A 56,245-nucleotide genomic window follows, 5' to 3' on the forward strand; every position below is an offset into this window, starting at 1 on the left:
CATCGCAGTAGCAGGAGTTGGAAACAAACATTGCAGCATCGGTATTTTGATTTTGTTTTTTTTGGATGTTGAGTTTTGGACGGACGCGCAGTTTTCAGTTGCTAGTCGTCACACCGCGTGATGCCTATCAACTGCCAGCTGCAGATACACATATTTTAAGGAGTCATCATGGAAATCGATATGGTCGACAATGCGACGCTCGGTACGATCATCAAGGTCGTCGGCGTCGGTGGCGCTGGCGGCAACGCTGTGCAGCATATGATCAACAAGGGGGTGTCGGGCGTGGAGTTCATCGCGGCCAACACCGATGCGCAAGCACTCAAGCAGTCCAAGGCGCATAACGTGATCCAGATCGGCGAAACCGGCCTGGGCGCCGGCATGCAGCCGGACGTCGGTCGCCGTCTGGCCGAAGACACCCGTTCGCGCATTGAAGACGCGCTGCGCGGCGCGCACATGGTCTTCATCGCCGCCGGCATGGGTGGCGGCACCGGCACCGGCGCCGCTCCCGTGGTGGCGCAGGTGGCCAAGCAGCAGGGCGCGCTGACGGTGGCCGTGGTCTCCAAGCCGTTCTCGTACGAAGGCCAGAAGTGCATGGACATCGCCGACGCCGGCCTGGAAGAGCTGTCCCAGCACGTCGACTCGCTGATCATCATCCTCAATGAAAAGCTGGAAGAGATCTACGAGGACGACAGCATGATCGAATGGCTGTCCCACGCCGACGACGTGTTGAACAACGCGGTCGCCGGGATTGCCGAAATCATCAATGTGCCGGGCCACATCAACGTCGACTTCAACGACGTCAAGACCATCATGGGCGAGCAGGGCAAGGCCATGATGGGCACCGCGACCGCTGCCGGCGTCGACCGTGCGCGCGTGGCGGCCGAGCAGGCGGTGGCCTCGCCGCTGCTGGACGGCATCGACCTGTCGGGCGCACGCGGCGTGCTGGTCAACGTGACCGCAAGCCGTAGCCTGAAGGGCAAGGAAATCAAGGAAGTGATGGCGACCGTGCGCGCTTTCGCCGCTCCCGACGCATCGATCGCCCAGGGCATCGCCTATGACGACATGATGGGCGACGAGATCCGCGTGACCGTGGTGGCGACCGGCCTGGGCCGTGCACGCAAGACGGTGCAGCTGGTGCAGACCCCGGTGATGCGTACCGGTACCCACAACGAGCCGATGATGGCCGCCACCGGCATGATGCAAGGCGCCGCGCAACCTGCGGCGACGTTCGGCGGCCTGAAGGCGCCGGCGGTATGGCGTCGCGAGTCGGCTTCCGACACCGTGCGCGCGCTGGAGAAGAACGGCATGGAAACCTACGACATTCCGGCGTTCCTGCGCAAGCAGGCGGACTGATCGCAGGTTGTCCGGCCGGTAAGAACCTGTTCAAGGTGACGGCGAGAGTTGGGCAGATGTCATTTCAGGATGGCATGCAAGGCGCAAAACGCAGCCGGGCTGGTGGCCCGGCGAGGCCTTGCAACGCCGCAGGCCGCCTGAAAGGGCATTTGGACAAGCTCGTCGCCACCTTGAACAGGTTCTATAGGGCATACTAGCGCCGCGCCTTGAGCGCGGCGTTTTTTTGCCCGCGCGGGCCATCCAGACACACAACCAGACAAGGAAACATCATGACCATCAAGATCGGCGACCGCCTGCCGGAAGGCAACCTGGCTGAATTTATCGAGACCGAAACCGAAGGCTGTTCGCTCGGCCCCAATACCTTCAAGGTGTCGGACCTGGTCAAGGGCAAGAAGATCGCGCTGTTCGCGCTGCCCGGCGCCTTTACCCCGACCTGTTCGGCCAAGCACGTGCCGGGCTACATCGCCCACGCCGCGCAGTTCAAGGCCAAGGGCGTCGACGAAATCTGGTGCCTGTCGGTCAACGACCCGTTCGTCATGGGCGCCTGGGGCCGCGAGCAAAAGGCGACCGGCATCGTGCGCATGCTGGGCGACGGCAGCGCCATCTTCACCAAGGCGCTGGGCATGGTGTTCGACCTGACCGAAAAGGGCATGGGCATCCGCTCGCAGCGCTACTCGATGCTGATCGAGGATGGCGTGGTCAAGCAACTGAACCTGGAAGCGCCGGGCAAGTTCGAGGTTTCCAACGCGGAAACCCTGCTGGGCCAACTGTAAGCTTCAGGGCAACTGGCCGTTCCTGCTTGCGCGGGAACGGCCGGATTTGTTGCCGGGAGCCACAAGTCGCTTCCCGCTGACCCCGATTTGCAACATCCTGCAGGCCCGGCCCCGTCGCCTTGGCTATAATGCAGGGATGTTGAAACAGCGCACAATCAAGAATCTGGTCCAGACCGTCGGCGTCGGGCTCCACTCGGGTACCAAGGTCGAGCTGACCCTGCGTCCGGCCGCGCCGGATACCGGCATCATCTTCCGCCGCATCGACCTCGATCCGGTGGTCGAGCTGCCGATGAGCGCAACCGGGGTGGGCGATACGCGCATGGCATCGACCCTGACCAAGGATGGCGCCAAGGTATCCACCGTCGAACATCTGCTGTCGGCCTGCGCCGGCCTGGGCATCGACAACCTTTACATCGACCTGACCGCGGAAGAAATCCCGATCATGGACGGTTCGGCCTCTTCCTTCGTGTTCCTGCTGCAGCAGGCCGGCTTGCAGGAACAGGGTGCGGCCAAGAAATTCATCCGCGTGAAGAAACCTGTCGAAGTGCGCGAAGGCACGGGCGACAAGGAAAAATGGGCGCGCCTTGAGCCCTACGACGGTTTCCGCCTGAAGTTCTTCATCGAGTTCAACCACCCCGCAGTGGACGGCACCGGCCAGATGGCCGAAGTCGATTTCGGCATCGATTCCTATGTGAAGGAAATCGCCCGCGCGCGCACCTTCGGTTTCATGCAGGATGTCGAAACCTTGCGCGGCATGGGCCTGGCGCGCGGCGGCTCGTTCGAGAACGCGATCGTGATGGACGAATACCGCATCCTCAACGCCGACGGTTTGCGTTATGACAACGAATTCGTGCGCCACAAGATCCTGGACGCCATCGGCGACCTCTACCTCATCGGCCATCCGCTCCTGGCCAGCTACGATGCCCACAAATCGGGCCATGGCCTGAACAACCAGTTGCTGCGCGAGCTGCTCAGGCATCCCGACGCCTATGAAGTGGTGACCTTCGATTCGCTCGACGATGCGCCGCAGACCTATGTGATGCAGGCCCGGCAGGAATGGGCGCTGAACTGATTGGGCCGGCGTCCCGGAACGGCAGGATGTTTCGCGGCGCCTTTCCCAAGGCGTAAATTTTTTACAAGAAAAAGCGCCAGGCGGGTTTTCTAACCGGAAACAACCCCGCTTTCCCTTCCTTGTTCCTCTTATGCGCGCGCCTTGCGGCGGCGTACCATGGCGTCGATGGCGTCCTTGAGCCCCTGGCTGCGCGGGTCGTCGGACAGCGCATTGCTGAGTTCGGCGAAGGAGGACAGCGCGCCGTCAGTCAGTTCGAGTACCCGCTTGGGAGCGGGCGGCGGGGCGACCCTGCCAACTTGCACTTTGATTCGGATTGAATTAACCTGCCATCCGTCTTTTTGCAAGCGGTCTTGCAGCGTGGGGAGCTGTTGTTTGAGCCGGGCCGCCAATGCTGCGTTGGGCGCGCTCATCACCAGCGCGCCTACTTCGAAATTCAATATCTCGCACGCGGCAAACATCGTGGGCAGGGTAGCGGCGCATGCCTTTTGCAGCGCGCTCATGCGCGAGAGGGCCGGCAACAGCGCCGCCATCGCCGAATTCGACCGCAAGAAATCTGAAGCGTCTTTCGTGCTCTTCGCCATGCGTTGGGCGCTCGAGAGGCTTGGCCGATAAGGGGTGAACGTGGATGGATACTTCATCTTTAAACCTTATCACATCCGGTTGCTAGCCGGCCGGAGTCCAAGGAGCAAAGATGCAAATTATCCTGCTGCACCCCCGTTTCACCCGGGCCCGTTCCGTTACGCTGGGATCGAAACACCTGCTGATCATGCTGGTTCTGCTGATGGGCGCGATCGCAGCTTGCTCGGTACTGCTCTCCTATCTCTTGCTGCGCCACGCGGCCGACGCCGATGCCTCGCCCATGTTCCACAAGCTGGCCATCTCGATGAGCCGGCAGGAAGACGACCGCAAGGAAAAATACCTCAAGGAAAACCTGGCCATGATGGCCGTCAAGGTCGGCGAGATGCAGGCCCAGATGATGCGCCTGGACGCGCTGGGCGAGCGGGTGCAGGGCCTGGCCGGCATCCGCCCCGAGGAGTTCAACTTCAAGGAATTGCCGGGCCGCGGCGGCGCCGAAGTCTCCAGCATCGCCGGCCCGGGCCGCGACGTCGGCATGGATGAGCTGCTCCGGATGCTGGATTCGCTGGTGGTCGATGCCGGCCACCGCACCGACTATCTCAATGCGGTCGAGTCGACGCTGATGAGCGACAAGATCAAGTCGCGCCTGCTGCCGACCAACCAGCCGGTCAATGTGGCCTACAACTCGTCGAGCTTCGGCTGGCGCCTGGACCCTTTCACCGGTCATAACGCTTTCCATGAAGGCCTCGACTTTCCCGCCCCGGTCGGCACCCGGATCGTGGCGGCGGCGGCCGGCGTGGTGATCGCCTCCGAGTACCATTATCAGTTCGGCAACATGCTGGAGATCGACCACGGCAACAACATCATCACGCGCTATGCCCATGCCTCGCAGCTGTACGTGAAGGTCGGCGACATCGTCAAGCGCGGCCAGCATGTGGCCGACGTCGGTTCGACCGGCCGCTCGACCGGGGCCCACCTGCATTTCGAGGTGCGCATCCGCGGCATCGCCCAGGACCCGCGCAAGTTCCTGGCGCTGGGCGCCACCGGCGGCAACCAGCCCAAGCCGGCGCCGGTGTTCGTCGCGGGCCGCTGAACCGGCCCGGATTGCCTGCCGATGACCGGATTGGCGGCCAAAATGCCCGCAAAACCCGCCGACAGGCGGGTTTTTCTATTGAATCTTTGCAATCGGGCCCGATCTACAGGCGATGCAGCCGGCCGGCGGCCCGGGAAAGCCATCGCCATGGGCCTGCGTGCTAAAATCCACGGTTTATTATTGGGCGTTCTTTCGGCCGGGTGCCAAACGTCTGCCTGCCGGATCTTTCATCGGCGCTTTTATAGAATCCAAGCATGTCATTACTGACCAAGATTTTCGGTAGCCGCAACCAGCGGTTGCTCAAACAATATCAAAAAATCGTCCGCCAGATTAATGCGCTGGAACCGTCGGTCGAGAAGCTGACGGATGCCGAACTCCAAGCCAAGACGCCCGAATTCAGGCAGCGCATCGCCAACGGCGAAACGCTCGACGCCATTCTGCCGGAAGCCTTCGCGGTCTGCCGCGAGGCCAGCCGCCGCGTGCTCAAGATGCGCCACTTCGACGTCCAACTGATGGGCGGCATGGCGCTGCACTTCGGCAAGATCGCCGAAATGCGCACCGGCGAGGGCAAGACCCTGATGGCGACCCTGCCGGCCTACCTCAATGCGCTGGGCGGCCGCGGCGTGCACGTGGTGACCGTCAACGATTACCTGGCGCAGCGCGACGCCGACGACATGGGCCGCCTGTACGGCTGGCTGGGCCTGACCACCGGCGTGAACCTGTCGCAGATGGAACACGACATCAAGCAGCAGGCCTACGCCTCCGACATCACCTACGGCACCAACAACGAATTCGGTTTCGATTACCTGCGCGACAACATGGTGTTCGATGCCGCAGACCGCGTGCAGCGCGGCCTCAATTTCGCCATCGTCGATGAAGTCGACTCGATCCTGATCGACGAGGCGCGCACTCCGCTGATCATCTCCGGCCAGGCCGAGAACCATACCGAGCTGTACCACAAGATGAACGCGGTGCCGCCGCTCCTGACGCTGCAGATCGGCGAGGAGACGCCGGACGGCAAGGGCAAGATCGAAGTCCCGGGCGACTACACCAAGGACGAGAAGAGCCACCAGGTGCTGCTGACCGAGGCCGGCCACGACAAGGCCGAAGAGATCCTGACCCAGATGGGCCTGCTGCCGGAAGGCGCCTCGCTGTACGACGCCGCCAACATCACGCTGATCCATCACCTGTACGCCGCCCTGCGCGCGCATACGCTGTACCACAAGGACCAGCATTACGTGGTGCAGAACGGCGAAGTCATCATCGTCGACGAATTCACCGGCCGCCTGATGACCGGCCGCCGCTGGTCCGACGGCCTGCACCAGGCGGTGGAAGCCAAGGAAGGCGTGAAGATCCAGAACGAGAACCAGACCCTGGCCTCGATCACCTTCCAGAACTACTTCCGCATGTACGCCAAGCTGTCCGGCATGACCGGCACGGCCGACACCGAAGCCTACGAATTCCAGGAAATCTACAAGCTGGAAACCGTGGTGATCCCGCCCAACCGCCCGAATGCGCGCAAGGACCGCCAGGACCAGGTCTACAAGACCGCGCAAGAGAAGTACATGGCGATGCTCAAGGATATCCAGGACTGTTACGAGCGCGGCCAGCCGGTGCTGGTGGGCACCACCTCGATCGAGAATTCCGAACTGCTGTCGGGCATCCTGAACAAGGCCAAGCTGCCGCACAACGTGTTGAACGCCAAGCAGCACGCGCGTGAAGCGGAGATCGTGGCCCAGGCCGGCCGTCCCAAGATGATCACCATCGCCACCAACATGGCCGGCCGCGGCACCGACATCGTGCTGGGCGGCAATGTGGGCAAGCAGATCCAGCTGATCGAAGCCGACCCAGCTCTGTCGGACGCCGACAAGGCGGCCCGCGCCAAGCAACTGAGCGACGAATGGCAGTCGCTGCACGACCACGTGGTCAACGCCGGCGGCCTGCACATCATCGGCACCGAGCGCCACGAGTCGCGCCGCGTCGACAACCAGTTGCGCGGCCGTTCGGCGCGTCAGGGCGACCCGGGCTCCTCGCGCTTCTACCTTTCCCTGGATGACGCGCTGTTGCGCATCTTCGCCGGCGACCGCGTGCGCGCCATCATGGAGCGCCTGAAGATGCCGGAAGGCGAGCCGATCGAGGCGGGCATCGTCACGCGCTCGATCGAATCGGCCCAGCGCAAGGTCGAAGCCCGCAACTTCGACATCCGCAAACAACTGCTCGAATACGACGACGTCGCCAACGACCAGCGCAAGGTGATCTACCAGCAGCGCAACGAACTGCTGGAGTCGGCCGAGATGGCCGAGATGATCGCCTCGCTGCGCGAAGGCGTGTTCACCGACCTGTTCCGCGAGTACGTGCCGGCCGAGTCGATGGAAGAGCAGTGGGACATTCCCGGCCTGCAAGCCGTGTTGAAGAACGAATGGCAGCTCGACGTGCCGCTCGACGCCATCCTGGAAGCCGAACCCGACCTGTCGGACGAGGACCTGCTGGAGCGCGTGCTCACCATCGCCCGCGAAACCTACGATGCCAAGGTCGCCGTGGTCGGCACCGAATCCTTCGCCGGTTTCGAGCGTAGCGTCATGCTGCAGAGCATCGACAACCACTGGCGCGAACACCTGGCCGCGCTGGATCACCTGCGCCAGGGCATCCACCTGCGCGGCTATGCGCAGAAGAACCCGAAGCAGGAATACAAGCGCGAAGCCTTCGAACTGTTCGCCCAGATGCTGGACCTGATCAAGAACGAAGTGATCAAGGTCGTGATGACGGTGCGCATCCAGAGCCGCGAAGAGATCGAAGCCGCCGAGGAAAGCCTGGCCGAAGGCGTGGCGCTGGAGAACGTGCATTACCAGCACGCCGACTTCGACGCCAACGCCGCGCCGGAAGAATTGCTGGCGCCGACCGCGGCCAGCGAAGCGCCGGATACGGCGGGCCTGCCCAAGGTCGGCCGCAACGACCCTTGCCCTTGCGGCAGCGGCAAGAAGTACAAGCAGTGCCACGGCAAGCTGGCCTGATCCGGTACGCCAGTCGGAGAAGCTGTTCGGAAGAAAGAAGCCGTTCACCATCGATGTGGTGAACGGTTTTTTTTCGACCTCGTTGATGAGAGAACAACAAAATGCCAACCGCCAAGCTTTCCCCGATAGCGTCCGTCATCCTGGCGGCCCTTGCCGCCGGGCTGCTGGCCGGCTGCGCCTCCATCCAGATACCGGAATGGAAGGGCGCCGCCGGTTCCGGCGATGTACCGGTGCGCCCGGCCCAGCTTGAGCCTGTTGTGACTGCGGTGACCGCGGTGCCCTCCGTGGCCATCAGCACCGCGCCGCCCACGCGCGCGGCGCTGGTGGCGGCGGCCAGGGCCGAATGGGACTTCTTCGGCAACCAGCAGATCGACATGCGCCACGAGCCCTTCAGCGCGCCGCGCCTGGGTTTGCTGGAAGATGAGGGCGAGGCGGTGCAGCGCGTCGCCGAATATTGGTATGCGGTCGGCAAGAACCTCACCGGCGCCGATTGCCAGCAAGCCTGGTCGGCCGCCTTCATTTCCTGGCTGATGGTCAGCAGCAACGTGGCGCCGCAGGATTTCACCCCCAGTGAAACCCATTTCAACTACCTGAGCTTCCTCCGGCAGCGCGAGTCGCTGCCGTCGCCGCAGTTCGTGCTGCGCCCGGCCGCCAGCGAGCCCATTGCGCCGGGCGACTTGCTCTGCGCGCCGCGCGGCAGCAACGCGGCCGCCACGCTCGACGAGATCCAGCCCGGCCTGGCGGGACATTGCGACATGGTGGTGGAAGTGCATGCGAATGAAGGCTGGGCCGGGGTGATCGGCGGCAACGTGTTCAACTCGGTATCCGAATCGCTGATCCCGGTGGATGCGCAGGGGCGCGCGCTTCCGATTTCCCAGCGGCCCTGGCTGGCGGTGGTGAAGAACCTGCTGCCATGAGGAGCGGCGCTTGTTGACCTTGGCGAAAATCCTGCTCGGGCCGGTGCTGCTGGCCCAGGCCAAATGGCTGCGCAAGACCGCGCTGCGCCTGCCGGAAGCCGAAGGCCCGCGCACCGGCGTGGAAGCGCCCGACATGCCGCGGGCGGCGCCGGCCGCGCCGATCGGGCTGCTGGTGGTGGGCGACTCGTCGGCCGCCGGCGTTGGCGTCGACCACCAGGAGCGCGCGCTGGCGCAACCCCTCGCGCGCCGGCTGGCGCAGCGCAGCGGGCGCACGGTGCAGTGGCAACTGGTGGCCAAGAGCGGCATCAACTCGCTGGAAGCGCTGGAACTGCTGGCGCAGCACGAGATCGGTCCGGCCGCCGTGCTGGTGGTGGCGCTGGGCACCAACGATGTCACTTCGCAGATGCCGCCGCGGCGCTATATCGCCAACCTCAGGCTGCTGGTGGAGCGCCTGATGGCGCAGGCCGGGGTCGAGCATATCGTGTTCACCGGCTTGCCGCTGCTGCACAACCTGCCGGCCGCGCCGCAGCCGCTGCGCTGGTACCTGGGCCGCTACGCGCGCACGCTTGACCATGCGCTGCGGGCCTGGATCGCCCGGGAACCGATGTTGCGTTATTGTTCGCTGCAATGGGCCTTGCCGCATGAGATGGCGATCGACAAATTCCATCCCGGCCCGGGCCAGTATGCGCAATGGGCGCACATGACGGCCGAGATCATCGAGGACAGGTTGGCTGGCGCCTGATTTCACGCCGCTGTCATCGGGCGGCCGGTGAAAGTGTTTAAAATAGGCGCTTTGATTTTTGCTGAAAGCACGCCATGGCCGTCAATTCCCCGATTCCCGTCCCTTCCGACCTGCAAGCCGTCGCCGGCATCGAACTCGGCCACGCCGAAGCGGGCGTGCGCAAGGCCAACCGCAAGGACTTGCTGGTGCTGAAACTGGCGCCCACGGCGACGGTGGCCGGCGTGTTCACCAAGAACCGCTTCTGCGCGGCGCCGGTGCAGGTCTGCAAGACCCACCTGGAACAGCTCAAGGATGGCGCCCCGATCCGCGCCTTGGTGATCAACACCGGCAACGCCAACGCCGGCACCGGCGAAGAGGGCCTCAAGCGCGCCAACGCCACTTGTGAAGCGCTGGCCGGCCTGCTGGGCTGCGCGCCGTCGCAGATCCTGCCGTTCTCGACCGGCGTAATCCTGGAGCCGCTGCCGGTCGAGCGCATCACTGCCGGCCTGCCGCAGGCCATCGGCAACCTGAAGGCCGACAACTGGTTCAATGCCGCCGAATCCATCATGACCACCGACACCCAGCCCAAGGCGGCGTCGCGCACCGTCACCATCGGCGGCAAGAAAGTGGTGATGACCGGCATCAGCAAGGGGGCCGGCATGATCAAGCCCAATATGGCGACCATGCTGGGCTTCCTGGCCTTCGACGCGAAGCTGCCGCAGGCGCTCTTGAACCAACTGGTCAAGGACGCCGCCGACCATTCGTTCAACTGCATCACCATCGATGGCGACACCTCGACCAACGACTCCTTCATGCTGATCGCCACCGGCGCCGGCGAGCTGGAGATCGCCAGCGCCGACAGCCCCGAATACAAGCAGCTGGCCGCCGCCGTGACCGAACTGTCGCAGAACCTGGCGCACCAGATCGTGCGCGACGGCGAAGGCGCCACCAAGTTCATCGAAGTGGCCGTGGAAGACGGCAAGAGCGTCGAGGAATGCCGCCAGATCGCCTACTCGATCGGCCACTCGCCGCTGGTCAAGACCGCCTTCTTCGCCTCCGACCCGAACCTGGGGCGCATCCTGGCCGCCATCGGCTACGCCGGCGTGGACGACCTGGACGTGTCGAAGATCAACCTGTGGCTGGACGACGTCTGGGTCGCCAGGGACGGCGGCCGCAACCCCGACTACCGCGAGGAAGACGGCCAGCGCGTGATGAAGAAGGCCGAGATCGTGGTGCGCGTGAAACTGGCGCGCGGCAATGCCAAGGCTTCGATCTGGACCTGCGACCTGTCGCACGACTACGTCTCGATCAACGCGGACTACCGTTCGTGAACCTCGCGCGGGCGCTATTGGGGTGATCTGCGGCGTTGCAAAGCCTCGCCAGACGCCAGTCTGGCTGCGTTTTGCGCCTTGCATCTCATCCCCAATAGCACCCGTGCGACGTCCACGAGTGTGATGGAAATACCCTGTTTTGTTGTGTTGTCCCGGGATGGTGGCGGCAACATGAATGCCGGAGCCCTCGGAAGAATTTAATTCACTCAGGTGCCGGCCGCTTTGCGTCAAAATGGCGCTAACCATCGTTCCCAGACTTATTCATCATGACCCAGTTAGACCAATTCCTGCAGCGTGCCGAAGCCTTGCTGGCGCGCGTCGAATCGCTGTTGCCAGCCTCGTCCAGGGAGCCGGACTGGAATGCCGGCGTCGCCTTCCGCTGGCGCGGCGCCAGCGGCCAGCGGCCGGGTTACCTGCAGCCGGTCGGCCATATTTCGAAGATCGCGTTGTCGGACCTGCATAACATCGGCCCGCAAAAAGAGCAGATCGACCAGAATACCCGCCAGTTCGTCGAAGGCCGTCCGGCCAACAACGTGCTGTTGACCGGCGCGCGCGGCACCGGCAAGTCCTCGCTGATCAAGGCTTGCCTGAACCAGTACGCCGACCGCGGCTTGCGCCTGATCGAAGTCGACAAGGACGACCTGCATGACCTGCAGGACATCGTCGAGATGGTCTCGGCGCGCCCGGAGCGCTTCATCGTGTTTTGCGACGACCTGTCCTTCGAAGAGGGCGAGGGCGGCTACAAGGCGCTCAAGGTGGCGCTGGACGGCAGCATCGCCGCGCAGTCGGACAACGTGTTGATCTACGCCACCTCCAATCGCCGCCACCTGATGCCGGAACGCCTGTCCGACAACAGCACCTACACCCATACCGACGACGGCGACCTGCATCCCGGCGAGACGGTGGAAGAAAAGATCTCGCTGTCCGAGCGTTTCGGCCTGTGGGTGACCTTCTACCCGTTCAAGCAGGACGATTTCCTGGAGATCGTCGCTCACTGGCTGCGCCATTTCGGCTGCAACGACGCCCAGATCGAGCAAGCGCGCGGCGATGCGCTGCGCTGGGCGCTGCAGCGCAGCTCGCGTTCGGGCCGCGTGGCCTGGCAATTCGCGCGCGACTACGCCGGCAAGGCGCAGGGCTGATGGGCGAGACGACCAAGCCCATCGACGTTGCCGTCGGCATCCTGATGCAGCCCAACGGCGACGTGCTGCTGGGCCAGCGTCCGGAGGGCAAGCCCTATGCCGGCTATTGGGAATTCCCGGGGGGCAAGGTCGAGCCGGGCGAAACCATCTTCGCCGCCTTGCAGCGCGAGTTCAAGGAAGAGCTGGGAATCGAGGTGTTGGACGGCGAAGGCTGGTGCGGGGTCGAGCACGTCTATCCGCACGCGCATGTGCGATTGCATTTCTATATCAGCCGCAACTGGCGCGGCCAGCCGCAAAGCCTGGAAGGCCAGGCGTTTGCCTGGCAGGGCAGCGTGGGCGTGGAGCCGCTGCTGCCGGCGACCATTCCCCTGATCGAGTGGCTGGACCTGCTGCGGTATGGCGAGGCTGGCAGCCCGCCATTCGTGCCGGCGCCAGGGCAGGCTTCTTGATGACGCCGACGTTGTAGCCGATCGCAAGAGCGATAAAAAAGCCGCAATATGCGTAATGCCGTTCAGTTAAGAACTGAACGGCATTTGTATTTGTGGCGGTTTGTGGAGTCCAGACGCCGTTCGCCCTGAGTAGCTGCGCAGCAGCGTATCGAAGGGCAGTCAAGAGCGCTGACGCTGACACGCTGGCTTCGATACGGCCCTGGCGGGCCTACTCAGCCCGAACGGGTTCTGTGATGAGTGCTTCAGAGTTAGCCTTAACTGAACGGCATTACCGCAATATGCGGCTTTTTTGTCGATACGGCAATGATCGCGCTTACTGCAGGGGCTTGTCCTGGTCGCTTTCCTGCGGCAGGTTGACTGCCGGGATCGCGTACTTTTCCTCGGCCCAGGCGCCCAGGTCGATCTGTTTGCAGCGTTCCGAACAGAACGGGCGGTACTTGTTCTTTTCCGTCCATTCCACCTTGGCCCCGCAGGTCGGGCAATCGACTATGGTCGCCATACCGTACTCCTTAAAATCCGCACAGCGCCAGTTCGAACGGTACTTCGCCTTCGAAGGCGCGCGGCTTCTCGTCGCCGTCCTGCTGGGTAAAGCGCACCCACAGCATGTACTTGTTGGCGGAGATCTCGGGGATGGCGCCCAGTTCGATGTCCAGCGACAGACGCAACATCTGGTAGATTTTCCCCTGCAGCATCTGCTGGTAGCTGCCGTCCACGGCGTTGATCTTCACCGTGTGGCCCGATTCGCGCAGCAGGCGCAGCACGATGGAGATGGCGTCGAATAGCGGGATCAGCGGGGCGAACCAGTTGGAGATGTCGTTGAAGCGGCGCTCGAAGCTGTGCTGTTGCCAGGCATAGTACGCCGGCAGGTCGAATTCGCAGGCGCCGCCGGGGATGATGGTGCGGCCGCGGATGCTCATCAGCCATTCGTTGTCGCGGATGTTCTGCCCGGTCTTGCCCTGGGCCGCGGCCAGCGCGCTGCTGGCCTTGTCGACCTCGGAGAGGATGGCGTTGAGCATCTCCGGCTCGACATTGGGGTTGGACTGGTAGGCCAGCAGCATCTGCTTCTGGCGCTCGAGTTCTTGCAGCAGGTCCGACTTGAGGTCGGCGCGTCCGGCTACCTCCAGCATTTCGAAAATGGTGGCAAGGGCGATGTGATGCTGTTGCGGGCTTTCCTGGTGCAGGAAGAAGACGAACTTCTCGTACAGGTCTTCCAGTCGCAACAGCGTGCGAATACGCTCGTTGAAAGGGTATTCGTAGACGATCAAAGCATGATCCCTTTAGTGGTTGAACCGGATTCGATGGTGGGCCGCAGGCCAACTGCTGTTGGCTGCGTTGTGTGTGATTCTGACCCATGCAGAGGAAAATTACAAATGCATGGCGCAATAGGGAAGCGGCGCACGTGCCGTTCGGGCATGGGTGCGGCCACAAATGCCAAGGAGGCGGCAAGGAAGCGGCAATGGATGGGCGGGAACCGCTGCCGGATGTAAAGCGTTTTCGTCCTTGCGGCCTCAGGCGGCGCGCGCCAATTCCAGGTAGCTCGCATGCAGTTGGCGCACGCGCGGCAGCAACCCGGCTGTGTCGCCATTGTTCTCGATGACGTCGTCGGCCACCGCCAAGCGGGCCTGGCGGCTGGCCTGCGCGGCCATGATGGCTTCCACCTCGTCACGCTGCAAGCCGTTGCGCTGCATCACGCGGGCGATCTGCACCTGTTCCTCGCAATCGACCACCAGGATGCGCGAGGTGCGTCCCACCCAGGTGCCCGATTCCACCAGCAGCGGAACCACGAAGATGAGGTAGTCGCCGGTTGCCGCCTCGGCCGCGCGCGCGGTCTCGCTGCGGATGAGCGGGTGCAGGATGGCTTCCAGCGCATGGCGCTCGCCCGGGTTGCCGAACACATGGCTGCGCATGCGCGCGCGGTCCATGGCGCCGCTTCCGTCGATGAAGTCGGCGCCGAAGCGGTCGCGGATGCCGGCGATGGCCAGGCCGCCGGGAGCGGTCAACTGATGGGCGATGGCGTCGGTGTCGACCAGGGCGGCGCCCAGTTCGCCGAACAGGTTGGCCACGGTGGTCTTGCCGCTGCCGATGCCGCCGGTGAGGCCGACCGAAAAGCGCTGGTTGATGGATGTCATGGAAAAGCCGCGAATCTCAATAATCGTAAATGCCAAGGGACAGCCAGTCGCCGCCGTAGAGAAGCGCCAGCATACCCGCAATCGCCAGGTAGGGGCCGAACGGGATCGCCTGTCCGCGCTCATGGCGCCTGGCCGCGACCAGCGCGAGGCCGACGATGGCGCCCAGCGCCGAAGCCGAGAGCAGCACGAAAGGCAGCGCCTGCCAGCCCAGCCATGCGCCGAGCGCGGCCATCAGCTTGAAGTCGCCATAGCCCAGGCCCTCCTTGCCGGTGGCCAGCTTGAAGACCCAGAAGATCAGCCACAAGGCGGCATAGCCGAGCGCCGCGCCCAGCACCGCGTCCTGCAAGGGCGCGATGCGATGGTTCAGGTTGACCAGCAGGCCCAGCCATAGCAGCGGCAGGGTCAGGTCGTCGGGCAGCAGCATGGTCCGGGCATCGATGAACGCGAGCGCGATGAGGAAGGCGCAGCAGGCCATCGCGGCCAGTCCGGCCAGGCCGGCGCCGAATTTCCAGGCGGCCAGCGCGAACACCGCGGCCGTGAGCAATTCGACCGCCAGGTAGCGCACGCCGATGGGCGCCTTGCATTCTGCGCAACGGCCGCGCAGCAGCAGCCAGCTCAGTACCGGCACATTGTGGTGCGCCGGCAGCGCGGCGCCGCAGTGCGGACAGGCCGAACGCGGCAGCAGCAGGTCGTAGCGCCCGGCATGCGGCAAGGCTTCGCCGCGCTCTTGGGCGACAAAGTTGGCCGTTTCGCGCAGCATCATCTTCGGCAGGCGGTGGATCACCACGTTCAGGAAGCTGCCCACGAGCAGGCCCAGCAGGGCCGCCATCAGGCTGATGGCCGTGTTGTGCGGTGCGCTGTAAGCGTCGAGGAAGGACATGGGAGCGAGTTTGGGTATGTGGGTAACGATTCGGGAGCGGCTATCGAGGATCTTTATTTTATTGAGGATCTTATACGACGGAGCCCATGCGGAAGATCGGCAGGTACATCGCCACCACCAGGCCGCCGATCAGTATGCCCAGCACCGCCATGATAATCGGTTCCATCAGGCTGGTGAGCGCGGCGACGGCGTCGTCGACTTCGCGCTCGTTGAGGTCGGCGATCTTGCCCAGCATGGCATCGAGCGCGCCGGCTTCTTCACCCACCGCAGCCATCTGCACCGTCAGGTCGGGAAAGACGCCGGTCTGCTCCATGGCCGCATGCAGCGAGGCGCCGTTGCGCACGGCGTCGCGGATGGCCAGGCTGGCGTCGGCATAGACCACGTTGCCGGCGGCGCCGGCCACCGTTTCCAGCGCATCGACCAGCGCAATGCCGGCGCCGAACAGGGTGCCGAACGTGCGGCTCCAGCGCGCGATGGCCGCCTTGCGCAGCAACGGGCCGAACACCGGCAGGCGCAGGCTGGCGCGCTGGGCCGCCGCCCGCATGCCGGGCCAGCGGCGCCAGGCGTGCAGGCCGGCCGCGCCCAGCATGCCGATGGCCGCCAGCAGCCAGGGCCACCATTGGGCGAGCAGGCGCGAGACCTGCATCACGCTGCGCGTCAACAGCGGCAGCTCGGCGCCGAAGTTGCGGAACATCTGCTCGAAGGCCGGCACCACCCACAGCATGATCACCAGCGTCACCACCACCGCCACCAGCATCACTGCGCAGGGATAGGCCAGCGCCGAACGTACCTTGCCTTTCAGAGCGAGCGATTTTTCGCGGTAGCCGGCGATGCGTTCCAGCATGGTGTCGAGCATGCCGGCTTCTGCGGCGGCGCGCACCAGGTTGCAGGACAGCGTATCGAAATGGCGCGGATGGCGGCCCAGGGCGGCATGCAGGCTTTCGCCCTGCGACACGTCGTTGCGGATGGCCTGCAGCAGCGCCGCCATGGGCGTGGCGCCGGCGCCGCGAATGGCGATGTCCAGCGCCTGCAGCAACGGCAGGCCGGCTTGCAGCATGGTCGCCAGTTGCCGCGTGAACAGCACGACCTGTTTTTCCGGGATATGGCCGCGTGTCGAACCGGGGAACGGCCCTTGCGCAGCGCCGGGCCTGCGCCCGGCCGCGGCGCCATCGGCCGCCCGGATGCGCGCCACGCGGATACCCTGGCGGCGCAGCAGGGCGCGCGCCAGTGCGGCGTCGCTGGCGGCCAGTACGCCGCTTTGCGCCCGGCCGTGACGATCCAGGCCTTGCCAGTGGAAGGCGCTGCGGGAGGCGGGAGGGGAAGCGCCGGAGGCGTCAGGTGCAGGCAAGGACTTCCCTCAGGCTGGTTTCGCCGCGCAGGGCTTTCATGAGCCCGGCGCGGCGCAGGTCGGCAATGCCTTCGCTGCGCGCCTGGCGGGCGATGTCCTGGGTGTTGCCGTGGCGCAGGATCAGGCTCTCCATGGCGGCGCTGATGGGCATGACCTGATAGATCCCGGTGCGGCCGCGATACCCGCTCTGGTTGCATTTGTCGCAGCCGCGGGGGTGGAACAGGCTGGCGCCACGCGCGATGTCGGCCTCGCTGAAGCCGGCGCGTAGCAGGCTGTCGGGCGCGGCGGCCACCTCCTCGCGGCAGCTGCACAGCCGCCGCACCAGGCGCTGCGCCACGATCAGGCTGACCGACGAGGCCACGTTGAAGGCCGGCACGCCCATGTTGAGCAGCCGCATCAGCGTGGCCGGGGCGTCGTTGGTGTGCAAGGTGGAAAAGACCAGGTGGCCGGTCTGGGAAGCCTTGACGGCGATGTCGGCGGTTTCCAGGTCGCGGATCTCGCCCACCATCAGTACGTCCGGATCCTGGCGCAGGAAGGCGCGCAAGGCGACGGCGAAGCTCAGGCCGGCGCGTTCGTTGATGCCGACCTGGTTCACGCCCGGCAGGTTGATCTCGACCGGATCCTCGGCGGTGGCGATATTTACCCCCGGGCGGTTGAGCAGTTGCAGGCAGGCGTACAGCGAGACGGTCTTGCCCGAGCCGGTCGGCCCGGTCATCAGCACCATGCCGTGCGGTTTGCCGATGGCGCGCAGCAGCGCCTGCCGCTGCTGCGGCTCATAGCCCAGCCGGTCGATGTCGAGACTGGTGTGGCCGCCATGGAGGATGCGCAGCACGATCTTCTCGCCGAACTGGGTCGGCAGCGTCGACACGCGCATGTCCACCTCGCGCCCGCCGCCCAGCGCCAGCCGCATCTTGCCGTCCTGCGGCAGGCGCTTTTCGGCGATGTCCAGGCGCGACAGGATCTTGATGCGGGTCGAGAGCTTGTCCTTGAGCGACAGCGGCGGCTGCGCCATTTCATGCAGCACGCCGTCGATGCGAAAGCGCACCCGGCAGAAATGCTCGAAGGGTTCGAAATGCAGGTCGGATGCGCCCATGCCGACCGCATCGGCCAGCATCTTGTGCAGCAGGCGCACGACCGGAGCGTCGTCGATATGGACGTCGGCCGTTTTGCCCAGGGAAGCGGCGCCGGCTGCTGGCAACGGGTGTTGTTCGATGATGATCGCCTCTCGATGAGGGACCGCCGTCGGAACCTGTTTCCAATGCCCAGGGGATCTCGAACAGGTTCTGAGGAAAGGCGGCGCATGGGGGAGGAAAAAGTCTCCCACATTTGCCGCGCTGCGCCGGGTAGTCGCCCACGCTTTGCCTTGAATTTTCGCGCGAGTTCGAAAGACCGGCGAAGACGCGCAGCAGGCGCGGGATCAGCGCGCGACGGCGCCGTCCGCGTCGCCGTTTCCGGCGGCGTCCTGGGGCGGGGCGATCAGCTTGACCATGCGGATCGCCTGGTTCTGCACCTGCACGATCTCGATCACGCAGCCGGCGATCTTCAGGGAGACGTTGGCTTCCGGAATGTCCTGCAGGTATTCCAGCAGCAGGCCGTTGATGGTCTTGGGGCCGTCCAGCGGCAACTGCAGGCCCAGGCGCTTGTTGATGTCGCGCAGGGTGGTGCTGCCTTCGAGCAGGCAGGCGCCGTCCTTGTCCCAGCCGAAGCCTTCGGCCGAAGAGCCGGGCGAGGAGGTGGTGAATTCGCCGATCATCTCCTCGATGATGTCTTCCAGCGTCACCAGGCCCTGCACTTCGCCGTATTCGTCGACCACGATGCCCAGGCGCTCGTGGTTTTCCTGGAAGTACTGCAGTTGGGTGAAGACGTCGGTTTCTACCGGCACGTAATAGGGGGCGGACAGCAGTTCGCGGATGGCCTCGTGGGTGATCTCGTCCTCGCGGTTGAACAGCGACACCGCCTTGCGCACGTGCAGGATGCCGGCGATGTGGTTGATCTCGCCCTCGAACACCGGCAACTTGTTGTGGTAGCAGGTGGCCAACTGGCCCAGGATGTCTTCGATGGGTGCGGCCAGGTTCAGCGCCTCGACCTGGGCGCGCGGCGTCATCACGTCTTCCACCGAGATCTTTTCCAGGTCGAACAGGTTCAGCAGGATGCTCTTGTGCTTTTGCGGGATGAAGCTGCCGCCCTCCAGCACGATGGAGCGCAATTCCTCGGGCGAGATGCGCTGCTCGCGGGCGCGCGCGCCGGCCTTGATGCGCAGCAGCTTGAGCACGGCCGAGACGAACAGGTTGACGAACCAGACCAGCGGCTTGGCTACCCGCATCAACGGCTTCAGGATGAAGCTGGTGAACAGCGAAATGCGTTCCGGATAGGTGGCGCCGATCACCTTGGGCACGATCTCGGCGAAGATGATCAACAGGCCCGCCACGCAGGCGGTGGCGACAGTGATGACGCGCTGGTGGTTGCCGAAGGCGGAAATGGCGATGGCGGTCACCAGCGCGGTGGCCAGCGCGTTGATCGCGGTGTTGGCGATCAGCACCAGCGAGAGCAGGCGCTCAGTGCGGTCGAGCAGCCACAGGATGGTGATGGCGCGGCGGTTGCCCTGCTTGGCGAGGTGCCGCAGGCGATGGCGGTTGGCGGCCATCAGCGCCGTCTCGGTCATGGAAAAGAAGGCCGAGAGCAGTATCAGGACGAAGAGTGCAAGCAGTTGCACCCATATGGGTACGGATTCCAAACATCACCGTGAGGTTGGTTGCCCTTGTGGAAGGGAGGCGGCGGGCCCGCTGCATTGCTTTTGTTGCAATATCGGCGGGGCGGCCAGTGAGCGGCAAAGTCTAGACGATGGCCTGTATTACCGCAAGACAGCCGCTCTTGCCGGCGCGTCAGTGCCGCATGTGATTACCGCATTTCATTGCAATGTGCAGCGGAAACTGCTCGCCTCGTCGAGGCTGCCGCGGCCCTTGTATTGCGGCCAGGCCGGATACGTGCACAACGGCCGGGTTCGTCCGGGCACGCCGGCGGTGTCGGTGACGATGGGATCGGCGGGCGCGATGTCCCACTCTACCCAGTTCTCCAGCAAGGCCAGTGAATCCCAGGCGGCATTGAAGGCGGTGCCGAAGACATGGCCATAGCCGGCAATTTCATAGTAGCGGACGAAGCTGTCGACCCGGTTCCCGCCCATGGCCGTACGCAGCCGCTCCATGTATTGCCGCGTGGCTTGCGTGCTGACCAGGGCGTCCGCGGTGCCGTGGGCGATGAGGATCTTGCCGCCCCTGGCCTGGAAGGCGGACAGGTCGGTGCGGTTGGCGTCCTGCAGGCCGTTGAGCTGCACAATGCGGGCCTGCCAGGGGCCGGGATTCCGGCCGTCCAGTTTGGCCCAGTCGTAGCCGCTGTCGCGCGTTACGAAATACCGCACCCACTGGTCCCAGAAGGTACTGTGATAGGGCGGGCTGCCGTTGGCGCTTACCGCCGGCATGGGGCTGGCCGGTTGCAGGGTGCCCAGGCCCAGTGTCAGGATCGTGGATTGAACGCCGGCGCCGCCGGTGCCCCAGTTCGTGCCCCAGGTATTGAAGCCGGGATAAGTGCTCTCGCCGCTGGCCAGCGTGTAGCCGAGTTGCAGCGGGGTGCTGATCACCTTGAAGGCGTCGATCTGGACATCGGACAGGCAGTTGTCGCCGCCATGGCCGCCGTCGGGGCAGCGCAGAGGCGTGCCATTGAGCGTTGCCGTGGCGGGATCGAAGGCGGCATTGCAGGCGTCGACGTTGCTGATGACGCCGTCGGGCGCACCGTCGAGGCCGTCGCAGGCGGCCATGGCGGCGTCATACAGCCGCTTGCGCTGCGCCGGGGACGGATAGGCGCCGGGGCGCGCCAGCGCCTGGGTGATGCGGCCGAACTGCAGGTTCAGCGCCACCGCATTCCAGGCCGGATACAGGGCGATCACGCCATTGAAGTCGTCAGGCCAGTTGCCCGCCGCCAGCAAGGCCTCGCGGCCGCCCGTGGAACCGCCGGCGAAATAGGTCTTGCCCGGTTTGGCGCCATAGCGGGCGGCGATGAGATGGAGTGCAGCGTCGTGGGTTTTCTTGATGGCGTCGCCGGCGAAGTTGCGCAGCGCCTCGTCGTTGAGGCCGAACGAGCCGTCGCGCGAGGTGGTGGCGTTGGCCTGGTGCCCGCTGTCGCTGCTGAAGGTGGCGTAGCCGCGGCCCAGCGGCGTGGGGCGGTCGATCGGGCCGGCGGGTAGATTGCCGGCGGGGTCGGGAATGGTGCCGTTGTAACCGCCGCCGCCCAGCATCAGGGCGCGGCCGTTCCATTGCGCGGGCAGGTCGAGCTGGAAGCGGATGGCGGGCGCGGCGGGATCCACCGGCGCAATTTCGCCCAGCACCTTGCAATAGACGCCGATGGCCTTGGCGCCGTCGCCCGCCGCGGCGACCGTCTCGGCACGGATGACGCGCGCGCCGCCGGTGGGCAGCCCGATGGCCTGGGCCGGAACGGTCATGGCATTGAGGTCGGCGCAGGTTTTCTGGTGGGCGCCGGCATAGGGTTGGCCGGGCGCGGCGACGGTGCCGCAGCCGGCGAGTGCGCCCAAAAGGGCCAGACCCGGGGCGATGGCGGCGAACCGCCCAAGATGCGGGCGCTGCCGATGTGAATGCTGGTCAGGCATTGCTTGTCTCCTGTTTTCTCGCTATTTGAAGAATGCGGGCGCGCGGATGGGACGCTTTGTTATCGTCTTGATCGGGCGTCTGGCCGGCGGGCGGATCATCATAGCGCACATAGCGCAGTCGCCGGGGGAGGGCGAGGCGGGTGGGGGGAGGCGCAAACCAAAGGCAAAAACGAAAAAGCCGGATCATCCAAGAGAATGATCCGGCTTCATATTCTGGTCGGGGTGAGAGGATTCGAACCTCCGGCCTCTACGTCCCGAACGTAGCGCTCTACCAGGCTAAGCTACACCCCGTCGAGTGGATGCGTATCAGTGATTACGATCTACCGCGAAAGCCGATAATTCTATCAGGGATTTTTTGAATTGGCTATCCGGAAGTGGGGTGATCGCCTGTGCCGCGCGCCGGGCTGCGATTTCCGCCTGCTCGCGGGTATACGCCAGCGCGCCGGAGTGGGTGATGGCGGCCAGCACCTGGTCGAAGCGCTGTTCGTCGCCGTTCTCGATACAGGTGCGCACCAGTTCCCGTTCCGCGGGGGAGCCATGTTGCATCAGCCAGATCAGCGGCAGGGTGGGTTTGCCTTCGCGCAGGTCGTCGCCGACGTTCTTGCCGATTTCCTCGCTGTTGCCGGAGTAGTCCAGCACGTCGTCGATCAGCTGGAACGCGGTGCCGATGGAGCGGCCGTATTCGCCGGCGGCTTCGATGCCGGCTTCATCGGCGCCGGCGATCAGGGCGCCGATCTGGCTGGCGGCTTCGAACAGTTTGGCGGTTTTGGAGCGGATCACCTGCAGGTAGCCGGCTTCGTCCACGTCCGGGTTGTGCATATTGAGCAACTGCAGCACTTCGCCTTCGGCGATGACGTTGGTGGCGTCGGCTACGATCTCCATCACGCGCGGGTTGCCCACGGCGACCATCATCTGGAAGGCGCGCGAGTACAGGAAGTCGCCCACCAGCACCGAGGCGGCATTGCCGAACAGGGCGTTGGCGGTCTGCTTGCCGCGGCGCAGCGACGATTCGTCGACTACGTCGTCATGCAGCAGGGTGGCGGTGTGGATGAATTCGATGACTGCCGCCAGCGAATGGTGGTGTTCGCCCTTGTAGCCGAAGGCGTTGGCCATGAGCAACACCAGCACCGGGCGCAGGCGCTTGCCGCCGGCGCCGATGATGTATTCGGCGACCTGGTTGACCAGCGGCACCTCGGAATACAGTTGCCGGCGGATGACGGCATTGACTGCCTCCATGTCGGCGACGATCGGTTGCAGGATGGTTTGTTGCGAGGCGGTATGTACGGCGGCGGACAAGGGGAAACCTGTGGAAAATGGTTATTCGCGAGATTATACGATGACAACGGCCCCCGACGCCAAAGGCCGTGGCGGCGGCGGCATCTTGCCCAAATGGAAATTATCTTGCCGGAAACTGTGTTGCGCAGCGGTCGCGCAAGGCGCCTATCGTTTTGACCGGGCAGCTAAGTCTATGTATAATTGGAGGTTTTCCTGATTGTCCGGCTATTTTGGCGCAGGGGAAAATCGTTCATTAATCATTCGATGAGGTTTCACATGTACGCGGTCATAAAAACCGGCGGCAAACAATACAAAGTTGCTGCTGGCGAAAAACTTAAAGTAGAACAGATACCGGCAGACATTGGCTCCCAAATCACTTTGGATCAAGTGCTCGCAGTGGGCGCAGGCGATACCGTCAAATTTGGCGCGCCTTTGGTCGAGGGTGCAACGGTGCTGGTTACTGTCATAGCGCAAGGTCGCCACGATAAGGTCAAGATCTTCAAGATGCGTCGTCGTAAGCATTACCAGAAGCGTCAAGGCCATCGTCAGAACTACACCGAACTGCAAATCGTCTCGATCAACGCTTAATTGCGCAGGTCGAACTTAGATACAAGGAGTCATTAAATGGCACACAAAAAAGGCGGCGGCACTACGCGCAACGGCCGTGATTCAGAGTCGAAACGTCTTGGCGTGAAGGTCTACGGCGGTCAGGCCATCAACGCTGGCGGCATCATCGTGCGTCAACGCGGCACCCGCGTCCACGCTGGCGAAAACGTCGGCGTCGGCAAGGACCACACCCTGTTCGCCCTGAAGGACGGCAAGGTGAAGTTCGTTGTGAAGGGCCTGCAACAGCGCCAATACGCGACCGTCGTTCCGGCGTAAGCGTAATCAGCCATCCGGCTTTGCCGGAGTCAGGCACAAGAAAGGCTCTGCCGGTGGTGGAGCCTTTTTAGTTTTTTGAGCCGTCAACAAAGCGCCGAGTCTTTCGTGAAAGCGGATGGCATCGACGTTTTGTTCACGGCTCCATAGGGGTTGTAGAACCATGAAATTCATTGACGAAGCCAAAATTGAAGTTGTCGCCGGCGACGGCGGCAACGGTGTCGCCAGCTTCTGCCGCGAAAAGTTCCGTCCCTTCGGCGGACCCGATGGCGGCGACGGCGGCAAGGGCGGCAGCATCTGGGCCGTGGCCGACCGCAATGTCAACACGCTGATCGATTATCGCTACGCCAAGCTGCACCGCGCCGGTCGCGGCGAGAACGGCCGCGGTTCGGACTGCTACGGCAAGGGCGCCGACGACGTATTCCTGCGCATGCCGGTGGGCACGCTGATCATCGACAGCAATACCGGCGAGCATATCGCCGACCTGACCCATCACGAACAGACCGTGATGCTGGCCAAGGGCGGCGAAGGCGGCTGGGGCAACATCCACTTCAAGACCTCGACCAACCGCGCCCCGCGCCAGAAGACCGAGGGCAAGGAAGGCGAGCGCCGCGAATTGCGCCTGGAGCTGAAGGTGCTGGCCGACGTCGGCCTCCTGGGCATGCCCAATGCCGGCAAGTCGACCTTCATCACCGCGGTATCCAACGCCCGCCCCAAGATCGCCGACTATCCGTTTACCACGCTGCATCCCAACCTGGGCGTGGTGCGCGTGAGCCACGAGAAGAGCTTCGTGATCGCCGACATCCCCGGCCTGATCGAAGGCGCGGCCGACGGCGCCGGCCTGGGCGTGCAGTTCCTGCGCCACTTGCAGCGCACCGGTTTGCTGCTGCACATCGTCGACCTGGCGCCGTTCAACGACGAGGTCGATCCGGTCAAGGAAGCCAAGGCCATCGTCAAGGAGCTCAAGAAATACGACCAGTCGCTGTTCGACAAGCCGCGCTGGCTGGTCCTGAACAAGCTGGACGTGGTGCCCGAGGCCGAACGCGCCAAGCGCGTGAAGGATTTCGTCAAGCGTTTCGGCTGGAAGGGCCCGGTGTTCGAGATCTCGGCACTCAACCGCGACGGCTGCGAAGACCTGGTCAACGAGATCTACAGCTACCTGGAAACCAAGCGCGCCGAGGAGCATCGCGCCGAAGAGACGCAGATGACCGAGGAAGCGCGCGGCATTTCCAGCATCGATCCGGACGATCCGCGCTTCAAGGTCATCGACTGACGGATTGCCAGGGCCGCCTATGGGCGGCTGCGCAGCCGGAGCGTTCCGGCTATCATCTTCGCTTTCGGATTTTGCGTCTTAGAAGAATATGCAATCGGTCATTCAGAACGCCAAGCGGCTGATCATCAAGGTAGGCTCATCGCTGGTCACCAACGACGGCAAGGGGCTGGACGCCAACGCCATCGCCCGCTGGGCCGAGCAGATCGCGCAATTGCGCGGCCTCGGCAAGGAAGTGGTGCTGGTCAGTTCGGGCGCGGTGGCCGAAGGCATGCAGCGCCTCGGCTTCGACAAGCGCCCGACCGGCATCCACCACCTGCAGGCCTGCGCCGCCGTCGGCCAGATGGGCCTGGCGCAGATTTATGAAACCAGTTTCCGCAAGCACGACCTGCACACCGCCCAGGTGCTGCTGACGCATGCCGACCTGGCCGACCGCGAACGCTACCTGAACGCCCGCTCGACCTTGTTCGCCCTGCTGCAACTGGGCGTGGTGCCGGTCATCAACGAGAACGACACGGTGGTCACCGACGAAATCAAGTTCGGCGACAACGACACCCTGGGCGCCCTGGTGGCCAACCTGATCGAAGCCGACGCGCTGGTCATCCTGACCGACCAGCCCGGCCTGTTCACCGCCGATCCGCGCAAGGATCCGGCCGCTACCCTGATTTCCGAAGCGCGCGCCGGCGACCCGTCGCTGGAGCTGATCGCTGGCGGCACCGGCACCGGCATCGGCCGCGGCGGCATGCTGACCAAGATCCTGGCCGCCAAGCGCGCGGCGACTTCCGGCGCGCATACCGTGATCGCCTGGGGCCGCGAAGACAAGGTGCTCACGCGCCTGGCCGCCGGCGAAGCCATCGGCACCCAGCTCAACGCCGAGACCGCGCAGCTGACTGCGCGCAAGCAGTGGATGGCCGATCACCTGCAGACCGCAGGCCGTGTGGTGCTGGATGCGGGCGCGGTGCAGAAACTGACCTCGGAAGGCAAGTCGCTGCTGCCGATCGGCGTGGTGGAGGTGTCGGGGGAGTTCGGTCGCGGCGATGTCATCACCTGCGTCGACGAAAACGGCCGGCCCATTGCGCGCGGCATGAGCAATTACGCCAGTTCGGACGCGCGCCGCATCATTCGCCATGCCTCGTCGGAAATCCAGGCGATCCTGGGCTTCGTCGAAGAACCGGAGCTGGTGCACCGGGATAACATGGTGCTGCTGTAAGCGGAGTTGCTGTTTATTGTATAAATAATAAAAAAGCGCGGTCATGCCGCGCTTTTTTACGTTCAGGAGCCGGTTGCGCGGTCAGCGGCGCACCGGATCGATATATCGCTGTGTCTTCAGGCGCTCGATGATGTTCTTTACCTTGCCGTTGTCGGCCACCATCTTGCCTTCGCAGAAATAATCGCGGAACAGGGCGCCATCCACGCGGTTGGCCCCGACATCCTTGATCGGTTGCCATTTGTCGCGGCGCGAGCGCGACCATTTGCCGTCCGGGTGGCCGAAGGCATAGCTTTTCTTTTCCCAGGTTTCGCAGCGCATGCCTTCGTAGATGACGTTGACGGCTCCACCCTCGGTCTTGGTCACCACGGTATAGCGCACCACGTTGTCGGTGCCGACGGAGACCGACTTGAGGTCGACATAGGCTTTCATGGTGGCGTTCGGGCTCAGGTAGAACTCGGCGAGGTTTTGCTCCTGCGGCGTGGGCGGGAGCTGCACGGCGATTTCCTGCCAGGGCTTTTCTTCGTCGTCGAAATCCTCATCGAGGTTCTGGGCCAGCGCGCCGGCGCAGGCCGCCAGCAGGGAGCAGGCCAATACGGCGCGGCGGAGGAGGGCGGGCGATGCAAAGGAAAATGGCATAGGGGTCATTTAGTATTGGGGACGGGCGCGGCATCCTGCTGCAACGCTTGCTGGGGCTGCTGTTTTTGCGGGGCGGCGGTGCGATTGCCGCCTGGCTCGCCGCGGCGCTGGCCGTGCGAAGGGCGCGCCAGGAAGCGCGACAGCTCTTGCAGCGCCTGCTGGTAGACCTCGCGCTTGAATTCGATCACCACGTCCAGCGGAACCCAATAGTCGTGCCAGCGCCAGGCATCGAATTCGGGATGCGAAGTGCCGCGCAGGTTGACGTCGCAGTCGCGGCCGACCATGCGCAGCAGGAACCAGATCTGTTTCTGGCCGCGGTAATGCCCGCGCACTTCGCGCTTGATGAAATGGTCGGGGACTTCGTAGCGCAGCCAGTCGCGCGTGCGGCCGATGATCTTGACGTGTTCCGCGCGCAGGCCGATTTCTTCTTCCAGCTCGCGGAACATGGCTTGCTCGGGCGTCTCGCCATGCTTGATGCCGCCTTGCGGGAACTGCCACGAATGCTCGCGCACACGCTTGCCCCACCACACTTCGTTCTGGGCGTTAAGCAGAATGATGCCGACGTTCGGGCGGAAGCCTTCTCGATCCAGCATGGTGTACCTCAAAACTTTCTGCGGCTGGACGACCCTCTCAGGCGGACTCGTGCGACTGGGCGCGCGGCCGTAAATACCGACGCGGCAGGCGCGTCAGGAACGATTCCCCCGGCACGCGGATGTCATCGAAACAAGGACCAATTCTGCAAAGAGTGGGCGCATCAGCCAGCTAATCCTTTAAAATTACATCGATTATAACCCTCCTCTTTTTAAAAAGAACCGACCGTCATGCGCGCCTCACGTTTTTTTATTTCCACCTTGAAAGAAGCCCCTTCCGACGCTGAAATCGTCAGCCACAAGCTGATGATGCGGGCAGGGATGATCAAGCGACTCGGCGCCGGCATCTATACCTACATGCCGATGGGGTTGCGCGTGATCCGCAAGGTCGAGGCCATCGTGCGCGAGGAAATGAACCGCGCCGGCGGCGTCGAGTTGCTGATGCCGGTGGTGCAGCCGGCCGAGCTGTGGCAGGAAACGGGGCGTTGGAACAAGATGGGCGCCGAGCTGATGCGAGTGAAGGACCGGCATGGCCGCGACTTCGCCATCCAGCCGACCTCGGAAGAAGTGGTGACCGATGTCGCGCGCACCGAGCTGCGCAGCTACAAGCAGTTGCCGGTCAACTTCTATCACATCCAGACCAAGTTCCGCGACGAGCGCCGTCCGCGCTTCGGCCTGATGCGCGGACGCGAATTCACGATGAAGGATGCCTATTCCTTCGACCGCGACATGGATGGCCTGAAAAAGTCCTACCAGGCCATGTACGACGCCTACGTGCGCATCTTCACGCGTTTCGGCCTGGAGTTCCGCGCGGTGGCGGCCGACAACGGCGCCATCGGCGGCTCCGGCTCGCATGAGTTCCACGTCATCGCCGCCACCGGCGAGGATGCGCTGGTGTATTGCCCGACCTCCGATTACGCCGCCAACATGGAAGCGGCCGAGGCGCTGGCCGTCGACAGCGTGCGCCCCGCCGCCAAGGAAGAATTGAAAAAGACCCCCACGCCGGGCAAGGCCAAGTGCGAGGCGGTGGCCGAGCTGCTGGGCCTGCCGCTGCAGCGTACCGTCAAGTCCATCGTGCTGGCGGTGGACAATGAAGATCCGGCCAAGAAGGAAATCTGGCTGCTGCTGCTGCGCGGCGACCATGAGTTGAACGAGGTCAAGGCCAGCAAGATCCCCGGCCTGGGCGCCTATCGTTTCGCCAATGAAGGCGAGATCGTCGAATGGTTCGGCACGCCGCCGGGCTATCTGGGTCCGATCGGCGCCAAGAAGCCGCTCAAGGTGGTGGCCGACCGCAGCGTGGCCAACATGGCCGATTTCGTGTGCGGCGCCAACGAGGCGGACTTCCACTACACGGGCGCCAACTGGGGCCGCGACCTGCCGGAGCCGCAGGTGGCCGACATCCGCAACGTGGTCGAAGGCGACGCCTCGCCGGACGGCAAAGGCGTGCTGGCGATCCAGCGCGGCATCGAAGTGGGCCACGTGTTCCAGCTTGGCACCACCTATTCGGAATCGATGAAGGCCACTTACCTGGACGAAGCCGGCAAACCGCAACCGCTGGTGATGGGCTGCTACGGCATCGGCGTGACCCGCATCCTGGGCGCGGCCATCGAGCAGAACTTCGATGAGCGCGGCATCATCTGGCCGGCTGCCATCGCGCCGTTCCAGGTGGTGCTGTGCCCGATGGGCTACGACCGCAGTGAAGCAGTCAAGGCCGAGATCGACAAGCTCTACGCGCAGCTGAGCGCAGCCGGCGTGGACGTGGTGCTGGATGACCGCGGCGAGCGCCCGGGCGCGATGTTCGCTGACTGGGAGCTGATCGGCGTGCCGCATCGCATCGTGGTGGGCGAACGCGGCCTGAAGGACGGCAACATCGAATACCAGGGCCGTCGCGATACAGAGGCGACCCAGGTGCCGCTGGCCGATGCGCTGGCCTTCATCCAGGGCAAGCTGGCGTCCTGATCCACGGACACACCGCAGCAATGAAGAAAGGCGGATGCCATTGGTATCCGCCTTTCTTTTTTTGTGCATGCCGGCAAGCCGCGCCCTGCCGCTTATTTTTTGCTTATTTGCTGCTTATTTACTGGTATCCGGCTGGCCCGGGATGATGGTCACGGTTTCCCGGAAGATACCGCCTTCGCGCACGCTACCGTCGGCGATGCCGCCGCCGTTCATGCGCTTTTCACAATCGACGCGGTTGATCTGGGGCAAGCCCTCGCAGCGCTTCATGGCGTTTTCCTTCAGTTGCGCCGGGTCTGGATTGGTGAGGCCGCCGCGCGCGGCGGCATCTCTGGCGGCAGCGGCTTCGCGCAGACATGTTGCCTTGTCCTGATTGGACTTGCCATTGTTGCAGGCCGCTTTCTCGGCCTGGTACTGCGCATCTGCCTGCGCGCGGCCCTGGCCGGCGGCCAGGCTGCTGCCGGCCAGCAAGAGGCCGCAGGCGGCCAGGCCGATACAGGTGATATTGCGCAGGCTGGAAATGGATCGTGCGGATTGTGTGGATGTCATGTTATCGCCCCTTGAAGTGGTGACCGATGTTTTCTAGACCGAAAAGAAAATAGCAAAGTTCTGCGCGGATGGGCAAATCGTTTGGCAATGGCCATGCGCCGTCAGCGTTTGCGAGGTTCCGGCGCGGCCGTTGTCAGAAAAGCCCCGAAGAGATTCGCAAGGAGCCGCGATGAGGCATTGGCAGGCTTTGCGATTTCCTCGGTTTTTGCCGACGAGTTTCCTCCAGTCATGGATGCGTCACCAATCAAAACTGGCCTGGCCGCCTGTTTTGTGACGAACGGTAACGCATGCCGACATTGACCTGGAGTGAATGACCCTACGCATTTTGACGGCCGCCGCGCCGGTATTGTTATCGGCCGGCTGCAGCACCCTCCCTTCCCATCAGCAGGCGCCGCCGGCCAAGAACCAGATATTCTTTCCGGGCGACGGCATGGGCATCGCCACCATGACGGCGGCGCGTATTTACAAAGTAGGGGAAGAGGACGACCTCGCCATGGACACCCTGGCCGGGTATGAGGAGATCGAGTAGGGGGATCTGCTGGATTGACAGGCGGGGCTGGCGGCAGAAACAAAAACACCCGCAGCCTGCGGGTGTTTTTGTTTGCAATTACCTTGCAAACCGGTGCGGCTGGGCCAAGGATCAGCTCAGGTGCGCCGAAATCAGCTTGGTCATCTCGAACATGGTGACCTGCTTCTTGCCGCCGAAGATGGCCTTGAGCTTGTCGTCGGCATCGATGTTGCGCTTGTTCTCGGGGTTCTGCAGCTTGTGCTTCTTGATGTATTCCCACACCTTCTTGGTGACTTCGGTGCGCGGCAGCGGCTTGGCGCCGACCACTTCGCCCAGTGCGGCCGACGGGGTCAGCGGCTTCATGAAAGCGGCGTTGGGAGTGCGCTTTGCTGCGGGTTTCTTTGCCGCCGGCTTGGCTGCCGGTTTTGCTGCTGCCTTCTTGGGTGCTGCTTTCGGAGCTGCCTTTGCTGCCGGTTTGACGGCTGCCTTGGGCGCTGCAGCCTTGGCGGCTGGCTTCTTGGCGGCTGGTTTGGCTACGGTTTTTGCTGCTGGCTTCTTTGCTGCGGCTGCTGGTTTTTTTGCTGTGGCCATCTGAAAGACTCCTCGACAAGGAATGAGTTGGATGCGTCAATTACGCACCGCTAATAGTGGTGCGGTTTGAACCGCCATGCAAGTATTTTTTACGGGTTTTCCCCGTAAAACTGCGGGGAAACAACGGGCGCGCACGATTCGCCGTCAAGCCGCACCGGTAAAGGGCTTGCGGCGGATCGCCATGGGCTGCGAAAGACTGTTCTTTGCAAATGGGAAAGCATCATTGACCGATGCAAAACGGCGGGCTTGTGTTCCGTTTCCGATGGCCGGGAAAAACGGTTTTCTTGCCGCAAGCGGCGAAGGCGACAGTAGGGCGGGAAGAGGGGAAAACGGCCTGGCGGCGCTGCAAGCCGCCAGGAGAGCGGGTGCGGCGAACTCAGCGCATGCCGGGCAGCATGCCTTTCATGTTGCGCATCATCTTCATCATGCCGCCGCCCTTGAGCTTTTTCATCATCGATTGCATCTGCTCGAACTGCGACAACATGCGGTTGACCTCTTGCACCTGGACACCGGCGCCGGCGGCGATGCGGCGCTTGCGCGCGGCCTTGATCAGTTCAGGCTTGGCGCGCTCGGCCGGCGTCATCGAGTTGATGATACCTTCCATGCGGCGCACGTTCTTTTCCGCCTGGTCCATGTTGGCGTTGCCAGCGGCCTGTTGCATCTGGGCCGGCAGCTTGTCGAGCAGGCCGGACAGGCCGCCCATCTTTTTCATCTGCGAGAGCTGCGCCTTGAAGTCGTTGAGGTCGAACTTGCCGCCGCCCTTGATCTTGTTGGCCAGGCCTTCGGCAGCGGCCACGTCCACGCCTTTGCGCGCTTCTTCGACCAGCGCCAGGATGTCGCCCATGCCGAGGATGCGGTTGGCCATGCGCGAGGGATCGAAGGCTTCCAGTCCGTCCAGCTTCTCGGCCACGCCGGCGAACTTGATCGGTTTGCCCGTGATGTGGCGCACCGACAGCGCGGCGCCGCCGCGCGAATCGCCATCCAGCTTGGTCAGCACGATGCCGGTCAGCGGCAGGGCGTCGCTGAATGCCTTGGCGGTGTTGATGGCGTCCTGGCCCAGCATGGCGTCGACCACGAACAGGGTTTCGATGGGTTTGATGGCGGCGTGCACGGCGCGGATCTCGTCCATCATGGCCTGGTCGATGCCCAGGCGGCCGGCGGTGTCGACGATCAGCACTTCATGGTGGTGCTTCTTGGCGTAGTCCAGCGCGGCCAGGGCGATGTCGACCGGCTTGTCGCTGGTCTGGGTCGGGAAGAAGTCGGCGCCGGCCTGGCCGGTCACGGTTTCCAGCTGGCCGATCGCGGCCGGACGATAGACGTCGGCGGAGACGGTCAGGACTTTTTTCTTCTTGTTCTCGCGCAGGTACTTGGCCAGCTTGCCGACGGTGGTGGTCTTGCCGGCGCCTTGCAGGCCGGCCATCAGGATGATCGCCGGCGGCTGGGTGGCGAAGTTGAGCTGCGAGGCTTCCGGGCCGAGGTCGGCCCCCATCAGGCTGGCCAGCTCGCGCTGCACCACACCGACCAGGGCCTGGCCGGGGGTGAGCGAGCCGATCACTTCCTCGCCCAGCGATTTCTCCTTCACCTTGGCGATGAATTCGCGTACGGCGGGCAGGGCGACGTCGGCCTCCAGCAGGGCCAGGCGCACTTCGCGCAGCATCTCGGCAGTGTTCGATTCGGTCAGGCGCGCTTCGCCGCGCATGGTTTTGACGACTTTGGCGAGGCGTTGGGTCAGGTTGTCTAGCATGGTGGTATCTGCAAAAAGTGGGGCCGCCCGGTGGGCGGGGATGGGGCGGCGGCAGGCAACCGGGCATGGCGCCGCACCCGGTCCGGGCAATCTTGCATTTTAACCGATTGGCCCCGCCGCGCGCCCCGGCGCCGGGGCGCGCGGGAATTCCTCGGCCGCAGGTAGGGGATATTCACAGCTTGTACTGGGAGCCGACTTTGTGTATACATTTGGCCTGAATTTCCACGCGCAATAATAATCAAGCCCCAGGGCAAAGCATCGAGACCGCCGGAGCGCGCCGGCCAACGGAACAATAAGCAAACATAACGAGGAGAGTGGGAATGCAAAAGAAACTGATCGCAATGGCCCTGTTGGCAACCGCCGGTTTTGCGGCCTCCAGCCAGGCTGCCGACGAGGTGATCCGCCTGGGCAACCTGAAGTTCGCCCACTATGGCGCGGTGTCCTATATCAAGGAAATTGCCCCAAAATGCGGCATCAAGGTCGATGAAAAAGTCTTCGCCAAGGGCCCGGACGTGATGCAAGGCATCCTGGCCGGCGAGCTGGATGTGGGCACGACCGCCTCCGAAGCCGCCATTTCGGGCCGCGCCAACGGCGCTCCGATCTATGTGGTGGCCGGTTTCGCCAAGGGCGGCGCACGCCTGGTGGCGGGCAAGGATTCCGGCATCAAGTCGGTCAAGGATTTGAAAGGCAAGAAGGTCGGCGTGACCCGCGGCGGCATCCATGAAGTGCTGCTGGACGCTGAACTGGGCCAGAACGGCCTGACCGCCAAGGATGTGACCATCGTCTACCTGGCGTTTGCCGACCTCAACCAGGCGCTGCTGGGCAAGAACATCGACGCCATGATGCAGAGCGAGCCGCAGTCGTCGCAGGCGATCAACAAGGGCTTCGGCGTGGAAGTCATGAAGCCCTACGACACCCCGATCGGCGAGCCGTACCGCACCATGGTGATGACCGAGAAGTTCTACAAGGAAAAGCGCCCGCTGGCCGAGAAGTTCATGCGCTGCTTCCTGGAAGCGACCAAGACCTTCATCGACAAGCCGGAAGTGGCCGAGAAGTACGTGCGTGAAGTGATCTTCAAGAACCAGATCAGCAAGGAAGATTTCTACGACGCCATCGGCAACTCGCCTTATGCCTACGACATCACCGCCGAGCACATCCAGATCACCACCGACACCATGGCCAAGTACGGCACCGGCAAGATGGCCAAGCCGCCGGTGGCTGCGGATTGGGTGAAGACCGACCTGCTGGAGCAGGCCAAGAAGAGCATGAACCTCAAGTAAGGACGGCGTGATGGCAAAACAGAAGAACGGGGGCGTCCTGCAGGGCTTGCTGGTGCCGCTGATTGTGGTGGCGTTCTGGGAGGGGGCGTCCCGGGCCGGATGGATCAATCCCCAGATTCTGCCTTCGCCCTGGGCGGTGCTGCATAAGTGGTACGAGTATGCGACGCCGGCCCAGCCGTACGACCCGGCCGGCGGCAGCTGGCTGGCCTGGGCGTTTTCCGGCGAGCTGGTCATGGATGCCATCGGCAGCCTGTACCGCGTGGTGGCCGGCTTCCTGATCGGCGCCGGGCTGGCGCTGCCGCTGGGCCTGCTGATGGGGGCCAGCCAGCGTATTTACGGCCTGATGAACCTGACCGTGCAGGTGATCCGCCCGATCCCGCCGATTGCCTACATCCCGCTGGCGATCCTGTGGTTCGGGCTGGGCAATCCGCCGGCGCTGTTCCTGATCTCGCTGGGGGCGTTCTTCCCGGTGCTGATGAACACCATCGCCGGCGTGCGCCAGGTCGACGGCATCTACCTGCGCGCAGCGCGCAACCTCGGCGCCAGCCAGACCACGATGTTCCTGCGGGTGATGCTGCCGGCGGCCGTGCCCTACATCCTGTCGGGCGTGCGCATCGGCATCGGCACCGCCTTCATCGTGGTGATCGTGGCCGAGATGATCGCGGTCAGCAACGGCCTGGGTTTCCGCATCATGGAAGCGCGCGAGTATTTCTGGTCCGACAAGATCATCGCCGGCATGATCACCATCGGCCTCCTGGGCCTGGCGATCGACCTCGGCATGAGCCGCCTGAACAACTACATGCTGCGCTGGCACCGCGGGCTGGAGAACTGAACCATGAGCATGAACCCTTCTTCGCCCCAGATCAGGATCTCCGGCGTGCACAAGGTATTCAAGACCGACGACCGCGAAGTCGTGGCCTTGAAGGACATCAACCTCGACATTCCCGATGGCCAGTTCGTCTGCCTGCTGGGTCCCTCGGGCTGCGGCAAGTCGACGTTGCTGAACGCCATCGCCGGCTTTGCGCTGCCGTCTTCCGGCACTATCACCACCGGCGATAAGCTGGTGACCGAACCCGGCCCGGAGCGCGGTATGGTGTTCCAGGAATACGCGCTGTTCCCGTGGATGACGGTGGAGCAGAACGTCGCTTTCGGCCTGGAGATCAAAGGCACGCCCAAGGCCGAGATCACGGCGCGCGTGACCCAGTTGCTGGACAAGCTGGGGCTGGTCGATTTCCGCAGCCGTTTCCCCAAGGACTTGTCCGGCGGCATGCGCCAGCGGGTGGCGATCGCCCGCGTGCTGGCGCTGGATTCGCCCATCATGCTGATGGATGAGCCGTTCGGCGCGCTCGATGCGCTCACCCGTCGCAACCTGCAGGACGAGCTGCTGCGGATCTGGGACGAGTTCAAGAAGACCATCGTGTTCGTCACCCACAGCATCGAGGAGGCGATCTACCTGGCCGACCGCATCGTGGTCATGACCTATCGCCCCGGCACCATCAAGCGCGACATGGTGGTGACGCTGCCGCGCCTGCGCGATCCGGCCGATCCCGAGTTCAACGCCCTGAAGCGCGAACTCGGCCAATTGGTCATGGAGGAGCAGCAGCGCCACCACAATGCCGAGATGAAGGCGGCGGCGGTCGACTGATTCTTGCGCAACGGCATCCGGACACGGCAGGTTTTCCTGCCGTGTTTCGTTTGGGCGTGTAAAATGCGCTCCCCGTCCGCTATCCGGGGCGGGATTTGGATTCCGGGAATTCGTCTCTATATATAGAGGGTATGTTTTCCACGCCTGGCCGCGGGCAGGGGCGCGGCCTGACATGGTGTAAACTTAGCCGATGCAAACTTACTTTTTCATCCTGGCCGCGGTGCTGTACCTGGCATGCGCTTTCCTGCCTTCGGAGCGGCGCTTGCCGATTTCGCTGGGGATCGTGCTCGGCTGGATCCTGCATGGCGGCGCGTTGCTGTCGGACATGTTCGCGGCCGAGGCCATCCGGGTCGGGTTTGCCGTGATGCTGTCGGCCACGCTATGGATTTCGGTGGCCGCCTACTGGCTGGAAAACCGCAACTTCTCGCTCGACAGCATGCGGGTGCTGGTGTTGCCGGTGGCCGCGGTATCGGTGGTGCTGCCCAGCATTTTCCCGGGCAACATGATCGTATTGGCCGGCAAGTCGGATTGGTTCCTGGCGCATATCGCCGTCTCCATCCTGGCCTACAGCACGCTGACCATCGCCGCCTTCCATGCGGTGCTGATGGTACTGCAGGAGTCGCGCCTGCATACGCGTCCCGGCCCGGCCGCCAGGAACGGCTGGTTCGCGATGGCGCTGGACCGCCTGCCGGCGCTGCTGACGATGGAAAGACTGCTGTTTCGCCTGATCGGCTTCGGTTTCGTGCTGCTGACGCTGACCGTGCTGTCGGGCGTGGTATTTTCCGAGCAGTTGTTCGGGGCGCCGTTCCGCTGGGACCACAAGACGGTTTTCACCATGCTGTCCTGGCTGCTGTTCGGCCTGTTGCTGGCCGGTCGCCGCTGGCAGGGATGGCGCGGACGTACCGCGCTGTCCTTCACGCTGGCCGGTTTCGCTATTCTTCTATTGGCTTATGTGGGCAGCCGATTCGTGCTTGAAGTCGTGCTGCATCGGGTACTGACATGAAATATCTGATCTGGTTGGTGGTCTTGCTGGCCGTGGTGGTGTGGTTCCAGCGCGCCAAGAAGTCGATGCTGGCCGGCAGCGATGCCGCCGGCAAAGCTGCGGGCGAATCCGAAGCGCCGCACCCCAAGGCCAGGCGTTTTCGCCGTGGCGCCGACAGCGGCGCCGAAACCATGGTGCAGTGCGCGCATTGCGGCATCCATTTCCCCGTTTCCGAAGCGGTCACGCATGCCTCTGGCGCGCATTACTGCTGCGAAGAACACCGCCGCCTGGCCTCGTTCTGATCCATGGCGACTTCCCCTTCCGACGCCGGCGCATGGTTTATCGACGGCGACGGCTGGTGCAACATGGCCCGCCGCGAAGCTTCCCCGAACTGCGACGAACGCCCTGACGGCTGCATCGCCGACCTGCTGGTGATCCACAACATCAGCTTGCCGCCCGGGGAATTCGGCGGGCCTTATATCGCCGACCTGTTCTGCAACCGGCTCGACTATGAGGCCGATCCCTATTTCGACCAGTTGCGGCCGTTGCGGGTCTCGGCGCATTTCCTGATCCGGCGCGATGGCGAAGTGGTCCAGTTCGTGTCCGCCAATCGCCGGGCCTGGCATGCCGGGGTGTCGATGTTCGACGGACGCGAGCGCTGCAACGACTTTTCCATCGGCATCGAGCTCGAAGGCACCGATGCCGAACCCTTTGCCGAAGCCCAGTATCCGGCATTGGCCAGGCTCACTGCTGCGCTGCGGGAACGTTATGCGCTCACCGATGTGGCCGGACATGAGCATATCGCCCCGTTGCGCAAGACCGATCCCGGTCCGTTTTTCGATTGGGGGCGCTACTGGAATGCGCTTGAGGAAATAATTAACGGCGCGCAATTGCGCTTCCCTGCTGGCCCTGTCAAAAGTCAAGCTGCCGGGCCAGAAAAATTCGAGAAATAGCGGTTGCAACATCGAGATGCCGCTACTAGAATTAGTCTCAATCGTTCTTTTGGTACTAGATGTAGTGTTTTGGTAATCTCCAGTTGTATCCGGATTTGTCATTCGAAAATGGCCGTGCTTCAGAAGGTGAAAGGTTCGTGAGGCAGCAATAAAGTCCTACAACGTCTCGCGGTTCCTTCTTTTCCAACATCGGTCTACTCATTAATTCAGTTTCAAGCAGGTTTTGCGTCAGCATGAATATCCGCGCAAAGGGATATTTATTGTGGGGCGCTTCTGTCGTTCGCGAACCCCCGGGCAGGTGGGGGTTCTAATTTAGCAACTCGGGGCAATCTCCACGTGGTTGTCTGTCTTATGTATCTAGGAGGCTAAGTGCGCTCAACTCAAGAAATTTCCGTCAATTCTCCTGCCGTGTTCGGCGTCACCGCCGCTGACCTGGAGGTGTCTTCCGACGCGTCCAAGGCTGCCACCGCGAAAGCCGGCGCCGGTCTGGGCGAATACCGGATCATCCGCCGCAACGGCGCAGTGGTCGGTTTCGAGCCGTCCAAGATCTCCATCGCCGTGACCAAGGCCTTCCTGGCCGTCAACGGCGGGCAGGGCGCGGCGTCGGCCCGCGTGCGCGAGATGGTCGAGCAATTGACGACCAATGTGGTCTCGGCGCTGGTGCGCCGCCAGCCCACCGGCGGCACGTTCCATATTGAAGACATCCAGGACCAGGTCGAACTTGCCCTGATGCGCTCGGGCGAGCACGACGTCGCCCGCGCCTACGTGCTGTACCGCGCCAAGCGCATGGAAGAGCGCGCCCAACAGGGCAGCGCCGCCAAGGCGGATGTCGCCGCGCCGCAACTGCACGTGGTCGAAGACGGCCAGAGCCGTCCGCTGGACGTGGCCGAAGTGCGCGCGCTGATCGGCGCGGCCTGCGAAGGCCTGGAAAAGCATGTCGATGCCCAGGCGATCCTGGCCGAGACGATGAAGAACCTGTACGACGGCGTGCCCGTCGAAGAGCTGTACAAGTCCGCCATCCTGGCTGCCCGCGCGCTGATGGAAAAGGACCCGGCCTACAGCCAGGTGACTTCGCGCCTGCTGATGCACACCATCCGCAAGGAAGTGTTCGGCAGGGAAGTGGCGCAAGCCGATGCGCCGGCCGAATATCTCGACTATTTCGCCAAGTACATCAAGAAGGGCATCGCCGCCGAGCTGCTCGACACCAAGCTGGCCCAGTTCGACCTGGAAAAGCTGGCTGCCGCGATCAAGCCCGAGCGTGACCTGCAATTCGGCTACATCGGCCTGCAGACCCTGTACGACCGTTATTTCCTGCACATCCAGGGCACCCGCATCGAAATGCCGCAGGCGTTCTACATGCGCGTGGCGATGGGCCTGGCCTTGAACGAGATCGACCGTGAAGCGCGCGCCATCGAGTTCTACGACCTGCTGTCGTCGTTCGACTTCATGAGCTCGACCCCGACCCTGTTCAATTCGGGCACCCTGCGCTCGCAGTTGTCCTCGTGCTACCTGACCACCGTGGCCGACGACCTCGACGGCATCTACGAAGCCATCAAGGAAAACGCCCTGCTGGCCAAGTTCGCCGGCGGCCTGGGCAACGACTGGACGCCAGTGCGCGCCCTGGGCGCCCATATCAAGGGCACCAACGGCAAGTCGCAAGGCGTGGTGCCGTTCCTGAAGGTGGTCAACGACACCGCCGTGGCGGTCAACCAGGGCGGCAAGCGCAAGGGCGCGGTCTGCGCCTACCTGGAAACCTGGCACATGGACATCGAGGAATTCCTCGAACTGCGCAAGAACACCGGCGACGACCGCCGCCGCACCCACGACATGAACACCGCGAACTGGATTCCCGACCTGTTCATGAAGCGCGTGATGGAAAAGGGCGAATGGACCCTGTTCTCGCCAAGCGACACCCCGGACCTGCATGACAAGTTCGGCAAAGCCTTCGAAGAAGCCTACACCGGCTACGAAGCCAAGGCCGCCCGCGGCGAGCTGAAGCTGTTCAAGAAGGTGCAAGCCAACGACCTGTGGCGCAAGATGCTGTCGATGCTGTTCGAAACCGGCCACCCATGGATCACCTTCAAGGATCCTTGCAACATCCGTTCGCCGCAGCAGCACGTGGGCGTGGTGCACAGCTCCAACCTGTGCACCGAGATCACCCTGAACACCAACGATTCCGAAATCGCGGTGTGCAACCTGGGTTCGGTCAACCTGCCGGCGCACCTGGTCAACGGCGAGCTGGACCATGCCAAGCTGCAGCGCACCATCCGCACCGCGATGCGCATGCTGGACAACGTCATCGACATCAACTACTACGCGGTCAAGAAGGCGCGCGATTCCAACCTGCGCCACCGTCCGGTGGGCATGGGCATCATGGGCTTCCAGGACTGCCTGCACATGAAGCGCATCCCGTACGCGTCGATGGACGCCGTCGAGTTCGCCGACCGTTCGATGGAAGCCGTCTGCTACTACGCCTACTGGGCCTCGACCGAGCTGGCCGAAGAGCGCGGCCGCTACACCTCCTACCGCGGCTCGCTGTGGGACCGCGGCATCCTGCCGCAGGATTCCCTGAAGCTGCTGGCCGAGGAACGCGGCGGCTACCTGGAAGCCGACACCAGCGAAACCATGGACTGGAGCGCCCTGCGCGGCCGCATCAAGGAACATGGCATGCGCAACTCGAATTGCGTGGCGATCGCCCCGACCGCCACCATTTCGAACATCATCGGCGTGTCGGCTTGCATCGAGCCGACCTACCAGAACCTGTACGTGAAGTCGAACCTGTCGGGCGAATTCACCGAAATCAACGAATACCTGGTGCGCGACCTGAAGGCGCGCGGCCTGTGGGACGAAGTCATGATCGCCGACCTGAAGTACTTCGACGGCAGCCTGGCCAAGATCGACCGCATCCCGCAAGACCTGCGCGACATCTACGCCACCGCTTTCGAAGTGGATCCGTCGTGGCTGGTGGAAGCCGCCTCGCGTCGCCAGAAATGGATCGACCAGGCGCAGTCGCTCAACATCTACATGGCCGGCGCCTCGGGCAAGCGCCTGGATGAGACCTACAAGCTGGCATGGCTGCGCGGCTTGAAGACCACTTACTACCTGCGCACCATCGGCGCGACCCATACCGAGAAGTCGACTTCCCGCACCGGCGCCCTGAACGCCGTGTCGGTGGACGGCGGCATGAGCAGTTCGGCAGCGGCTGCTGCGGCTGCAGCAGCGGCTCCGGCCGTCGCCGCAGCCTCGATCGCCTCGGCGAGCGCAGCTTCGACCGCCTACGTGATGCCCAATCCGGGCGCCGCCATCGACGCCGACGGTCCGGTTTGCACCATGCGTCCGGGCGACGCCGGCTTCGAAGAGTGCGAGGCCTGCCAGTAATACCAGCAAGAAGCCAGAATGCCGGCCGGGATCGCCAAGCTCATGAGGATGCGCAACGCCATCCTCGATAGTGGCCAGTCAGATTTCCGCGCCGGGTTTTCACAGCCGGCGCATCTCGGTGAACTTCACCGGATGCGCCGTTGTCACCTTCAATGATGCTGGATGGCCAGTCCATTCCCGGCATCACCGCAACACATAGTTAAAGAGGAATAACCATGCTTTCCTGGGATGACGAAGCAAGCGCAAAATCGGCGCAACCCCAACTGCAGCCGGCCGTGAGCGGCCACCCGCAATTCAATGACTCGGCGCTGAACCCGGCGCTGGTCACCCGCGACGCGCCGGTCGACACCACCCGCCGCGTCAACGCCGCCGACAAGCGCATCATCAACGGCCACACCGACGTCAACCAGCTGGTGCCGTTCAAGTACAAATGGGCCTGGGACAAATACCTGGCCGGTTGCGCCAACCACTGGATGCCGCAGGAAATCAACATGCAGCGCGACATCGAGCTGTGGAAGAATCCCAACGGCCTGACCGAAGACGAGCGCCGCCTGGTCAAGCGCAACCTCGGCTTCTTCGTGACCGCCGACTCGCTGGCCGCCAACAATATCGTGCTGGGCACCTACCGCCACATCACGGCGCCGGAATGCCGCCAGTACCTGTTGCGCCAGGCTTTCGAAGAGGCGATCCACACCCACGCCTACCAGTACATCGTCGAGTCGCTGGGCCTGGACGAAGCCGAGATCTTCAACGCCTACCATGAGGTGAAGTCGATCCGCGACAAGGATGAATTCCTGATCCCCTTCATCGACACGCTGACCAACCCGGAATTCAAGACCGGCACCGTCGAGAACGACCAGAAACTGCTGAAGTCGCTGATCGTTTTCGCCTGCATCATGGAAGGCCTGTTCTTCTACGTCGGCTTCACGCAGATCCTCGCGCTGGGCCGCCAGAACAAGATGATGGGCGCCGCCGAGCAGTACCAGTACATCCTGCGCGACGAGTCGATGCACTGCAATTTCGGGATCGATCTGATCAACACGGTGAAGATGGAGAACCCGCATCTGTGGACTCCGGAATTCCGCGAAGAGATCAAATCGTTGTTTTTAAGCGCGGTGGAGTTGGAATATCGTTACGCAGAGGATACAATGCCGCGAGGCGTGCTCGGGTTGAACGCTACCATGTTCAAGGGCTACCTCCGATTCATCGCTAATCGTCGCGCACAGCAAATCGGATTGGACCCGTTGTTCGCACAAGAAGAAAATCCGTTCCCCTGGATGAGCGAGATGATCGACTTGAAGAAGGAGCGCAACTTCTTTGAGACCCGCGTCATCGAATATCAAACCGGGGGTGCGTTGAGTTGGGAATGATGTGCAGTCTCGTCAGTGCTCTTCAGCGAGACACATTGCACAGCGGCAGTCGGGTAGCTTGCAAGATACCCGGCTGTTGAAACTGAAAGGCAATCGCCAAATTAATGAACAGTCAGAGACCGAACCGTTCTTCTCTGTTATCGCCGCTTAACCCCATCGTGTCGGGTAAGGCGGCTTTTCCTTTGAAAAACCTGATGGTTTTTCAAATGTGCTATTCCGACGCTGGCGTTTGAACACGCTGGCGTTTTTTTGGGCCTCGCGCCTGCTCCCGTAGTCGATCGTGGCCCGCCTGGTGTGCGGGACTGCCGGAGAGGTCCAGCCAAGATAGCTGAAGCGCTGCATAGGTGAGGGGATGCAGCAGTTCAGCTGGTGCCGAATTCATTAGCGCAAGCAGAGGCATGCTTGTGCCGATGAATAATCCGCCTGCGTACATCGCGATGTCGCAGGAGGGTTTCTTATATCAAGCTTGATTTTTTCCATCACGTGAAGAAGGAGAAACAAAATGGCAACAGCAGCAAAGAAGCCAGCAGCCAAGAAGCCTGCTGCAAAGAAGCCGGCAGCCGCCAAGGCAGCCGCAGCACCGAAGAAAGCCGTCGCAGCCAAGAAGCCAGTCGCTAAGGCAGCGGCCAAGCCGGCAGTGAAGAAGGCAGCACCGAAGAAGGCAGTCGCCGCCAAGAAGCCGGTAGCAGCCAAGAAGGCAGCAGCACCGAAGAAGGCAGTCGCCGCCAAGAAGCCGGTCGCCGCCAAGAAGGCAGCACCGAAGAAGGCAGTCGCCGCCAAGAAGCCGGTAGCAGCAGCCAAGAAGGCAGCACCGAAGAAGGCAGTCGCCGCCAAGAAGCCGGTAGCAGCCAAGAAGGCAGCACCGAAGAAGGCAGTCGCCGCCAAGAAGCCGGTAGCAGCCAAGAAGGCAGCACCGAAGAAGGCAGTCGCTGCCAAGAAGCCGGTAGCAGCCAAGAAGGCAGCACCGAAGAAGGCAGTCGCTGCCAAGAAACCGGTAGCAGCCAAGGCAGCAGCGCCGAAGAAGGCGGTCGCCGCCAAGAAGCCGGCAGCAGCCAAGGCAGCAGCGCCGAAGAAGGCGGTCGCAGCAAAAAAGCCGGCAGCTAAGCCGGCCGCAGCTCCGGCTGTGAAGACCGTGCTGAACCCGGCAGCGGCTTGGCCGTTCCCGACCGGCACCAGCCGTCCGTAATACGGGCGTCTTGGCCGCCTGATCTTTTCAGGCAAAATCCCGCTGTATGGCTTCGCCGCCATACAGCGGTTTTTTTTGTCCGTCCGATCCGGGGCGCAGTCGGGAATCTCGCCGGGAGTTGGGCCAGTGGCTGATCCGGGGCACTAGCAATGCGCGGGAATGGCACAATATAGAGGCAAGGAATGTTGCGTCCCCGGCAGGGGAGGCTTGGCGATTGCGCCAATGCGCTCCAGGGCCTGTTAATATTCAGGCCGTTCCGGCCGCCAGATTTGTCACTGATGGAGACCCCCGTGCTGCATAGTATTTTCATGTTGATCGTCGATGCCGTCGCCAGCATTCTGGCCGGCGTCATGTTGTTGCGCTTCTGGATGCAGGTGGTGCGTGTGCGTCCGCCGCAATCGGTCGGGCAGTTCGTCTATCAGCTGTCGGACTGGCTGGTCAAGCCGTTGCGCCGCGTGATGCCGGGCGGCGCATATGATTGGGCCAGCCTGCTGGGGGCGTTCCTGATCGTGCTGCTGTCGATTGTCGCCGCCGTCGGCATCGATTCCGGTTTCGACTTCAAGACCATCTTGCTGCTATCGCTGGTGCGCTTCCTCCAGTGGATCTGCTACGGCTTCATGGCGACGCTGATCATCGAAGCGGTCTTCAGCTGGGTCAACCCTTACGCACCGCTGGCGCCTTTCGTGCGCGCGCTCAACGAGCCGCTGCTGCGCCCGGTGCGCCGCATCATTCCGCTGATCGGCGGCGTCGACCTTTCCCCGCTGGCGGTGCTGATCCTGCTGCAGATTGCCGTGCGCGTGGTCAGCGCACTGTTATTGTCGCTGGCTTGAGGCGGTATTGATTACTCGTGCATATTCGATAAATTGCGAGTAACCGTCTCTGCGCAGATTCATCTAAAGGGCTGTTTGATTTCCTGGAGCCAGTGCAATGGCCAAGCGTATATGGTGGATGGTTGCAGGTGCAGCCGTCATTGTCGTACTGGTCGGGGGCACCAGCGTGGTGGTCAGCAAGGCCAAGCGTTTCGGCAAGCAGCAATACTTCACGCAAATCACGCAGCCGGGCCAGCCCAATGGCCAGGCGTCATGGGGATACACCTATGAACAGCCGGCGTTCGACCGGGAGGGCAAGGAGCGCCGGCTGACATTCCGTGCCGAGAAGTCCTTGCGCCTGCAGGCGTATTTGCGCGTTTATGTCGCCAGCCATGACCGCGTCACCGCCTGGGAAGAAGTGGACGGCGCCGCCGTGCCGGCCCTGGCCAAAGAACAATTGCGGCAGCGCGCGGCGGCATCGTCCGATTAAGCGATTAAGGCGCATGGCGCGCCCATCGGCGAGCCGGCGTTAAGGCCCTTTCCTGCTATTGACCCATTGCTGCAATGCGTGCAGCGTATTTTCGACGTGCTTGTCTGGATCCATGCTGCTGTATTCATACAGGATGGTGTGGTCCGGTGTGATCACGTAGGAGGTGCGGCTGGCGCGTTCGGCATCCTTGCTCAGTACGGCGTCGTAGGACTTCATGATCTTCCGGTCGACATCGGCGGCCACCGCGAACTTGCTGCGGCACTCGCTGACCGAGAACTTGTTGAGCGTGTCGATGTTGTCGGCAGAAACCCCGATCACCGTCGCCCCCAGCGCCTTGTAGCGCTCTGTCGCTTCGGCGAACAGGTGGGCTTCGATGGTGCAGCCGGTGGTAAAGGCGGCCGGATAGAAATACAGCACTACCGGCCCCTTCTTGAGCGCGGCATTGAGCGAAAACGTCGAGACCTGGCCGCCCAGCGAGGAAGGAGCGGAGAAATCCGGCGCCTTCTCGCCGGGTTTGAGTACGGCCAAGGCCGGCTGGGCCAGCAGGGTGGTGGCCAGCAACAGCGGAGTGGCGGCTCGCCGCAGGCGACGGAGGGCGGGGTGTTCGGACGAAGTCTTCAACATGGTGCATCTCCTTGAGGTGATGCGTCGCCCGCGCCCGCGGTATCGACGCTATTGCCGTGCCGGCATCAGGCGAAGCGGTAGCCGAAGGCCTTCTGGAAGCGGTCTTCGATCTCGGCCTTGGACGGCGCATGGTTTTGCGGGCCTTGCGAAGCGATCTTGATCGACCCCATCAGGCTGGCCAGGCGGCCGGTGGTTTCCCAGTCGAAGCCTTCGGTCAGGCCATGCAGCATGCCGGCGCGGAAAGCGTCGCCGCAGCCGGTCGGGTCTTCGATCTTTTCGGCCGGTACGCAGGGGATGTCGATCTTCTTGCCGCCGGTGAAGATTTCCGAGCCCAGTTCGCCGCGGGTGACGACCAGGGCCGACACGCGCTCGGCGATCTGCGCCAGCGACAGGCCGGTGCGCGCGGTCAGCATCTCGGCTTCGTAGTCGTTGACGGCGATGTAGGTCGCCAGGTCGATGAAGTGCTTGAGGTCGTCGCCGTCGAACATGGGCATGCCCTGGCCCGGATCGAAGATCAGCGGGATCTTCAGCTCAGCCGCCTGCTCCGCGTGCTGCAGCATGCCGTCGCGGCCGTCGGGAGCGACGATGGCGAATTTCACCGGGCCGGCATCGCTTACCCGGTTCTCGTGCGAGAAGGTCATGGCGCCCGGGTGGAAGGCGTTGATCTGGTTATTGTCGGCATCGGTGGTGACGAAGCATTGCGCGGTGAACGAGGAGTCGATCACGCGCACGCATTGGGTGGACATCCCCAGCTCGGCGAAGCGTTCCATGTAGGGCACGCTGTCCAGGCCGACGGTGGCCATCACTATCGGCACGCCGCCCAGCAGCTTGAGGTTGTAACCGATGTTGCCGGCGCAGCCGCCGAACTCGCGGCGCATGGTCGGCACCAGGAAGGACACGCTGATCTTGTGCAACTGGTCGGCCAGCAGGGCATCGGCGAAGCGGCCCGGGTATTGCATGAGGTTGTCGTAAGCAAGGGAACCGCAGATCAGTGAGCTCATTGGGAATGGAAAAGTGGTGGTGAATGCCGCATTGTAGAAGAAAGCGGCCGGAAGTTCAGCGTTGTCTTCCGGAGCAGGCCTGGACCGGCCGGATGGCAGTCAGCTTCAGGGATAGAACAGGTAGATGCGATAGCCCGATACCAGCGCATCGTTAAGCTCGAAAGTCAGCTTGACCGGCTGTTCGCTTTCGCCGGCGATGCCGTTGTCCAGCTGCTGCGGCCTGGCCAGGTATTCGCGCGGCCGGAACACGCGGCGCACCACCGGTTTTTCATCATCGTTGTTGAGCGTGAGCTCGATATGCGGCCACGCCTGCGGCGTGTCGCCGCGATTGCGCAGCACCAGCGACAGGGCGTAGATATTCTGGTTGGGCGGCACCACCTGCAGCTCGTTCGATTCCAGCGACAGGCGGTCGATCTCGGCCGGCAGGCCGATGGTGCAATGGAGGGCGGCACACATGCCGTTGAGCATGGGACGCAGCGGCGGCGCCGCAACCGCCAGCTGGTTGCGCCAATAATAAGCCGATTGCAGCAGCAGGATGGGAAGCATGATGCCGGCCAGCACCATCATCCCTATCTTCATGACGCGGCCCAGCCGTTCCCTGCGTTCGGCCTTTTTGACGAAAGCCGGCTGGTCGGCATCATCATGGGCTTCTTCCTGCGCTTGCCCGTCGTCTGCATCGTCTTCTTCGTCCGGCTGCATATCCGCGCTGGCGGCGGCGCCTGCAGCCCGCTCGTAAGCGGTAAACGGATTCTCGTCGGAAGTCTCTGCCTGCGAGCCGGCGCCGGAAAGCCGTTCCGTCCCGGCCCAGGCATCGGCCGCCGCATCGGCCGGCGCCGGCGCGCCATCGGAAAACGGGGCGCGCTCCCCTTGCAGGTCATCCTGACGCTGTGTATCGGATGGCGTTAGCGGCAACGGGAAGCGGTCCGCTTGCTCCGGGGCGCGCAGCGGCATGCCCAGGTCGGGGATATAACCCGGACTGTCGGGCGAGCGGAACACTTTAGGCTCGGCGATGGCGGGAACGGGGGGCGACGGTGGCGGTGGCGCAGCACCCGTCGGCGCTGGCGTATTGACCTCGGGAACCGGGTTGTGTGTTGGGCCAGGCAGGGCGTCGGTAACGGCTGTGGGCGCAGCCGTGGACCTGGCAACCGGCATGGCGGCCGGGGCCGCTTGTGCCTTGCTGCCCGGCGCAGGCTGGTAATAGCCGTCGCTGACGCTGGCTTCCACCAGGTAGTCGTTGCCGTTGAAGACTTGCTTGCAGCTACCGCAGCGGACCAGGCCGCCGCGCAGTTTGAGTTGGTCGCCGGCGACCCGGAAGATGGTGAAACAGTGCGGACATTGGGTCGCCAACGCCATGCGCCTACTCCGGCAAGCGGCCTGCCAGCGCCACCCAGCCTTCGTGCTCGGCCCACACCGTGAGCGCAATGTAGGGCGCGTAGGCGGCAATGACTTCCTGCGCCTGCCGGTCCAGCACGCCCGAAAGCACCAGCGCGCCGCCGGGGGCAACCCGCCCGGCCAGCATCGGCGCCATCAGTTGCAGCGGGCCGGCCAGGATGTTGGCCACCACCACGTCGAAGCGCTCGCCTTCCGGATGCGCCCGGGCAAATTCTTCCGGCAGGAAATAAGCGACTTCACACTGGTTGCGCGCCGAATTGTAGTTGGCCGCTTCCAGCGCCTGGGGATCGATGTCCACGCCGATCACCTGCGGCACGCCGACCTTGGCCGCCACCAGCGCCAGGATGCCGGAACCGCAGCCGTAATCCAGCAGGGTCCGGGTTTGCGTGGCATGGGTTTCCAGCCATTCCATGCACAAGCGGGTGGTGGGATGGCTGCCGGTGCCGAAGGCCAGGCCAGGGTCCAGTTCCAGCACCAGCGCGTCGCTGTCCTGCGGCGCGTCGTGCCAGCTCGGCACCACCCAGATGCGCTGGCCGATATGGATGGGCTCGAACTGCGATTGCGTCAGGCGCACCCAGTCCTGTTCTTCCACCTCGCGGGTGGCGAAGGGCAGGGCATAGCCCAGGCCGATGGCGGCGGTGGCGTCGGCCACGATGGTCGCCAGGTCGGCATCCTTGCCGGCCAGCGCCACCACGCGGCTGCGATCCCAGGCCGCCTCGTCGGGCTCCATGCCGGGCTCGCCGAACAGCGGACGCTCGGCAGCGGTGCCTTCATCCGCATCTTCGACCGACACCGACAAGGCGCCAGCCTCCATCAGGGCGTCGGACAATGCCTCCGCCTGCTCACGCGCCACTTCGATGACGATTTCAACCCAACCCATGGATCACTTCACTTTCACTTCTTGGCCTTGTCGGCGTCCGACGATGCCGGGCGTTCCGACAACTTGTGTTCCAGATAATGGATATTGGTTCCGCCTTCGAAGAAGCGCGCGTCCACCATCAGCTCGCGGTGCAGCGGGATGTTGGTCGAAATGCCTTCGACCACCATTTCCGACAGCGCGATCTGCATGCGGCGGATGGCTTGCTCGCGGGTGGTGCCGTAGGCGATCACCTTGCCGACCATGGAGTCGTAGTTGGGCGGGACGAAATAGCCGGAGTAGGCATGCGAATCGACGCGGATGCCAGGGCCGCCCGGCACGTGCCATGCCGTGATGCGGCCTGGCGAAGGGATGAACTTGAACGGATCCTCGGCGTTGATGCGGCACTCGATGGCGTGGCCCTTCAACTCGATGTCGCGCTGGCGGTAGCGCAGCTTCTCGCCGGCAGCGATACGGATCTGTTCCTGCACGATGTCCACGCCGGTGATCATTTCGGTCACCGGGTGTTCCACCTGCACGCGGGTGTTCATTTCGATGAAGTAGAACTCTTCGTTCTCATACAGGAACTCGAAGGTGCCGGCGCCGCGGTAATTCATCTTGCGGCAGGCCTCGGCGCAGCGTTCGCCGATCTTCTCGATGATCTTGCGCGGGATGCCCGGCGCCGGCGCTTCCTCGATCACCTTCTGGTGGCGGCGTTGCATCGAGCAGTCGCGCTCGCCCAGCCAGATGGCTTGCTTGTGCTCGTCGGCCAGGATCTGGATTTCCACGTGGCGCGGATTTTCCAGGTACTTCTCCATATAGACTTCCGGATTGCCGAACGCGGCGCCGGCTTCGGTCTTGGTCATGGTCACGGCGTTGATCAGCGCGGCCTCGGTATGCACCACGCGCATGCCGCGTCCGCCGCCGCCGCCGGCAGCCTTGATGATGACCGGATAGCCGATCCTGCGGGCGATCTGGACGATTTCCTTGGGGTTGTCAGGCAGCGCGCCTTCCGAACCCGGCACGCAAGGCACGCCGGCGCGGATCATCGCCTGCTTGGCCGACACCTTGTCGCCCATCATGCGGATGTTCTCGGCGCGCGGGCCGATGAAGACGAAGCCCGACTTTTCCACGCGCTCGGCGAAATCGGCGTTTTCCGACAGGAAACCGTAGCCGGGGTGGATCGCCTGGGCGTCGGTCACTTCGGCGGCGCTGATGATGGCCGGCATGTTCAGGTAGGACAGCGCCGACGGCGCCGGCCCGATACATACCGATTCATCCGCCAGCTTCACGTACTTGGCTTCGCGGTCGGCTTCGGAGTGCACGACCACGGTCTTGATGCCCAATTCGCGGCAGGCACGCTGGATACGCAGGGCAATTTCGCCACGATTGGCGATCAGGATTTTTTCAAACATAACTGGAATGAGGCGTCGCTAAGGTCAAGCGTTATAGGTTCCGGATGTCGGGGCTGCGGCGCGCCAACTTGGCGCAACGGCCTGCATCGACAGTACAGCATTTCCACTGCGATTGCCGCCCGGGGGCGGCGTCATCCGGCCAAATCGGGAATGCCACCAGGTCCGGTGCGTCGATCAGCCCAGCACGAACAGGGGTTGGCCGAATTCGACCGGTTGGCCGTTTTCCACCAGGATCTGCTTGACCACGCCACCCTTGTCGGCGTCGATTTCGTTCAACAGCTTCATGGCTTCGATGATGCACAGGGTATCGCCTTCCTTGACTTCCTTGCCGACTTCGACAAACGCCGGCGCGCCCGGAGCGGAGGAGCGGTAGAAGGTGCCGACCATGGGCGACTTCACGACATAGCCTTCAGGAGCGGCCGCAGCCGGCGCGGCCACCGGGGCAGCCGCAGGAGCGGCGGCTTGCGGCGCGGCGACAGGGGCGTAGGCTTGCTGCTGCGGCATCATCACGACCTGGTTTTGCGCATTCGGGGACGATTTGACGATCCTGACCTTGCTTTCGCCTTCAGTGACTTCAAGCTCTTCGATAGCCGACTCGGCAACCAGGTCGATCAGCGTCTTGAGTTTTCGTAAATCCATTTGAATCCCTCGGAATGTAGATGAGAAGTTAAATAATCGCCGGCAGTCGATCGCGGCCGGCGGTATCGGTGTATTGCTTGTTGCTGGTTTCTTGATGTGTCCGTTCGGGCGCGGATAAGCAAGCAGCTAGGCCCGCCGTCAGGACTGGCGCAGCCAGTAGTCGACCGCCAGGCGGTAGCCGTCGACTCCAAAGCCGCATATGACTGCCCGGGCAATGCCGGACAGGTATGAAAAATGACGAAATTCCTCGCGTTGATGAATATTGGAGATATGCACTTCCACGAACGGGATGGCCACGCCGGCCAGCGCATCGCGCAAGGCCACGCTGGTGTGGGTCAGGCCGCCGGGGTTGATCACGATGGCATCCACGCCCTCTGCGCGGGCTTGGTGGATGCGGTCGATCAGCGCGCCTTCGTGGTTGCTCTGGAACGCCTGCAAAGCGGCGCCGCCGGCGCGGGCTTGCTCCTGGGCCAGCCGTTCAACATCGGCCAGCCTGGTCGATCCATAGACTTCCGGCTCTCTGGTCCCGAGCAGATTCAGGTTCGGGCCATTGAGGAGAAGAAGGTGTTTTGCCATGGAGGTTAAGCCCCGTTTGACGACGATGCGCGCATTTTGCCGTCAAATGACACTATTTGGCAAGAAAAACTTTCTTTTCATGGATTTACAGCTGGGAGAGGTCTTGGCGCAGCTCGTCGAACTTCAAGCGGCCCAGATAGATCTTTTTGACTTTGCCGTCCTTGCCCACCAGAACGGTGAAGGGAAGACCGCCTGCCTGATTGCCGAATTGCCTGAGCAAGTCGGTGGCGCCGGTTCCGGCAACGAAGAGAGGATAGCGGATTTGGTATTTTTGTGCAAATTTGGCGATATTGTCCTGACTATCGACGCCAATTCCCAGAATTTGCACCGGGGCGATCTCTTGCTGCAGGGCCGTCAGTTCAGGCATTTCTTCCACGCAAGGGCCGCACCAGGTCGCCCAGAAGTTGACGACCAGCGGCTTGCCTTTCCATTGCGCCAGCGACTGCTGCTGTCCCGCCGCATCCGGCATCGATTGCGACAGCAGGCGGTTCAGGGCCTGGGTTTGCGGCGAGTCGGGCGGGGTGCTGCGGTGGCTGGCATACATGCCTGCGCCCACGCAAATGACGGCAACGATAATCAACAGGATGGCATTGCGCAGCTTCTTCATTGATTTTCTTTCTCGAAGGTTTCTATCAGGCGCGCCAGCGCAGCAGCGTCGCCGCGTTCCGGGCGTTTGCCCGCGGCGGCGCGCACGCTGCCGCGCAGGTCGTCTTCTTCATACAGGGCCAGGTGGGCCAGTTCCGGCGCCGCGCCTTTTTGCGGCAGCAGGAAGCTCAGCGTCTCCACCGGCTGGCCGGTGCGGAAGTGCGGCAGCTCGCCGACTTCGAAATTCACGTTCTTGTTCAACAGGAAGATTTCCACATCCTTGGCGCTGGAGGTAAACAGCTGCAGGTGGATGTCCGAATGCGCGCCGGCGGTGCCGTTGAACACCGCGCCGGTAATATAAGGGTTGAAGGCTTGCAGGTCCTGCATCAGTGTCAGCGCCACCCGGCGCAGGTGCTGCAGGCGCGCCGGTTGGGTGTCGGCGAAGAAAAGTTCGTTGTACAGGCGGACTTCTTCTTCGATCTGCTCATTATCGGGCATGATCTCGCCGCGCACTTTCTGGTTGCCCAGGATCTGCCGGGCCGCCTTGCGCTTGGCGCTGCCATAGTCGGCGCCGTCTTCGGCGATCATGCGCGCGGCCGCCGCGGCGATCTCGGCGCGCAGTTGTTCGGTCGGGGAGGTAAAGTCTGGCATGGGCGACATCATACCCGCTCGCGGCCGGAGCCGTCCGGGCCCGGCCGTCTTGCGCCGGTTTTGTGCGGCCGGGACTGGGGGCGGGAGCCCTGCCTCAGGTAAAATCCCGGGATTACACCCGAAGACTTGTTATGCATATCCACATTCTCGGCATTTGCGGCACCTTCATGGGCGGCCTGGCCGTCCTCGCCAAGGAGGCCGGCCACAAGGTGACCGGCTGCGACGCCAATGTCTACCCGCCGATGAGCACCCAGCTCGAGGCCCAGGGCATCGAGTTGATCCAGGGATTCGACCCGTCCCAGGTGGAACTGGCGCCCGACCTGTTCGTGATCGGCAATGTCGTCTCGCGCGGCAATGCGCTGATGGAAGAGATCCTCAACCGCGGCTTGCCTTATGCCTCCGGCCCGGAATGGATCGGCCGCCATATCCTGCAAGACAAATGGGTGCTGGCCGTGGCCGGCACCCATGGCAAGACCACCACCTCGGCCATGCTGGCCTGGATCCTGGAACATGCCGGCTACAACCCGGGCTTCCTGATCGGCGGCGTGCCGATGAATTTTGGCATTTCCGCGCGCCTGGGCAGCGATGGCCAGGGCAGCAAGGGCAGTCCCTCGCCGTTCTTCGTGATCGAAGCCGACGAATACGACACCGCCTTCTTCGACAAGCGCAGCAAGTTCGTGCACTACCGCGCGCGCACCGCGATCCTGAACAACCTCGAATACGACCACGCCGACATCTTCCCCGACCTGGCCGCCATCGAGACCCAATTCCATCATCTGGTGCGCACCGTGCCCGGCATCGGCCGGCTGGTCGTCAATGGCCGCGAACCGGCGCTGCAGCGCGTGATCGCGCGCGGCTGCTGGAGCGAACGCGAGGACTTCGGCGTGGCCCAGGGCGCCGGCTGGGCGCTGGCCAACCATGACGACGGCCGTTTCGATGTGCTGTTCAATGGCGAGTTGCAAGGCACGGTAGCCTGGGCCTTGAGCGGCGAGCACAACCGCATGAACGCGCTGGCGGCGATCGCCGCCGCGCGCCACGTCGGCGTGCCGCCGGCCCAGGCCATCGAGGCGCTGTGCGCGTTCCAGAACGTCAAGCGCCGCATGGAATTGCGCGGCACCGCCCATGGCGTGACCGTGTACGACGACTTCGCCCACCACCCGACCGCGATCGCCACCACCGTGGCCGGCCTGCGCAAGAAGGTCGGCGCGGCGCGCATCCTGGCCGTGCTGGAGCCGCGTTCCAACACCATGAAGCTGGGCACCATGAAGGATGCATTGCCGGCCAGCCTGGCCGAGGCCGACCTGGTGTTCGGTTACGGCGCCAGCGCCGGCAAGGACGCGCTCGGCTGGAACCTGGCCGAGGCGCTGGCCCCGCTGGGCGCCAAAGGCGCCGCCTTCGACGACCTCGGCGCGCTGGTGCAGGCGGTCCAGGCCGCCGCCAGGCCGGGCGACCATGTGCTGGTGATGAGCAACGGCGGCTTCGGCGGCGTGCACCAGAAAATCCTGGACGCGCTGGCATGATCCTTTATCTGCATGGCTTCCGCTCCTCGCCGCAATCGTTCAAGGCGCGGCTGATGGGGCAGCGCATGCGTGAACTGGGCTTGCAGGACCGTTATGCCTGCCCGCAACTGCCGGCGTCGCCGGCGGGCGCCATCGCGCTGGCCCGGTCCATCGTGGACGGCGCCGACCTCGGCCGGCTCACCATCGTCGGTTCCTCGCTGGGCGGCTTTTATGCCACCTGGCTGGCCGAGCAATACGGTTGCCGCGCGGTGCTGCTCAACCCAGCGGTCAAGCCGCCGCGCGAGCTGGAATCCTATGTCGGCGTCACCACCCACTATCATTCCGACGAACCCTTCGAGTTCAAGCGCGAATATGTCGATGAATTGCGCGCGCTGACGGTGGACCAGGTCAGCCGGCCCGAGCGCTATTTCCTGATCGCCGCCACCGGCGACGAAGTGCTGGACTGGCGTGAAATGGTTGCGCACTATCCGGGCGCGCGCCAGATCGTGATCGAAGGCAGCGACCACGGCATTGCCGAATTCGCCGACTATATCGACGACGTGCTGGCCTTTTGCGGCGTGGATGGCTCGGCCGAAGCCGGCGCCTCGGGCAAGGCGGTGTCCTGATGCCACATGCGTTGCGCAAGGCGGCATGGATGCCGCATCCGCAGGCGTTGGCGTCGCTGCTGGCGGCCGATGGCGAGTTGATGCGCCGCACCCGTTCGTGGCTGGCCGACCCCGGTTCGATGACCTTGAAGCTCAAGGCGCGCACCCGCGATTTCTCGGTGCGCCTGCTGCGCCAGCGGCCGGGCCCGATCCTGGCCGACGAATATGCGGCGCTGGGCGTGCCGGCGCGCAGCCGGGTAGTCGAGCGCGACGTGGTCCTGCATTGCGATGGCCGGCCGGTGGTGTTCGGCCACACCGTGCTGTCGACCTCGTCGGTGAAGTCCGACTGGCCGTTTTTCAGCAGGCTGGGCAACACGCCGCTGGGCGCCAACCTGTTTTTCGATCCATTGGTGGGGCGCAGCCCGATCGAGTACGCGCGGCTGCAAGCGAGCCACCCGCTGATGCGCCGCATCGCGGCCGCATTGCCCGGCGAGGCTATCCCCGCCGCCCTGTATGCCCGCCGCTCGCTGTTCTCGCGCCGCGGCGGCGTGCTGATGGTCACCGATGTTTTCCTCCCGGCACTGGCAGCTCTGATGCGCGCCGATGTCCGTTCCCTGTAAAGAGTTGAATCAGAAGCAAACGATGAATTTATTGTTCGAAGAATCCGGCGACTTCAAGGCCGGCGCCATCATGACCCAGCAGGGCGAGTCCTATCAGGTCGAGATGGCCTCCGGCAAGCGCACCAAGGTCAAGTCCAGAGACGCGCTGCTGCAGTTCGCCGCGCCTTCGCCGCAGGAGCTGATGCAGCAGGCCCAGGCCATCGCCGACGAGATCGACCTCGACTTCCTGTGGGAAGTGGCGGGCGAGGAAGAGTTCGGCTTCGCCGAGCTGGCCGCCGAATATTTCGGCCATGCGCCGTTGCCGCCGGAAGCGGCCGGCTTGCTCCTGCGTTTGCATACCGCGCCGGTCTATTTCTACAAGAAGGGCCGCGGCCGCTACAAGGCGGCGCCGCAGGCATCGCTGCAAGCCGCGCTGGCCGGCCTGGAAAAGAAGAAGCAGCAACTGGCGGTGCAAGCCGGGTATGTCGAGGAGCTCAAGGCCAACCGCCTGCCCGACGCGTTCAAGCCGATCGCGCTGCAACTGCTGTTCAAGCCCGACAAGAACGGCATCGAATTCAAGGCGCTCGACGCCGCCAGCAAGGAATTGCAGACCACGCCGCAGCGCCTGATGCTGGCCACCGGCGGCATCGCCTCGCCCAAGGACCTGCATTACGCCAGGTTCATGTATGAATACTTCCCGCGCGGCGCTGGCTTTGCCGCCATCGACATCCCGCTGCCGCCGACCGATCTGCCGACCGCCGAGGTGCAGGCCTTCTCGATCGACGACGTCACCACCACCGAGATCGACGATGCCTTGTCGGTCACCCGCCTGCCCGACGGCAAGCTGCGCGTGGGCATCCACATCGCCGCCCCGGGCCTGGCCATCAAGCGCAACGACGCCATCGACGCCATCGCCCGCGCGCGCATGTCGACCGTCTACATGCCCGGCGAAAAGATCACCATGCTGCCCGACGACCTGGTGGCGGCCTACACGCTGGACGCCGGCGCCGCCCGTCCGGCGCTGTCGCTGTACGCCACGCTGGACGCCCAGAC

54 protein-coding genes, 1 tRNA gene and 1 pseudogene (1 of these 56 only partly in view) are annotated in these 56,245 nt (G+C 63.6%); 31 read left to right on the forward strand and 25 right to left on the reverse strand.

Going from position 1 to position 56,245, the window contains the following annotated elements:
* Window positions 1-168 precede the first annotated feature (168 nt).
* The 3 genes from ftsZ (at window position 169) to lpxC (ending at window position 3,198) form a co-directional block, all read left to right on the forward strand.
* The gene (gene ftsZ / locus FB598_RS10830; RefSeq protein WP_141914667.1) at window positions 169-1,353 is read left to right on the forward strand and encodes a cell division protein FtsZ; all 1,185 of its coding nucleotides are present in this window, start codon (window positions 169-171) and stop codon (window positions 1,351-1,353) included.
* A gap of 269 nt (window positions 1,354-1,622) precedes the next feature.
* Window positions 1,623-2,126 carry a peroxiredoxin gene (locus tag FB598_RS10835; protein ID WP_141914666.1) on the forward strand — a complete coding sequence of 168 codons (504 nt, stop codon included), beginning with the start codon at window positions 1,623-1,625 and terminating at the stop codon, window positions 2,124-2,126.
* 136 nt (window positions 2,127-2,262) lie between these two features.
* Entirely contained in the window at window positions 2,263-3,198 is a 936-nt protein-coding gene (gene lpxC, locus FB598_RS10840) for a UDP-3-O-acyl-N-acetylglucosamine deacetylase (RefSeq protein ID WP_141914665.1), read from the forward strand.
* 128 nt (window positions 3,199-3,326) lie between these two features.
* Here the strand turns inward: lpxC and FB598_RS10845 are convergent, their stop codons facing one another.
* The gene (locus FB598_RS10845) at window positions 3,327-3,836 is read right to left on the reverse strand and encodes a DciA family protein (RefSeq protein WP_141914664.1); all 510 of its coding nucleotides are present in this window, start codon (window positions 3,834-3,836) and stop codon (window positions 3,327-3,329) included.
* Between the two features lie 53 nt (window positions 3,837-3,889).
* On the opposite strand from FB598_RS10845, the gene FB598_RS10850 reads away from it, so the two are divergent.
* The 7 genes from FB598_RS10850 to mutT all read left to right on the forward strand — a co-directional run bounded on the left by FB598_RS10850 (window position 3,890) and on the right by mutT (window position 12,435).
* Window positions 3,890-4,867, forward strand: a complete 978-nt coding sequence (locus FB598_RS10850; protein WP_141914663.1) for a M23 family metallopeptidase — start codon at window positions 3,890-3,892, stop codon at window positions 4,865-4,867.
* A 254-nt stretch (window positions 4,868-5,121) separates the two neighbouring features.
* Complete coding sequence (gene secA, locus FB598_RS10855; RefSeq protein WP_141914662.1) at window positions 5,122-7,878, forward strand: preprotein translocase subunit SecA; 2,757 nt, start codon at window positions 5,122-5,124, stop codon at window positions 7,876-7,878.
* A gap of 101 nt (window positions 7,879-7,979) precedes the next feature.
* Window positions 7,980-8,795 carry a DUF2272 domain-containing protein gene (locus FB598_RS10860; protein ID WP_141914661.1) on the forward strand — a complete coding sequence of 272 codons (816 nt, stop codon included), beginning with the start codon at window positions 7,980-7,982 and terminating at the stop codon, window positions 8,793-8,795.
* Between the two features lie 13 nt (window positions 8,796-8,808).
* Window positions 8,809-9,537, forward strand: coding sequence for an SGNH/GDSL hydrolase family protein (locus FB598_RS10865; RefSeq protein ID WP_255464007.1), 729 nt, complete (start codon window positions 8,809-8,811; stop codon window positions 9,535-9,537).
* 74 nt (window positions 9,538-9,611) lie between these two features.
* The gene (argJ, locus tag FB598_RS10870; protein WP_141914659.1) at window positions 9,612-10,847 is read left to right on the forward strand and encodes a bifunctional glutamate N-acetyltransferase/amino-acid acetyltransferase ArgJ; all 1,236 of its coding nucleotides are present in this window, start codon (window positions 9,612-9,614) and stop codon (window positions 10,845-10,847) included.
* 266 nt (window positions 10,848-11,113) lie between these two features.
* On the forward strand, window positions 11,114-11,986 hold the full coding sequence (locus FB598_RS10875; RefSeq protein WP_141914658.1) for an ATP-binding protein: 873 nt from the start codon (window positions 11,114-11,116) through the stop codon (window positions 11,984-11,986).
* Complete coding sequence (gene mutT / locus FB598_RS10880) at window positions 11,986-12,435, forward strand: 8-oxo-dGTP diphosphatase MutT (RefSeq protein WP_141914657.1); 450 nt, start codon at window positions 11,986-11,988, stop codon at window positions 12,433-12,435. The genes FB598_RS10875 and mutT overlap by 1 nt, the downstream gene beginning before the upstream one ends.
* Before the next feature lie 313 nt (window positions 12,436-12,748).
* On the opposite strand, the gene yacG is transcribed toward mutT, so the two are convergent.
* From yacG to ispB, 10 genes are all read right to left on the reverse strand, one after another.
* Window positions 12,749-12,934, reverse strand: a complete 186-nt coding sequence (yacG, locus tag FB598_RS10885) for a DNA gyrase inhibitor YacG (RefSeq protein WP_141914656.1) — start codon at window positions 12,932-12,934, stop codon at window positions 12,749-12,751.
* Between the two features lie 10 nt (window positions 12,935-12,944).
* On the reverse strand, window positions 12,945-13,700 hold the full coding sequence (zapD, locus tag FB598_RS10890; RefSeq protein WP_141914655.1) for a cell division protein ZapD: 756 nt from the start codon (window positions 13,698-13,700) through the stop codon (window positions 12,945-12,947).
* 243 nt (window positions 13,701-13,943) lie between these two features.
* Window positions 13,944-14,564, reverse strand: coding sequence for a dephospho-CoA kinase (gene coaE / locus FB598_RS10895; protein ID WP_141914654.1), 621 nt, complete (start codon window positions 14,562-14,564; stop codon window positions 13,944-13,946).
* Window positions 14,565-14,580: 16 nt separating this feature from the next.
* Window positions 14,581-15,444, reverse strand: a complete 864-nt coding sequence (locus FB598_RS10900; RefSeq protein ID WP_141914653.1) for an A24 family peptidase — start codon at window positions 15,442-15,444, stop codon at window positions 14,581-14,583.
* A gap of 70 nt (window positions 15,445-15,514) precedes the next feature.
* Window positions 15,515-16,792, reverse strand: a complete 1,278-nt coding sequence (locus FB598_RS10905; RefSeq protein ID WP_141914652.1) for a type II secretion system F family protein — start codon at window positions 16,790-16,792, stop codon at window positions 15,515-15,517.
* Entirely contained in the window at window positions 16,779-17,906 is a 1,128-nt protein-coding gene (locus FB598_RS10910) for an ATPase, T2SS/T4P/T4SS family (RefSeq protein ID WP_141914982.1), read from the reverse strand. Before FB598_RS10910 ends, FB598_RS10905 begins: the two co-directional genes overlap by 14 nt.
* A gap of 303 nt (window positions 17,907-18,209) precedes the next feature.
* Window positions 18,210-19,526, reverse strand: a complete 1,317-nt coding sequence (locus FB598_RS10915; RefSeq protein WP_141914651.1) for an HlyC/CorC family transporter — start codon at window positions 19,524-19,526, stop codon at window positions 18,210-18,212.
* A gap of 174 nt (window positions 19,527-19,700) precedes the next feature.
* Entirely contained in the window at window positions 19,701-21,449 is a 1,749-nt protein-coding gene (locus FB598_RS10920; RefSeq protein WP_141914650.1) for a tannase/feruloyl esterase family alpha/beta hydrolase, read from the reverse strand.
* Window positions 21,450-21,663: 214 nt separating this feature from the next.
* Window positions 21,664-21,740: transfer RNA gene (locus FB598_RS10925), tRNA-Pro, on the reverse strand.
* Between the two features lie 15 nt (window positions 21,741-21,755).
* On the reverse strand, window positions 21,756-22,745 hold the full coding sequence (gene ispB / locus FB598_RS10930) for an octaprenyl diphosphate synthase (RefSeq protein WP_141914649.1): 990 nt from the start codon (window positions 22,743-22,745) through the stop codon (window positions 21,756-21,758).
* A gap of 255 nt (window positions 22,746-23,000) precedes the next feature.
* On the opposite strand from ispB, the gene rplU reads away from it, so the two are divergent.
* The 4 genes from rplU (at window position 23,001) to proB (ending at window position 26,083) form a co-directional block, all read left to right on the forward strand.
* Window positions 23,001-23,312, forward strand: a complete 312-nt coding sequence (gene rplU / locus FB598_RS10935) for a 50S ribosomal protein L21 (RefSeq protein WP_007878066.1) — start codon at window positions 23,001-23,003, stop codon at window positions 23,310-23,312.
* A gap of 36 nt (window positions 23,313-23,348) precedes the next feature.
* Entirely contained in the window at window positions 23,349-23,606 is a 258-nt protein-coding gene (rpmA, locus tag FB598_RS10940; protein WP_141914648.1) for a 50S ribosomal protein L27, read from the forward strand.
* A gap of 160 nt (window positions 23,607-23,766) precedes the next feature.
* On the forward strand, window positions 23,767-24,876 hold the full coding sequence (gene obgE / locus FB598_RS10945; RefSeq protein WP_141914647.1) for a GTPase ObgE: 1,110 nt from the start codon (window positions 23,767-23,769) through the stop codon (window positions 24,874-24,876).
* A gap of 88 nt (window positions 24,877-24,964) precedes the next feature.
* Entirely contained in the window at window positions 24,965-26,083 is a 1,119-nt protein-coding gene (gene proB, locus FB598_RS10950; RefSeq protein WP_141914646.1) for a glutamate 5-kinase, read from the forward strand.
* Window positions 26,084-26,164: 81 nt separating this feature from the next.
* Here proB and FB598_RS10955 read toward each other — a convergent pair whose 3' ends face one another.
* Both FB598_RS10955 and FB598_RS10960 read right to left on the reverse strand, forming a co-directional pair.
* On the reverse strand, window positions 26,165-26,719 hold the full coding sequence (locus FB598_RS10955) for a CNP1-like family protein (protein ID WP_370454668.1): 555 nt from the start codon (window positions 26,717-26,719) through the stop codon (window positions 26,165-26,167).
* 5 nt (window positions 26,720-26,724) lie between these two features.
* On the reverse strand, window positions 26,725-27,312 hold the full coding sequence (locus FB598_RS10960) for an RNA pyrophosphohydrolase (RefSeq protein ID WP_255464006.1): 588 nt from the start codon (window positions 27,310-27,312) through the stop codon (window positions 26,725-26,727).
* Window positions 27,313-27,540: 228 nt separating this feature from the next.
* Between FB598_RS10960 and FB598_RS10965 the strand changes: the two genes are divergently transcribed.
* Window positions 27,541-29,268: a proline--tRNA ligase gene (locus FB598_RS10965; protein ID WP_141914644.1), complete on the forward strand. Its 1,728-nt coding sequence runs from the start codon at window positions 27,541-27,543 to the stop codon at window positions 29,266-29,268.
* 114 nt (window positions 29,269-29,382) lie between these two features.
* On the opposite strand, the gene FB598_RS10970 is transcribed toward FB598_RS10965, so the two are convergent.
* The gene (locus FB598_RS10970) at window positions 29,383-29,814 is read right to left on the reverse strand and encodes a hypothetical protein (RefSeq protein WP_141914643.1); all 432 of its coding nucleotides are present in this window, start codon (window positions 29,812-29,814) and stop codon (window positions 29,383-29,385) included.
* Between the two features lie 310 nt (window positions 29,815-30,124).
* On the opposite strand from FB598_RS10970, the pseudogene FB598_RS10975 reads away from it, so the two are divergent.
* Window positions 30,125-30,319, forward strand: a pseudogene (locus FB598_RS10975) (alkaline phosphatase); the annotation flags it as partial.
* A 135-nt stretch (window positions 30,320-30,454) separates the two neighbouring features.
* Here the strand turns inward: FB598_RS10975 and FB598_RS10980 are convergent.
* Both FB598_RS10980 and ffh read right to left on the reverse strand, forming a co-directional pair.
* Window positions 30,455-30,913, reverse strand: a complete 459-nt coding sequence (locus FB598_RS10980; protein WP_141914641.1) for an SWIB/MDM2 domain-containing protein — start codon at window positions 30,911-30,913, stop codon at window positions 30,455-30,457.
* A gap of 376 nt (window positions 30,914-31,289) precedes the next feature.
* Window positions 31,290-32,657 carry a signal recognition particle protein gene (gene ffh, locus FB598_RS10985; protein WP_141914640.1) on the reverse strand — a complete coding sequence of 456 codons (1,368 nt, stop codon included), beginning with the start codon at window positions 32,655-32,657 and terminating at the stop codon, window positions 31,290-31,292.
* A gap of 320 nt (window positions 32,658-32,977) precedes the next feature.
* Between ffh and FB598_RS10990 the strand changes: the two genes are divergently transcribed.
* From FB598_RS10990 to FB598_RS11040, 11 genes are all read left to right on the forward strand, one after another.
* Window positions 32,978-33,937 carry an ABC transporter substrate-binding protein gene (locus FB598_RS10990; protein ID WP_141914639.1) on the forward strand — a complete coding sequence of 320 codons (960 nt, stop codon included), beginning with the start codon at window positions 32,978-32,980 and terminating at the stop codon, window positions 33,935-33,937.
* A 10-nt stretch (window positions 33,938-33,947) separates the two neighbouring features.
* Window positions 33,948-34,769: an ABC transporter permease gene (locus FB598_RS10995; RefSeq protein ID WP_141914638.1), complete on the forward strand. Its 822-nt coding sequence runs from the start codon at window positions 33,948-33,950 to the stop codon at window positions 34,767-34,769.
* Between the two features lie 9 nt (window positions 34,770-34,778).
* The gene (locus tag FB598_RS11000; RefSeq protein ID WP_370454673.1) at window positions 34,779-35,582 is read left to right on the forward strand and encodes an ABC transporter ATP-binding protein; all 804 of its coding nucleotides are present in this window, start codon (window positions 34,779-34,781) and stop codon (window positions 35,580-35,582) included.
* Window positions 35,583-35,772: 190 nt separating this feature from the next.
* Window positions 35,773-36,585 (forward strand): inner membrane protein YpjD, encoded by an 813-nt coding sequence (locus tag FB598_RS11005; RefSeq protein ID WP_141914636.1) that lies wholly within the window; start codon window positions 35,773-35,775, stop codon window positions 36,583-36,585.
* Entirely contained in the window at window positions 36,582-36,866 is a 285-nt protein-coding gene (locus FB598_RS11010) for a PP0621 family protein (protein ID WP_141914635.1), read from the forward strand. Before FB598_RS11005 ends, FB598_RS11010 begins: the two co-directional genes overlap by 4 nt.
* Window positions 36,867-36,869: 3 nt before the next feature.
* Window positions 36,870-37,517, forward strand: coding sequence for a 1,6-anhydro-N-acetylmuramyl-L-alanine amidase AmpD (gene ampD / locus FB598_RS11015; protein WP_141914634.1), 648 nt, complete (start codon window positions 36,870-36,872; stop codon window positions 37,515-37,517).
* 369 nt (window positions 37,518-37,886) lie between these two features.
* Complete coding sequence (locus tag FB598_RS11020; protein ID WP_141914633.1) at window positions 37,887-40,895, forward strand: ribonucleoside-diphosphate reductase subunit alpha; 3,009 nt, start codon at window positions 37,887-37,889, stop codon at window positions 40,893-40,895.
* A gap of 215 nt (window positions 40,896-41,110) precedes the next feature.
* Entirely contained in the window at window positions 41,111-42,265 is a 1,155-nt protein-coding gene (locus FB598_RS11025) for a ribonucleotide-diphosphate reductase subunit beta (protein ID WP_141914632.1), read from the forward strand.
* A gap of 502 nt (window positions 42,266-42,767) precedes the next feature.
* The gene (locus FB598_RS11030; RefSeq protein WP_141914631.1) at window positions 42,768-43,451 is read left to right on the forward strand and encodes a histone; all 684 of its coding nucleotides are present in this window, start codon (window positions 42,768-42,770) and stop codon (window positions 43,449-43,451) included.
* 290 nt (window positions 43,452-43,741) lie between these two features.
* Window positions 43,742-44,281: a YggT family protein gene (locus FB598_RS11035; protein WP_141914630.1), complete on the forward strand. Its 540-nt coding sequence runs from the start codon at window positions 43,742-43,744 to the stop codon at window positions 44,279-44,281.
* Between the two features lie 97 nt (window positions 44,282-44,378).
* The gene (locus tag FB598_RS11040) at window positions 44,379-44,750 is read left to right on the forward strand and encodes a YxeA family protein (RefSeq protein ID WP_141914629.1); all 372 of its coding nucleotides are present in this window, start codon (window positions 44,379-44,381) and stop codon (window positions 44,748-44,750) included.
* Window positions 44,751-44,789: 39 nt separating this feature from the next.
* Here FB598_RS11040 and FB598_RS11045 read toward each other — a convergent pair whose 3' ends face one another.
* The 9 genes from FB598_RS11045 to FB598_RS11085 form a co-directional block, all read right to left on the reverse strand.
* Entirely contained in the window at window positions 44,790-45,374 is a 585-nt protein-coding gene (locus tag FB598_RS11045) for a peroxiredoxin (protein ID WP_141914628.1), read from the reverse strand.
* A gap of 65 nt (window positions 45,375-45,439) precedes the next feature.
* Entirely contained in the window at window positions 45,440-46,375 is a 936-nt protein-coding gene (locus FB598_RS11050) for a carbohydrate kinase family protein (RefSeq protein ID WP_141914627.1), read from the reverse strand.
* A gap of 105 nt (window positions 46,376-46,480) precedes the next feature.
* Entirely contained in the window at window positions 46,481-47,728 is a 1,248-nt protein-coding gene (locus FB598_RS11055; protein ID WP_141914626.1) for a DUF3426 domain-containing protein, read from the reverse strand.
* Window positions 47,729-47,732: 4 nt separating this feature from the next.
* On the reverse strand, window positions 47,733-48,647 hold the full coding sequence (gene prmA, locus FB598_RS11060; RefSeq protein ID WP_141914625.1) for a 50S ribosomal protein L11 methyltransferase: 915 nt from the start codon (window positions 48,645-48,647) through the stop codon (window positions 47,733-47,735).
* 14 nt (window positions 48,648-48,661) lie between these two features.
* Window positions 48,662-50,038: an acetyl-CoA carboxylase biotin carboxylase subunit gene (gene accC, locus FB598_RS11065; protein ID WP_141914624.1), complete on the reverse strand. Its 1,377-nt coding sequence runs from the start codon at window positions 50,036-50,038 to the stop codon at window positions 48,662-48,664.
* 174 nt (window positions 50,039-50,212) lie between these two features.
* Entirely contained in the window at window positions 50,213-50,677 is a 465-nt protein-coding gene (accB, locus tag FB598_RS11070) for an acetyl-CoA carboxylase biotin carboxyl carrier protein (protein WP_141914623.1), read from the reverse strand.
* A gap of 138 nt (window positions 50,678-50,815) precedes the next feature.
* A complete protein-coding gene (gene aroQ / locus FB598_RS11075; RefSeq protein ID WP_141914622.1) occupies window positions 50,816-51,253 on the reverse strand; it encodes a type II 3-dehydroquinate dehydratase in 438 nt (145 codons plus the stop codon).
* Window positions 51,254-51,338: 85 nt separating this feature from the next.
* On the reverse strand, window positions 51,339-51,860 hold the full coding sequence (locus FB598_RS11080; protein ID WP_141914621.1) for a TlpA disulfide reductase family protein: 522 nt from the start codon (window positions 51,858-51,860) through the stop codon (window positions 51,339-51,341).
* Window positions 51,857-52,498 carry a hypothetical protein gene (locus tag FB598_RS11085; protein WP_141914620.1) on the reverse strand — a complete coding sequence of 214 codons (642 nt, stop codon included), beginning with the start codon at window positions 52,496-52,498 and terminating at the stop codon, window positions 51,857-51,859. The genes FB598_RS11080 and FB598_RS11085 overlap by 4 nt, the downstream gene beginning before the upstream one ends.
* A gap of 122 nt (window positions 52,499-52,620) precedes the next feature.
* Here FB598_RS11085 and mpl point away from each other — a divergent pair, with 122 nt between their 5' ends.
* The 4 genes in view from mpl to FB598_RS11105 are tightly spaced (at most 22 nt apart) and all read left to right on the forward strand, a layout consistent with a single transcriptional unit that may run on beyond the window.
* The gene (gene mpl / locus FB598_RS11090; protein WP_141914619.1) at window positions 52,621-54,009 is read left to right on the forward strand and encodes a UDP-N-acetylmuramate:L-alanyl-gamma-D-glutamyl-meso-diaminopimelate ligase; all 1,389 of its coding nucleotides are present in this window, start codon (window positions 52,621-52,623) and stop codon (window positions 54,007-54,009) included.
* Window positions 54,006-54,614, forward strand: a complete 609-nt coding sequence (locus FB598_RS11095) for a YqiA/YcfP family alpha/beta fold hydrolase (RefSeq protein ID WP_141914618.1) — start codon at window positions 54,006-54,008, stop codon at window positions 54,612-54,614. The genes mpl and FB598_RS11095 overlap by 4 nt, the downstream gene beginning before the upstream one ends.
* The gene (locus tag FB598_RS11100) at window positions 54,614-55,213 is read left to right on the forward strand and encodes a chorismate lyase (protein ID WP_141914617.1); all 600 of its coding nucleotides are present in this window, start codon (window positions 54,614-54,616) and stop codon (window positions 55,211-55,213) included. Before FB598_RS11095 ends, FB598_RS11100 begins: the two co-directional genes overlap by 1 nt.
* A gap of 22 nt (window positions 55,214-55,235) precedes the next feature.
* Window positions 55,236-56,245 carry the 5' end (the start) of a ribonuclease catalytic domain-containing protein gene (locus tag FB598_RS11105; RefSeq protein WP_141914616.1) on the forward strand. It continues 1,057 nt past the right edge of the window, so 1,010 of the gene's 2,067 nt are visible here — the first part of the coding sequence; it begins with the start codon at window positions 55,236-55,238; the stop codon falls past the right edge of the window.

Source organism: Herbaspirillum sp. SJZ106 (genome assembly GCF_006715495.1).
Taxonomy (GTDB): domain Bacteria; phylum Pseudomonadota; class Gammaproteobacteria; order Burkholderiales; family Burkholderiaceae_D; genus Herbaspirillum.

Bases quoted from the DNA above. Each gene is read 5' to 3' on its own strand.
- ftsZ (WP_141914667.1), top strand. From the start codon at position 169: ATGGAAATCGATATGGTCGACAATGCGACGCTCGGTACGATCATCAAG.
- FB598_RS10835 (WP_141914666.1), top strand. From the start codon at position 1,623: ATGACCATCAAGATCGGCGACCGCCTGCCGGAAGGCAACCTGGCTGAA.
- lpxC (WP_141914665.1), top strand. From the start codon at position 2,263: ATGTTGAAACAGCGCACAATCAAGAATCTGGTCCAGACCGTCGGCGTC.
- FB598_RS10845 (WP_141914664.1), bottom strand. From the start codon at position 3,836: ATGAAGTATCCATCCACGTTCACCCCTTATCGGCCAAGCCTCTCGAGC.
- FB598_RS10850 (WP_141914663.1), top strand. From the start codon at position 3,890: ATGCAAATTATCCTGCTGCACCCCCGTTTCACCCGGGCCCGTTCCGTT.
- secA (WP_141914662.1), top strand. From the start codon at position 5,122: ATGTCATTACTGACCAAGATTTTCGGTAGCCGCAACCAGCGGTTGCTC.
- FB598_RS10860 (WP_141914661.1), top strand. From the start codon at position 7,980: ATGCCAACCGCCAAGCTTTCCCCGATAGCGTCCGTCATCCTGGCGGCC.
- argJ (WP_141914659.1), top strand. From the start codon at position 9,612: ATGGCCGTCAATTCCCCGATTCCCGTCCCTTCCGACCTGCAAGCCGTC.
- FB598_RS10875 (WP_141914658.1), top strand. From the start codon at position 11,114: ATGACCCAGTTAGACCAATTCCTGCAGCGTGCCGAAGCCTTGCTGGCG.
- mutT (WP_141914657.1), top strand. From the start codon at position 11,986: ATGGGCGAGACGACCAAGCCCATCGACGTTGCCGTCGGCATCCTGATG.
- yacG (WP_141914656.1), bottom strand. From the start codon at position 12,934: ATGGCGACCATAGTCGATTGCCCGACCTGCGGGGCCAAGGTGGAATGG.
- coaE (WP_141914654.1), bottom strand. From the start codon at position 14,564: ATGACATCCATCAACCAGCGCTTTTCGGTCGGCCTCACCGGCGGCATC.
- FB598_RS10900 (WP_141914653.1), bottom strand. From the start codon at position 15,444: ATGTCCTTCCTCGACGCTTACAGCGCACCGCACAACACGGCCATCAGC.
- FB598_RS10910 (WP_141914982.1), bottom strand. From the start codon at position 17,906: ATGCTGGCCGATGCGGTCGGCATGGGCGCATCCGACCTGCATTTCGAA.
- FB598_RS10920 (WP_141914650.1), bottom strand. From the start codon at position 21,449: ATGCCTGACCAGCATTCACATCGGCAGCGCCCGCATCTTGGGCGGTTC.
- rplU (WP_007878066.1), top strand. From the start codon at position 23,001: ATGTACGCGGTCATAAAAACCGGCGGCAAACAATACAAAGTTGCTGCT.
- rpmA (WP_141914648.1), top strand. From the start codon at position 23,349: ATGGCACACAAAAAAGGCGGCGGCACTACGCGCAACGGCCGTGATTCA.
- obgE (WP_141914647.1), top strand. From the start codon at position 23,767: ATGAAATTCATTGACGAAGCCAAAATTGAAGTTGTCGCCGGCGACGGC.
- proB (WP_141914646.1), top strand. From the start codon at position 24,965: ATGCAATCGGTCATTCAGAACGCCAAGCGGCTGATCATCAAGGTAGGC.
- FB598_RS10955 (WP_370454668.1), bottom strand. From the start codon at position 26,719: ATGCCATTTTCCTTTGCATCGCCCGCCCTCCTCCGCCGCGCCGTATTG.
- FB598_RS10960 (WP_255464006.1), bottom strand. From the start codon at position 27,312: ATGCTGGATCGAGAAGGCTTCCGCCCGAACGTCGGCATCATTCTGCTT.
- FB598_RS10965 (WP_141914644.1), top strand. From the start codon at position 27,541: ATGCGCGCCTCACGTTTTTTTATTTCCACCTTGAAAGAAGCCCCTTCC.
- FB598_RS10970 (WP_141914643.1), bottom strand. From the start codon at position 29,814: ATGACATCCACACAATCCGCACGATCCATTTCCAGCCTGCGCAATATC.
- FB598_RS10980 (WP_141914641.1), bottom strand. From the start codon at position 30,913: ATGGCCACAGCAAAAAAACCAGCAGCCGCAGCAAAGAAGCCAGCAGCA.
- ffh (WP_141914640.1), bottom strand. From the start codon at position 32,657: ATGCTAGACAACCTGACCCAACGCCTCGCCAAAGTCGTCAAAACCATG.
- FB598_RS10990 (WP_141914639.1), top strand. From the start codon at position 32,978: ATGCAAAAGAAACTGATCGCAATGGCCCTGTTGGCAACCGCCGGTTTT.
- FB598_RS10995 (WP_141914638.1), top strand. From the start codon at position 33,948: ATGGCAAAACAGAAGAACGGGGGCGTCCTGCAGGGCTTGCTGGTGCCG.
- FB598_RS11000 (WP_370454673.1), top strand. From the start codon at position 34,779: ATGAACCCTTCTTCGCCCCAGATCAGGATCTCCGGCGTGCACAAGGTA.
- FB598_RS11005 (WP_141914636.1), top strand. From the start codon at position 35,773: ATGCAAACTTACTTTTTCATCCTGGCCGCGGTGCTGTACCTGGCATGC.
- FB598_RS11010 (WP_141914635.1), top strand. From the start codon at position 36,582: ATGAAATATCTGATCTGGTTGGTGGTCTTGCTGGCCGTGGTGGTGTGG.
- ampD (WP_141914634.1), top strand. From the start codon at position 36,870: ATGGCGACTTCCCCTTCCGACGCCGGCGCATGGTTTATCGACGGCGAC.
- FB598_RS11025 (WP_141914632.1), top strand. From the start codon at position 41,111: ATGCTTTCCTGGGATGACGAAGCAAGCGCAAAATCGGCGCAACCCCAA.
- FB598_RS11030 (WP_141914631.1), top strand. From the start codon at position 42,768: ATGGCAACAGCAGCAAAGAAGCCAGCAGCCAAGAAGCCTGCTGCAAAG.
- FB598_RS11040 (WP_141914629.1), top strand. From the start codon at position 44,379: ATGGCCAAGCGTATATGGTGGATGGTTGCAGGTGCAGCCGTCATTGTC.
- FB598_RS11045 (WP_141914628.1), bottom strand. From the start codon at position 45,374: ATGTTGAAGACTTCGTCCGAACACCCCGCCCTCCGTCGCCTGCGGCGA.
- FB598_RS11050 (WP_141914627.1), bottom strand. From the start codon at position 46,375: ATGAGCTCACTGATCTGCGGTTCCCTTGCTTACGACAACCTCATGCAA.
- FB598_RS11055 (WP_141914626.1), bottom strand. From the start codon at position 47,728: ATGGCGTTGGCGACCCAATGTCCGCACTGTTTCACCATCTTCCGGGTC.
- prmA (WP_141914625.1), bottom strand. From the start codon at position 48,647: ATGGGTTGGGTTGAAATCGTCATCGAAGTGGCGCGTGAGCAGGCGGAG.
- accC (WP_141914624.1), bottom strand. From the start codon at position 50,038: ATGTTTGAAAAAATCCTGATCGCCAATCGTGGCGAAATTGCCCTGCGT.
- accB (WP_141914623.1), bottom strand. From the start codon at position 50,677: ATGGATTTACGAAAACTCAAGACGCTGATCGACCTGGTTGCCGAGTCG.
- aroQ (WP_141914622.1), bottom strand. From the start codon at position 51,253: ATGGCAAAACACCTTCTTCTCCTCAATGGCCCGAACCTGAATCTGCTC.
- FB598_RS11080 (WP_141914621.1), bottom strand. From the start codon at position 51,860: ATGAAGAAGCTGCGCAATGCCATCCTGTTGATTATCGTTGCCGTCATT.
- FB598_RS11085 (WP_141914620.1), bottom strand. From the start codon at position 52,498: ATGTCGCCCATGCCAGACTTTACCTCCCCGACCGAACAACTGCGCGCC.
- mpl (WP_141914619.1), top strand. From the start codon at position 52,621: ATGCATATCCACATTCTCGGCATTTGCGGCACCTTCATGGGCGGCCTG.
- FB598_RS11095 (WP_141914618.1), top strand. From the start codon at position 54,006: ATGATCCTTTATCTGCATGGCTTCCGCTCCTCGCCGCAATCGTTCAAG.
- FB598_RS11100 (WP_141914617.1), top strand. From the start codon at position 54,614: ATGCCACATGCGTTGCGCAAGGCGGCATGGATGCCGCATCCGCAGGCG.